Consider the following 56,283-nt stretch of genomic DNA (forward strand, 5'->3'; position numbering starts at 1 on the left):
AAACCCTACGTCTAAACGCCAATGTAATCCGTTCTCTATCTGCCAATGTTGCCGCGCTGACCTTGCCAATTCTTCCGCCGTTAAATGTGCTGAACTGATATAATATCTATAAGATAACTCATTGCTTATTTTACCTTTTTCCTTTCTGTAGGAAACAATAACACCCACTGTTTTTGCCCCTTCCCAGTGTATCGTTTCTGATAAATTACTTACGTCATGGCGCACTGCACAACACCTAAACTCCTCTCTGTTTTTTTGATAATCTGCTTCATTAAACAAAACCACTTTAGACGTTTTCGTATTATCTCCGGTATTAAAGCCCCCTCTATTTGCGACAAGAGTCCTTTATGATTTGCCTTCACTGCAAGAAGGTAATCAGCTTCTTTGCTCACTATTTTTTCTGCAATTGATTTTTGACACCCCATGGCGTCAATTGTGACTAAGCACCCTTTTATCTCAAGTAACTCTAGAAGTGTTGGTAACGTTGTTATTTCATTCGACTTTTTATCTTGATGTAAAACTTCAACATGAACAATTGAAAGTTCGTTTGGTAGTTTAAGCATTTTTTAAGCTTTTCCTTATCAACTCAATCCATAACAAAAGCTTAGAGCGAGATAATGAAAACGCCACAAAAACGACTAAAAAACAACCAGTCAATTAAAAACCGTTAATAAAAAACGCGAAAAGGGGCATAAAGCCCCTTTAAAATCGTAAAACCTTTAAAAGCTAGTTTTTGTAGTGTTCGGCTATTTCAATAAATTCTGCTGTTAATTTTGTAGTATTAACCAAAGGCACATCACCTTGTTTAAATTCAGGCTTAAAAATAGCTCTTAGTGCGCCACTGCCATCAACAAGGGCAACAGATGCACTATGATCCACCGCATAGTCTGATTCATTACTATCACTAATTGCGTAAATTAATCCAAGCTCGCGGACAAATGGAAATAAGTCTTTATGCTCACCTGACACAGCTAAAAAATCTGGATTAAAGTAATCTATGTACTCTTTACGTTTTTGGGCAATATCACGTTTAGGATCAACAGATATAAACCATACTTGTAGTGGGTACTCAGCCTGCAAATTTTTATAGACATTGTTGAGCTTAGCTAGCGTCATTGGGCAAATATCAGGGCAACTTGTGTAACCTAAAAAGACTAAATTCCATTGACCTAAAAACTGCTGTTTGGTTACTGAATTCCCTTGTTGATCATTCAACGAGAAATCAGATAACGGCTTTGCGGTTTCATAAACTAACGCATCAAGATCTTGTAAATTATTTTTATCACTACAGGCTGATAAAAAGAGTACTGAAAAAACAACTAAACCACACCATAACCGCTTCATATAACTAGCCATTTATCTATAAATAAGATGATAAATAGTATCATCAAATGAATAATCGAAAAACGAAATAAATCCATCGCAGTGTCTTCTTTGGCGGCAAACTTTAAGTTAATTGCTTTGTATATAAATACAATATTGAGAAGACATGCCCCGCTTAGATAAATAAGCCCTGACATGCCAATCAAATAAGGAAACACACATACAATGGCGAGTAATACCGAATATGCAAGCACGCATGTTTTACAAAAATCGATACCATGGGTGACCGGTAACATGGGGATTTTAGCCCGCTCATAATCACTTTTACGCGCGATGGCGAGCGCCCAAAAATGAGGTGGGGTCCAGGTAAATATAATCATCACCAGCAACCAAGGGGCTGCCGCCATTTGATTTGTTTCAGACACCCAACCGAGTAATGGAGGCATTGCACCGGCTAATCCCCCTATAACTATATTTTGTGGTGTGGCACGTTTTAAAAATGACGTATAAATAAACGCATAACCAACAAGTGCAAATAAGGTCAGTATGGCTGTGAGCGTATTTGCCCACAACATCAGCATAATAAACCCAGCAACCCCAATCACAGTGGCAAAGCTCAGTGCATGTAATTTACTTAAACGCCCTTTAGCAACAGGGCGATGGCGGGTGCGTGCCATTTTGCTATCAATTTCACTATCAACAACATGATTAATGACTGCGGCGGCCGCAGAGAGTAATCCAATTCCTAATAAACTGATGAACTGAACCCCAACACCTCTGCCAACATCAGGGGCTAGCGCTAAGCCAACCCATGCTGTTAACACTAGCATAGCCACTACTTTAAATTTACTTATTGCCAAATAATCTTGGATTAAGTGGTAACTTTTAGTCAATAACGATGCGCTGTAAACGGGCTGCATTGCTTTTTTATTAATTGTAAGTGCCATAATCATTCCCCTCTAAGTACGTACTTTTAGGTAATAACATAACCTAACCATAGTTAATAACAGTATGGCAGCCATTAAGTTATGCGCCAGTGCCACGCCTAACGGAAAATGAAAATGCACCACGGCTAACCCTAAAGCTATCTGGCAGAATAACGCCACTAACACACTCACCGTACAGCTTTTAATTTTTTGCGAATAGGCATGACTGTATATACGCCACACCACCAAGGCTAAAACAATGCAAGTAACTAAGGCCCATATTCGATGCAGTAAATGAATAGACATACGCGCCTGTTGCGACAACACACCAAATTCATAATTACTGTGCTCAAGGGGGAGCTGAAAGACACTACTGAATGAAAAAGGCTGAGCGTAACTACACAGCGGTAAGCCATTACAATGTGGAGCCGCATAATTAGCCGCTAACCAACCACCAAGGGCGATTTGTAAAATCAGTACCGTTAATGCCACGAGGCTTAATTTAAAGTGAGATTTTGCGCCCGCATCACCACCCGTAATAGGTTGGCTGGTCAGACGCAAATACAATAGCGTTAATAACGCTAAAATACTAAATCCTCCGAGCAAATGCCCCATAACTATAAGCGGCTGTAGGCTCATAGTAACCGTCCACATACCTAATGCGGCCTGAAAAATAACAAGCAGCAGCAATATCATAGGCAACCTTACAGGCGTGGTTGGGTACTGACGCTTTAGAAAAGCTAAAATAAACAACACTAAAATTAATACCCCAAGCGTGCCTGCAAAGTAGCGATGGATCATTTCTTTCCATGCTTTTGCTTTTTCAAATATCATATCGGGATAACTTTGAATCGCTTGTGCAATCTCTGCTTCGTGTTTAGGCACGGTTAAAAAGCCATAACAACCAGGCCAATCGGGACAACCAAGCCCTGCGTCACTTAAACGCGTGTATGCGCCCAGAGCCACCACAATTAATGCGAATAAACTCGTTGCTAATACCAAATTTTTATAGTTTTTATACATAGCATCCTCTACTTAGCTCGAACGAGAGTAATTGAGTAATTTTTTTAGATCTTTTAATAACCCTTTTTGGATCAAGCGGTTTTCTTGTGGTTGAGAACTAAATGGATACTCCAGTACAATTAGCCCCATATGATCGATTAAATACAAACTGGCAGGCTTTAACTGCTGTTGCTCATCAATAACATGCCAACGCGTTGTAACTAGCTCAGGCTGTCCCATAATAGCCATATCAACTTTGTGTTGGTTTTTGCCAAGGGCAACATATAAATTGTCTAAAGCGGCTAATTGCTCTGTGCAAGACGCTTTGCATTGTGCTGAATAATTTAAAGCGATGGTCCATTGCTTAGGGTTATGCTGCGCCCAATTGTCTAGCTTAATTTCACGCTCTAAAAATTCACCATGGTTAGTAATTGCTGTAGGTAGCCAATCAAGTTTTAACGCGCTGTAAGCCAGCACTAAGGGAATAGCGCAGCACACAGCAAAGAGTAACAGGGGTTTATTTTTCATTATCTATCCTCTTCCTGCTTGCAAAAATAGCGACCACCACACAGGCAACCGCAATTAAAAACCACTGTACTGAGTAGGCATAATGTTTTTCTGGACTCATAACAACGGCTTCATAATGAGGGGCAGCAATTTCATCAGCTTGACCTTGGCGGTAAGCCATAAAATTCACTAAAGGGCGATTAGATTGGCTACTCAATGCTTGTAAATCAATGACTTGAATTCGTTTGGCTAAATCCGACTGAGTATTGTTATTGGCTAAGGTAAAGCCACTTAAATTATCTTCTTTAATTTGTGCCGTTAACGTAAATTTACCACTAGGTATTGTTATGTTTGGTAGGATTTCTCTTGAACGTTCTGCTTTTACCCAGCCTAAGTTCACTAACAAAAAGCGTGATTCATCAGACAGTTTTAATAATGCCAGTAAGTCGTAACCAACCTGACCATTATAGATTTGGTTATCAAGCAACCAATAATTATTAGTGTCAAAATAACCATTTAACGAAACCAATACACCGGTTTTGTTCCACTCTTTTGGCAGCTGTTGTAACTCTGCCCAGCTCATTACGCCATGTTGTTGTATATTTTCAATGGCACTAAGCTGCTGTTGCTTTTGTTCTGCTCGCTGTAATTGCCAAAACCCTAGTCGCACACAAACCAATACCACAATAACAACCAAGCAAATTGTTATTATTGAGCTAAGCTTTTGTTTGTTAAATACAACTAACTGCATAAGGGTAAAATCCAGTGATTATTAAAATTATTATTGTTCTACTGTTATTATTTATATTATTTAATTTATTTCGTGCTTTATTAATTATGGTGTCAGGGAAAACCAATGGACGCCCTATGTCTCACTTTTTAGGGCGTCGGGTGTTATTTTCTGTTGTGGTATTAGTGATGGTGATTGCCGCACTAAAACTTGGTTTTATTACGGCAAATCAGTCCCCCTTAATCACTAAAGCACATACACAAATACAAACAAACACAGCCAAACAACATCAACAAAATGCCAGTACCAAGCTGCAGCTTGAAAGGCAAAGTGCTTATCTTTAGTGAAATGTCCTTTCATAATGCGTAAAAACACCACCAATAAAATAATTGTTCCTAAGGTGACGTGCATGCCGTGAAAGCCGGTTAACAAAAAGAAGGTATTGCCATAAATGCCCGCATCAAGGGTTAAGTTAAGATCGTTATAAGCATATATATACTCTTCTACCTGCAGCCCTAAAAAGCACACTCCGAGTAAAATGGTCGCTCCCAAGCATACTTTGAGTAGGGTACGTTTATTATTTTCCATCGCCACATGGGCAAAATGTAAAGTTACCGACGAGGCCAGCAAAATAAGGGTGTTGATAAGCGGCAACCCTTGCCAGCCCATCGCTTGGGTCGTAGTGCCTCCTGGGGTATTTAGCAATGGCCACATGGATTCAAACGTCGGCCACAATACTTCATTTGTCATGGCGTTGTTATCCGCACCTCCTAACCAAGGCACAGAGAACATGCGGGCATAAAATAATGCGCCAAAAAATGCCATGAAGAACATCACTTCTGAAAAAATAAACCAACTCATTCCTTGCCTAAAAGAACGGTCCATTTGTGCAGAATAAAGCCCTTGATCAGACTCGTGTATGACATTTTTAAACCAGCTAAACAGCATGTAAAGTAGTACAGCTATACCTACGTATAACAAGTAAACACCATTACCACCCTCTTTGCCCATATCCATTACGGTTAAGGCTGCGCCTACCGCGATAAAAAACAACGCAACCGCCCCTATAATGGGCCATGGACTTTGCTCTGGTACATAATAATGTTCATATTTTTGATTCATTTTATTTGCTCCTAGTTTTTCACTAGTTTTATAAGCTAGTTATTACTGGCTACTAGCCGCTCGCTAATATCAAATACGGTATAAGACAGGGTTAACTCTTCTACATCACTGGGTAATTCAGTATCTACATAAAACAATAATGTAAACTCCAGCTCTTCACCTGCCTTTAACGGTTGCTGATCAAAGCAAAAACACGCTATTTTGTGTAAATACTTGGCCGCTTTTCCTGGTGCTACCGACGGTATAGCCTGCATTACTTTATCTTCATTGCTATTATTTTTAGCGCTAAACTTAACTTCACGCATGGCCCCAGGCTTTACATCTACACTGTACTCTTTAGATTTAACTTCAAAAGGCGCACCACTTTGCGCATGCGTAGTGAAACTAACGCTGACTTCTCTATTTTCAGTGACCAAGGTACTTTGCTGTGCCTGCTCTAACGAGGGCTTACCATTAAGCCCCGTTATATCGCAAAACACGTCATACAAAGGGACCATGGCAAATGCAAATGCAAACATTGCAATGCAAATCACCACCAACTTTTTTAATAACGGCAAGTGAGTCATTATTTAATGTCCGGCGGCGTTGAGAACGTATGATAAGGCGCAGGTGAATCAACTTCCCATTCAAGCCCCTCAGCTCCATCCCAAACTTTTGCAGGCACTTTGTCGCCCCCTTTTGCACATTTATACACAACCACCACAAATAATAATTGCGATAAACCAAAGGCAAACCCACCTATACTAATAATGGCGTTAAAATCAGCAAACTGTAGCGCATAATCTGGAATACGGCGTGGCATACCGGCTAACCCAACAAAATGCATTGGGAAAAACAGCACATTTACACTTATTAACGACAACCAAAAATGCCATTTTGCTAAGGTAATATTGAACATGTTTCCGGTCCATTTTGGCAGCCAATAATAAGCCCCCGCCATAATAGAAAACACCGCGCCCGTTACGAGTACATAATGAAAGTGTGCAACCACAAAATAGGTATCATGATATTGGAAATCGGCAGGTGTAATCGCTAGCATCAACCCCGAAAAACCACCTAAAGTAAACAACACAATAAATGCGATACTAAACAGCATTGGCACTTCAAAGCTAATAGACCCGCGCCACATAGTCGCTACCCAGTTAAATACTTTTACGCCGGTAGGTACCGATATCAGCATAGTCGCGTACATAAAAAACAACTCACCCGCCACGGGCATACCAGTGGTAAACATATGATGCGCCCACACAATAAAGCTCAACAAGGCAATGGAGGAGGTGGCATACACCATAGAGGCATAACCAAATAGTTTTTTACGTGAAAAGGTGGGAACAATCGTAGAAATAATGCCAAAGGCAGGCAAAATCATAATATAAACTTCAGGGTGACCAAAAAACCAAAAAATATGTTGGAACATCACCGGATCGCCACCACCAGCGGCATCAAAGAAACTGGTCGCGAAGTATTTATCGGTGAGCACCATAGTAACTGCACCAGCAAGTACCGGCATAACTGCAATAAGTAAAAACGCCGTGATCAACCATGTCCACACAAATAACGGCAGCTTCATCCACGTCATACCCGGAGCACGCATATTTACTATGGTGACCACCACATTAATGGCCCCCATAATCGAACTAATACCCATAATATGCACAGCAAATACAAACATTGCTGTGTTGTCGTTACTATAAGTGGTGGAAAGCGGCGCGTAAAAGGTCCAACCAAATGCAGGGCCACCACCGGGCATAAATAATGAAGCTAATAGGATTAAAAACGCAAACGGTAAAATCCAAAAGCTCCAGTTATTCATTCTCGGTAAGGCCATATCTGGCGCACCAATCATTAGCGGGATCATCCAGTTTGCCAAGCCGGTAAAGGCTGGCATAACCGCACCAAACACCATTATTAAACCATGCACTGTGGTCATTTGATTAAAAAAGTGAGGATCAACCAGTTGTAGGCCCGGCTGAAATAACTCAGCTCGAATAACCATGGCCATTGCCCCACCAAGTAAAAACATGGTGAGTGAAAAAATTAAATATAAGCTACCTATATCTTTATGGTTGGTTGTAAATAACCAGCGCTTAAAGCCTGTGGCAGGTTGATGGGCATGATGAGCCTCATTGGTATTAGGTTGTTCTGCAATGCTACTCATTATTTAGCCTCCCCATCAGCATCCAGTGCCGCTTGTATCTCGCTCGGTTGAATTACATCACCAGTGTCATTACCCCACGCGTTGCGTTTATAGGTAATAACAGCTGCTATTTGCTTGATTGATAATTGCTTTGCGAAAGACTGCATAGCCGTACCTGGTTTACCGTGGAGCAAAATATCTATATGCCCTTTGATATCACCTATGACTATTGGGCTGCCTTTAAGAGCCGGAAAAACACCCGGCAAACCTAATCCTGTTGGCTGATGGCACGCCGCGCAGCTCGCCATATAAACCTGCTCACCAAGCGCCATCAGCTCTTCTTTTGGTACAACTTGGTCTAATAACGCAGCGTCTGCTTCAGCTGCTTTTTGCTTGGCTTGTTTAGCCTCTGCTAACCACGTTTTGAAGTCTTCTTCTGTTTTAGCTTCTACCACAACAGGCATAAAACCATGATCTTTACCGCAAAGCTCTGCACACTGCCCACGGTAAGTACCAACCTCATTAATATTGGTCCATGTTTCGTTAATAAACCCAGGGTTTGCATCTTTTTTAACGGCAAAGTCAGGCACCCACCATGAGTGAATAACATCATCTGAAGTCATTAAAAAACGTACTTTTTGATTAATTGGTAGTACCAGCGGTTTATCGACCTCGAGTAAATAATTCGGGTTTTTATCAGCAAGGTTGGTTATTTCATTTTGAGGTGTAGCTAGCATGGAATAAAACTCAACGTCCTCCCCCATATACTCGTAATGCCACTTCCACTGTGAGCCTGTAATTTTAATGGTGAGATCAGCTTTGCTGGCATCCTCCATGGCAATTAAGGTTTTAGTCGCAGGAATGGCCATAACAATTAATATGACAAAAGGGATCGCAGTCCACAGTATTTCTACTTTGGTGCTTTCATGGAATTGGGCAGGGACAGCCCCTTTAGATTTGCGATGATGAATGAGTGCCCAAAACATAATGGCAAACACGATCACCCCAATCACACAACATATTAAAAAAATAGTCATGTGCAGTTGGTATACATTATTACTTATATCGGTTACGCCTTTACGCATATTATATTGGCTATTAGCAAGCACATTCTGCGAAAAAACAAACAATATAAGCCACAAGGAAGAACTCAGCTTACCCATGTGACGGCTCCTTTGATGCTATTGCTGACGCAAAGCGAAGAGGCATACGGCTTAAACGCCTATTCGTTATTTTTATTTTTTATAAGGGTGCTGGATTTAGTAAATGTGTGTTCTCAAAACGACTAAGCTGTGAGTTATTTTTATTCCAGCTCTTTAATAACTAGTTAAAAAATAAACAATAAGCAAGGTGAGTATGAAAAATAAACAAGGTGTATTTTTTAAAATGCGCAGCTAAAAAAATAGCAACTAGTCAGGCAATTAATCTAAGAGTCAGGTTTAGTAAGGGGTGTATTGAAATTACAGGATAGAAATATAAAAAATTGTTAACTTAAAAAAGCAGAGTAAATTTGTTTATTTATAAAGCATTTAGTGATTTTATTTATGATAGGAGAAGCACTTAACAACATATAGTCATACATTTGATAAGTTAGACATTGTGCTGCTAACAAACCCAGCGCCTAATCACTATTAAGCGCTAAATTATGCTTTAATACTACATCCAGTCAGCGTTACGAATAACACCTACCGCTAAGCCTTCAATATTGAACGACTCATTTTCTAAATCGACCTCAATAGCTGAAAACTCATCATTTTCAGCATGTAAGAGTACTTTTCTGCCCGCTTTTTCTAAACGCTTCACGGTTACATCGTCGTCAACACGGGCAACAATAACTTGTCCATTTTCGGCAACTTGGGTTTTATGCACAGCAAGTAAATCACCATCCATAATACCAATGTCTTTCATACTCATACCGTTAACACGCAATAAAAAATCGGCCGCAGGTTTAAACATTAAAGGGTCAATTTTACAGTGGCTTTCTACATGCTGTTGCGCCAATATTGGCTCACCGGCAGCAACCCTGCCAATTAAAGGCAAGCCCAACTGCTCTGGCTCCTCTTCTTCAACAAGCTGAATGCCCCGACTCGCGCCTGGCTTCATTTTAATAACACCTTTTTTGGCCAGTGCTTTTAAGTGTTCTTCTGCAGCATTCGCACTTTTAAAACCCAGTGTTTGTGCAATTTCGGCACGTGTAGGAGGCATACCAGTGTCTTTAATAAACACTTTAATGAGTTCGAGTATTTGCGCTTGGCGTTTCGTTAATGGTCGCATACAACTGGTTTTCCATACAGTACAATTAACTGTGAGTATATACAGTTATTTAAAAATCGCAAATATAAATTAATGCCTTATATGCCGTTATCATCAAACAATAACCTACTTTAAAAGCAGGGTGATAAATGTAATTATTAGCAACGCATTATCATATTAATAAATTTTAATTCTCAATTACATATCCAAGGAGCTAGCATGAGTATTTGGCATCAACCGATTACATTAGAGTTTTGTAAGCAATTAGATCAAGGTATTACAGGCCAAGGGACACTCATGAAAACCATGGGAATAGAGATCAGTGAAATTGGTGATGACTACTTAGTGGCAACTATGCCGGCAATTCCAGAGCATCATAACCCTATGGGTATCGTTCATGGTGGTGCAAATGTGGTGCTTGCTGAAACAGTAGCAAGTTATGCCGCTAATTTTGTGGTTGATTTCAATCGATTTTATTGTGTTGGCCAAGAAATCAGTGCAAGTCATTTAAAGGCATCACGCAATGGCACATTAACGGCCACAGCGAGAGCTTATCATATCGGCAAGCGCAGCTCGGTTTGGGATATTAAAATAACCAATAGCCGCAATGAGCTTTGCTGCGTATCACGTATGACCGCAGCCGTAGTAGAGCGAAAAGGCTAGTAAGTCAATTAACCAAGGTTGAAATTAAATTACTTTTCGAAAGGGTAAATAGTAATTTCTACGCCTGCACCAATTGCAGATATACGTAACAAGGTATCTGCATGTAAGGCTTGGTTAAAGCATTTTGGCGAAGTGCCAGACTCAAAACCCATATCGAATGTTCTGCGTGAACAACTCAACCATTGCTTTAATGCATTGCGTGAACACGACTCGATTAACTCACACAAGTGATTAATCGCTTTATCTGGCGTGGTTATTTCACCTGCAACCTCAATGCGAGCAAGTTGACGGTATTCGTCTTTATCATAATGTAAAATAGTTGCGACCTTTTTTAAATCAGCAACTAATACGCTAATATCTTGCTTTGACTCAAGCTCTAGATCTACATTTAAAAATTGAATTTCCGACATTATCTCGTTTTTACCCTCTATTAATCTCATTGCAAACTTTAACGCAGTTTTACCGTTATACCAAATCAACAACGCAGGAATCACTGCATTAACGCGTTTTTAGCGTTAGCCTCTGAATATTGCCCACTATTTACTCCTAAAAAACGCCCTACACAAAATACGCAAATTAAAATTAAAGCATGCCGGCGACAGTTTACTTTTTTATTCTAGGCCTTAAACTAGCCGCTCCTGTAGTTCACGTATGTGATGGATATGATTCGGTTTATTTTAGCTTTGTTGGCTTGCTGTGCTTGTTTTTCAGCAATGGGCGAACAATTTACGCGGTTTTCGAGTGCCAAAAAGTACTTAATTAATACCCTTCCCGAAAACGCTAAAAGTATTTATTGTGGTTGCAATATAAAAAAACAAGGCAAAAAGTTAGTACCCGATCCTACCCATTGTGGCTACGTGCCTCGCAACACACTAACCCGCTCAGGCAAAGTAAATCAACGTGCATTGCGAATTGAATGGGAACATATTGTCCCTGCATGGGAATTCGGTCACCAGTTACAATGTTGGCAAGATGGTGGGCGTAAAAACTGCCGCAAAGTTAGCGCTAAGTTTCGCATGATGGAAGCCGATATAAACAATTTAGCCCCTGCAATTGGTGAAATTAACGCCGATCGCTCAAACTACCGCTTTGGCATGTTAGCCCAAAACGCGACGCAATATGGTCGCTGTGAGGTTAAAGTTAATTTTAAACAACGTGTTGTTGAACCGCCTGTTCATGCACGTAAACGCATTGCCGATGCGTACGCTTACATGCAAAAAACGTATGGTTTAAAAATTTCAGCTAAACAACAAAAGCTATTTAATGCTTGGCAACAACAAGCTTATGCTGCTAACACAAATAGTAAAAAGCTGTAAGTTTAAATTAAAAGCATGCAACACACGCTTTTAATTAACCTATAACGCTTGGTGTGGTCCAAATATTTCGTAGTGAATGTTTGAGCTTTGCACACCTAAATCAAGTAACTGGCCTTTTACGTAAGCCATAAATGATGCTGGTCCACACAAATAAAATGCCCCTTCGCTAATAGGTAATGATGCCTCAAGCACCGTTAAATCCATTAGCCCAGTGAAATCACACTCCTCGCCACCTTGATTAAACCAAGTAAATGTTTTTAGCTGTGGATGCATTGCCGTTTGCTGCGCTAAATACCCTTTAAATGAAAATTCGCGGCTATTTTCACACGCGTGCAAATAACTAATCGCTTGATTTTTATCACCACTAAGTAGCGTTTGCAGCATCGCCATCATCGGGGTTTGGCCAACGCCTGCTGAAATAAGTACCACTGGAGTTGCCTCATTTTTTAAAATAAAATCTCCTGCTGGCGGGTATAACTCTACTCGTGCGCCTTGCTCTAGTGAGTGTAAAAAATTAGACACCACGCCAGGCTTTGGTTGGCACTCTTTTTTAACGCTAATACGATAGTTTTTAGCATTGCTCTTTTGCGAAATAGAATACTGGCGGATCTCTTCATATTCTGCGCCCTCAGGCTTAACTTTAATGCCAATGTACTGTCCTGGCTTGTAGGTAATAACTGCTTTACCATCCACAGGTGTCAGCGTAAAACTAGTTACGAATTCAGATTCAACATGTTTATCAGTAATTTCAAACTGGCGCGTGCCTGCCCAGCCACCATGGTTGTTTTTACTGTGCGCATACAATGCCGCTTCTTCGGTAATACAAATATCAGCAAGTACACCGTAAGCTTCGCGCCACGCATATTCAACATCGGCAGTAAACTGCTCAGGAATAAGCTCTTTTAACGTACCGATTAAATGTGCGCCCACAACAGGATAATGCTCGGGTAAAATATTTAAGCTGGTATGCTTATGATTAATTCGCGCTAGCGCCTCTTTTAACACAGCTAAATTATCAATATTTTGCGCGTACGCAGCCAATGCATTAAATAATGCAAATTGCTGACGACCCGTTTCTTGATTAGTCATATTAAAAATATGTTTAAGCTCGGGATTATGACTAAATAAACGCTTGTAAAAATGATCAGTAACAACCGTACCTGCCTCTGCTAATAAAGGAACAGTACTTTTAACTATTTCAATAGTTTTATCAGATAACATCTAGGTTTTCCTACGTGTGAATAATACCCAATTAATAAAATAGGTATAGGTTAACCACGACGCCCATCAACACGACGCTGTGTTAAAATAGGTGTGCTGTGAATTAAAAATAATAAAAAGGCAATTAGCCACAGCCCAGCACTTAGCTGCCAAGCTAGGTGTGGCCCAATAACAAAAGGCAGTAAAGAACGAGTAATCCCAGCCACTAACACTAAAGCAAAAGCAACCGCCATATAATGTGGAATAGTCAAAGAGCGCCCGGTATGCCCATGAGATACGCGTGTCATCATGGCTAAAATCATCATCCCTATGGTACTTATGGTAATGAGGTGTAGTGCATCTTTAAATAAAATAACACTGCTGTAAAAACTCACGGCTACCAGCATTAAACCTACACCTAGTGCCAAGTACGAAAAATGCAAAGACCATAACAAAGGAACTTTAAGTACGTTTTTATCCCACCAATAAAAACTACGAATTAAATGCAGCACAGCAACAACAGCAAGTGCCCAGCCTGGGTTTAGCTGATTAAAAAATAACTGACTAAGAAAAAACACCGCAATACTAAAAACGCTCATATACAGTAATACTGAGTCAACGTTAGCTGTACGTACCTGTGCTGTTAAACCAAGGCCTTTACTGGTAAAAAATGGCAATACACGCCCTGCTACTATGCCAATTAATAAGGTCATCAGTAATACTGCTGTATCAACAATGGCGAGCGCAAACTGCATGTTTTGTTCAATCAGCAGGGCCAAGTAAACAATATTTAACGTACACAGCGCCGCTAATAGCACTAAAAATTGATAGTTATTTTTGCTTTTAGCGGTTAATAACATATTAGCTAATGCTGCAATAACACCTAGCCACCATGCAAGCTGTAACACTAACACCGCATATAAATTAAATTGTGCAAAAGCAGGCAAAGACACAAAAAATGCGCCTCGCGCCCCAAGCCATAACAGCGTTAATAGCATTAACTTTTTGCCACTAATGCTAGGTACTCCAGTCCAAGTTTGCGCGGCGGTAAGTAAAAAACCCACTGCAACAACACCTGCAAAACCAAATAACATTTCGTGGGCATGCCATAATGTAGCGGGGATTGTTAACTGCCAAGTTGCACTACCCGTTAAAATTAATAACCAGTAGCCTATTGAACTAAAAGCCAACAAGCCTGCGGCTAAAAAATAGGGTCTAAATGGCAGCATCCATACTGGCCACTGCGTTATTTGGTAAAAGCGAATATTAGCCGGTACCGGCTGAGATAAATTAATAGGTCGCATTAACGAACTTCCTTCCCCATGCCATGCAGTGCGATACAACGCAGCACATAGCTAATTTTTAAAATAGCAGCAATAACAATAGTGCTAATATGTGCCGAAATTTGCACCGGTATAGAAAAGTAATCGGCAAAAGGGTAGCTAATTAAAATACTGGTTATTAGTAATGCACAACTAGCTGCTAATAATGAGTTTGCCACTAGCAGTAGTTTTTTCAGTAAACAAGCTGTCTCAATTTTGTAGCTTGGATTATGTATAACCAAGGTGTTCATAACGGCCTCAACAACTAATGCACTTAACTACCTATTACACTTATCGTGCCAATAAAATAAACATATATATTTCAATAAACTAACTTATCCACCTTTGCTTTTCATGTCTTTATGACCTACCATAAATCAAACCAAAAAACACATAAGAGTCATTTTGACATGAGCAGCGCAATTAACTTCACTGCCGTAGCGGTAAAGCTGGCTCAAAGCACATTAGATAAAAACTGTTTTGAGCAATTACTTACTGTCCTTGAAACAGTGATTGCCAGTGATGCCAGCGCACTGCTTGAGCTACAAGGTGAGCAGCTCAAGCCACTTGCAATTAAAGGCTTAATGCAAGATAGCCTGGGGCGGCGTTTTAAGCTTAGTGAGCATCCGCGCTTAGAAGCTATTTGTAATACTCAGCAACCACTGCAATTTGCCCATGACTGTCCATTGCCCGATCCGTACGACGGCTTACTACTAGCAAAAACTGGCGACATTCCGGTACATGCTTGCTTAGGTTTACCCCTATTTTATCAACAACAGTTATTAGGTGTGATTACGTTTGACAGCCTAAATGCCAATGCCTTTAACGCTATTAGTGCGCAAACGCTTAGCACCTTACAAACGCTATGCAGCGCACATTTTAAAACGGCATTACAGCTGGCTCATTACAAATTACATGCACAGCATTCTAGCGCCTTAGTGCAAGAGCTTAACCGCGAAGCACTCACCCGTGATGGCGGCGAAATTATTGGTCAAAGCTCAGCAATACAAGCACTTAAAAATGATATAAAACTTGTCGCCGCCTCTAATTTTAGTGTGTTAATTTTAGGCGAAACCGGCGTAGGCAAAGAGCTGGTTGCACGTAATATTCATTTACACTCGAAACGCAGTGAGCAGCCACTTATTCATTTAAACTGTGCTTCGCTTGCTGAAAATCTCGCCGAAAGTGAGTTTTTTGGCCATGCTAAAGGCGCTTTTACTGGGGCGGTTCATGCGCGCCAAGGTAAGTTTCAGCTAGCGCACGGTGGTACTTTATTTTTAGACGAAATAGGCGAGCTACCACTGGTACTACAAAGTAAATTGCTACGGGTATTACAAAGTGGCGAAATACAAACAGTAGGCGAAGACGAAGTGAAATATGTTGATGTTAGAGTGATTGCAGCAACCAATCGCGACCTAAAACACGAAGTAACACAAGGACGCTTTAGAGCCGATTTATACCATAGATTAAGTGTCTACCCGCTAACGGTAGCGCCGTTACGCCAGCGTGAAAACGATGTGGTTTTATTAGCTGGTTTTTTTGTTGAGCAAACCGCACGAAAATTAGCAATAAAACAACTTAAGTTAAGTGTCGATGCACAATTATTGTTAACCCAATATCAGTGGCCGGGTAACGTACGGGAGCTAGAGCATGTAATTAGCCGCGCAGCACTAAAGGCCAAACAAAGCCAATGGCAACAAGCCATTATTACCATAAAGCCCGAGCACTGTGAGCTAAACCTTAGTGCGAGTAATACAACACAGTTATCATTACCTGCTAGTACCACAAACACCACCACTGGCAGTAGCACTAACATAGCAGAGCAAAATTTATCACTTAAGCAAGCAACCGATACCTTTACCCATCATTTAATTAGTCAGCAGCTTGAGCAACATAATTATAACTGGGCAAGTGCAGCACGCACCTTAAAAGTAGACCGTGCAAACTTAGTTCGCTTGGCTAAACGCTTAGGTATTTCAGTCAAAAAGTCGCTATAAAATAGCTATAAAACCGTCAGTTCATCTAAGTTAGGGGCTTTACAGCAAGTAGCCCCCAGCAGAGCAGCAAGCGATTGATAGTGCGGCGAAAAATACAGCAACACTTCACAATGCAGTCCACTTTTTGCGTAATATTTAACGTAAAGTGGTGCGTTGGTAGCCATTGCTAGCTGTTTTATTTTAGCCAGCTCTGCATCTGCAAACATAGCATCACCTAAGTTTTTATAATGCCACATTAGCTTGCTTTATTGGTTTGAAAATAGGTTTTTAACAATTGGCTAAACGCCTGTACCTTTGCGGTACGATGCACCAAATGATGCGTTACTAGCCATATATCAGTACACCAGATTAATTCATTAGATAAAATGGGTACTAAATTAGCGTATTGAGCCGCAACATTGTGCTGTAACCCACCAATTCCTAAGCCTTTAATTACAGCACGCGTAGCTTCTGAGGTTTCTGACACACGCAGTTTTATTTGCGGCGCTGCAATATGCTGATCTACCCATTCAAAATACGGCACCCGCGCATTAAAGCCCGCCACGCCAGAAATAAAGTTATGTTGCTGTAAATCACTCAGCGATTTAGGCATACCATATTTATTAATATATCGCTGATTAGCATATAAACCCGAGTTAAGCTGAGCCAAATGCTGTGCAATATAGTCGCCTTCATCGGGCCTTGGCCCTGCCCGTACGGCAATGTGCGCCTGACCGTGTTCGAGCCGTAAACGCTTTTGCTCTAAAATCATCTCAAGCTGCACTTGTGGATGTAGCGCCTGAAATTGCTCGCACACATCGCCAAGCACATCCATAAAGCCACTAACCGTGGTTAACAGTAAACTGCCGCGCAGTGTGCTATCAGCCGCAGCAATATCATTATGTAACTGCTCAAGAGAGCTGTCGATCACTTGTGCGGTACTAAACAGCTTAGCGCCTGTTTCTGTTGCTTTATAGCCTCGAGCATGGCGATGAAACAAACGTGTGTTTAAGTTTTTTTCAAGATTATTAATTCGCCTAAGCACTGTACTATGGTGCACATTAAGCGCCTCTGCCGCCGCAGTTAAGGTACCTAAACGTGCAACCTCAAAAGCCACTTTAACATCTTGCCAATCTTCAAACTTAACCGCCATACTGTGCCACCTTTAACTTATGTGCATATACGCACATAAGTGTTGCGTTTATTCGGGTTTTCTGCAAGTGATTATTTGTTAAAGTCACATTATACAAACTCATTATCAGGAGCAGCTCATGACAACACCAAAAATTATTGCCCTAGCAGGTAGCTTACGTAAAGATAGCTTTCATCAAAAACTCATTAACGAAGCAGCACGCTTTGCTTTAGAAAGTGGCGCTGAAGTAGAAGTGATTAAACTCGCAGACTTAGCCATTCCTATGTTTGATGAAGATCTCGAGGCACAAGGCACACCAGCCGGTGTACAACAACTTAAAGACAAACTGCGCGCAGCCGATGGCATTTTGCTGGCCAGCCCAGAATATAATGGCTCTATTACCGCCGTGTTAAAAAATGCTATTGATTGGGCATCGCGCACCGAACAAGGCGCAGAGCCTGCATTTGCAAATAAAGTAACCGCCTTATATGCAGCCTCACCAGGTGGGTTGGGCGGTTTACGGGGCTTAAATCATGTGCGTGATATATTATCAGGCATTGGCAGCTTAGTATTAGCGAACCAACTGGCAGTACCGGCTATTCATACTTTATTAGATGACAACGGTCGAATTAGCGACCCCGCTACCGCTGAAAAAGTGGCTGGTCTTGCACAGCAGTTAGTTAGCGTAGCAAGTAAGCTTAAATAAGCAGCCACTATAACTTTGTTGCTGCAAGCTTTGCAGCAATAAAGTCTTCATGGGTAACATACAATAAATTAGCAACACGACGAATAACGTATTCTTCTTGTGAATCAAGTTCTCCATCGGAGTACGCTAAACGCCAAAGTAATTCAACTATATCAATGCGTTGCTGTGCACTACATTGATTGTTAATTTGCTTAGAAAATTGAAAATAATCAATGGCGTCATCTAAGCTTGCACTTGCTTGCTCGGTTAACTCATCTACTGCTTCATCCGTTAAATCAAAATATTTTTTTAATGTTAGACTTAGCGTATGTTGCTCATCAGCCTGTAAATCGTTATCCGCTCGCATTACCTCAATTAATAATGCGGCAACCGCTGTTTTTAAATCATGTTGTTCAATATCATAATCTTGCTGATCAATACTCGAAAAAAGCTGTTTAATTTGCTTGAACATCACATTTCCCCTTTTTGGGTGTTAGACTTATATCATAACGGGTTTAATAGATATGCTGATCACACTACCCAAAATTAAGATGGAGTTAAAGGTTTATGAGTATAAAAGCCAATCATTACATACATGGAATTATTAGCTGGTGTTTATTAACGGGGTGTTTGAGTGTGTCGGCAGAGCAAAGTGAAATGCAGCGACTTTATGATTTTGATGAAAAGGTGCATTATAAGCAAACTCAAATAGACACTAACAATTACCACTTAGAAATACAGTCTGACGACTACCCACATTTTAGAAACCAAAGTGTGTTTTTGTTGCGCCACGCAAATCGTTTATGTCACGATAATCCTTTTATGTTAAAAGTGATTGAGGGCGTGCAGGAGTACCAACGCTTTCCAACTAAACCGCGTGCTTATCAGCCACCGCTCAGTGTATTTGTGCAGTGTGAAATGCCTGCAGAAAAAACCTCAAAAAAATAACACCTCGTTATTTTCAGTAAAACCACTGAGTATTAAAATAGCCTGTGGTTTTACTGTAGTTAACCTGAACTAAGTTAGTTAACGCCATATCCCCACGGCGCAGCCGGTGGTGTGATAGGTTTAGTTAAATCAAAATCAACACGGAATTCGCAACCTTGGCGAATAAGTCGATAAGTGAACTGTTCAGGGTAAATATACATTTGCCATGTATTGCCTACCGATTGCGGTATGCCTTGGCTAACAAATAACTCTTTTGAATACTGATCTGCAGGGAATGACTGCATATTAGCAAAACCCGCATCCACAGTATGACCGCCATACATAGTAGACACATCATCGCTGCCATCTTTATGGCGATGATCGTGCTTTAGGCTCAAACCACTACCTGTTTTAGTAATGATCCACGTACGTGAAGCATCATCACCGACATGAAACGGCACCTGTAACTCACGGTCATTACACTTACGCACATGCATAATTAACTTTTTATCGGCAAATGAACTCGGCCCTGTTGCATTATCAACCGTTACTTTACCCTCGAAAGCTTTACCGCAGTGAGCAGCAATACTATTGAAAAAGCTATCATGACTTGGAATTGATACTAAAGGCGCTGGACGTGCTAATGCAGCAGTGGATGCCAGCATAAACGCTGCAGCTGTTAATAATTTCATAATGTGTCCCTAAACATGTAAAAAATCAGCTTAGCGTTTAAGCAAACACAAAGAAAATAATCACGATGAACAGCAATAAAAATTAACAGAACAATAGGGTTTTACTTTAATTAATTAGTAAAAAATATCGCTTGAAAGAAAATAAGAAATTAAATATCGTTGTTTGATAAAGGAGAAATAACTAATACCAACTCGCTTAATTAAGCGGTCTATTTTGAGGCAGGAAAAACGGGGTGATAGCTAGGCAAAAAATTCGCTATTTAGTTGTTCGAAATTAGAATTTTTTAACACAGATAGCGACACGTTTAGCCTCGCAAAATGATTGAGTATTATTGCGGATTGGTATAAACGTAAAGCCAGTTTTAGCGCGGAGCACATATTTAAATGGAAAAATATATCGGCTTAATAATCATCGTATTACTATTAATTATTCAAAATCGCTACACTCTGCACATATATCAACACCTTGCTGAGCAGCACCCAGAACAATGGAAAAAATTATCACAAAATTCATTAGATGGGACACCCTATGCCAATCTTGCTGAGTCATTTAAAGATGGTTTTTTTTCGACTATCAACGACCCAAAGGTAGTCCGCTACCAGAAATTTAAAACTCTCAATTTATTACTAATGGCAATGATTACATTAGCAAGCTTATTGCGTGGTTTTTTAATATAAGCGATTAAAAAAGCGCAACCTAAGTTGCGCTCCAGTTTCATATGTAAAAGGTTACTGCCACGGTCTCTCTGCGGCTAACTGCTTTTCAAACGCATCAATTTGCGGATTGAGGGTTTCGGTTACACCAATAAAGTCTAAGCCACTTAATAAACGCTCTTTCACGTCTTTGCGAATATCAAAGCGAATTGGCGCAAACTTATTGCTGGTAAGTAACTGGTTTTCAAGATCCACATCAATGTGAATATCGTCGTGCTGTTCACTTAACACAAATAACTCTTCCAGCGTTTGCGCTGGCAATGTAATAGCAAGCATTTGATTGTTACCACAGTTATTAAAGAAAATATCAGCAAAGCTTTCAGCTAAAATCACTTCAAACCCATATTGCTTTAGTGCCCATGGTGCGTGCTCGCGTGATGAGCCACAGCCAAAATTATCGCGGGTTAATAATATTTGCGCACCTTGGTAACAAGGACGATTTAAAATAAATTCAGGGTTTGGCTCGCCATTATCTAAATAACGCCAATCGTAAAACAGTGCTGCATCAAAACCATCACGGCTGGTTGAAGTTAAAAACTGCTTAGGAATAATTTGGTCGGTATCGACGTTGTTTTTATCAAGTGGGGCCATTAAGCCGCTAAAATAGATGCTCATTAAGCTTCTCCTCTAATATCAACAAAGTGACCATGTATTGCAGCTGCTGCCGCCATTGCAGGGCTCACTAAGTGTGTACGCCCGCCGCGCCCTTGGCGACCTTCAAAATTACGATTCGAGGTGGAAGCACAGCGTTTACCAGCTCCTAAACGGTCATCGTTCATAGCTAAACACATCGAACAACCCGGCTCGCGCCACTCAAACCCTGCAGCTTTAAAAATATCGGCTAAGCCTTCATCTTCAGCTTGCTGCTTAACTAAGCCTGAGCCTGGAACAATCAGCGCTTCAATACCAGCTAAAACCTGTTTACCTTCAACAATTTTTGCTGCAGCGCGTAAATCTTCAATGCGGCTGTTGGTGCATGAGCCAATAAATACCGTGTCTACTTTGGCGCTTGATAGTTTATCGCCCGCTTTTAAGCCCATGTATTTAAGCGCACTGCGAATTGCATCGGCTTTAATTAAATCGGTTTCTTTATCTGGATCTGGAATACATTCATCAACGCCAATCACTTGCTCTGGATTAGTCCCCCAAGTAACTTGCGGTTGAATACTGCCTGCATCTAACTCTACTTCTAAATCAAAATGAGCACCATCATCCGTTTTTAAAGTTTCCCAGTAGGCAACAGCGGCATCAAAATCAGCACCTTTGGGTGCAAACGGGCGCCCTTTTAAGTACTCGTAAGTGATTTTATCTGGGGCAATTAAACCTGCCTTGGCACCCATTTCAATGCTCATGTTACACAATGTCATACGGGCTTCCATTGATAGAGCTTCTATGCCTTCACCACAAAATTCAGCCACATAGCCAGTGCCACCAGCAGTGCCTAGCTTACCAATAACCGCCATAATTAAATCTTTAGCTGTTACTGTAGGGCGTAATACACCGTTAATTTGAATTTTTAACGACTTCGCCTTTTTTTGCTGTAGTGTTTGCGTAGCTAATACATGCTCAACCTCTGAGGTACCAATACCATGTGCCAAGGCACCAAACGCACCATGCGTTGAAGTATGACTATCGCCGCAGACTATAGTGGTACCTGGTAAAGTAATCCCCTGCTCAGGGCCAATAACATGTACTATGCCTTGGTTTACTGAATTTAAGTCGTACAGCAAAATGCCAAATTCTTTACAGTTTGCATCCAGTGCCATTAATTGATTTTTAGAGACTTCGCTGGCTGCATCCAGTGAACGACTTTTAGTTGAAACATTATGATCCATGGTGGCAATGGTTTTTTCTGGACAACGCACTTTACGATTTTTTTCACGTAAACCGGCAAATGCTTGTGGTGACGTCACTTCGTGTACTAAATGACGGTCAATATAAAGTAAATCGGTTTGCTCATTAATGCTGGCAACGGTATGTGCTTGCCAAATTTTATTGTATAAGGTTTGGGCCACTTGCTAACTCCCTGATCTGATTGAGCCACAGCCTGACGGTGCTGTGGCTTTAATAATTAAATGCGTGAAACGATGGCCGCTGCTACATCGGTGGTGGTATAGCCGCCCTGCGGATAAATATCTGGCGTTCCCACACCGGCTTCAACCGCCTCTGCGACTGCTTTTTCAATGGTGCGAGCCGCTTCGTCTTGGCCTAATGAGTAACGTAGCATTAAGGCGGCACTTAAAATTTGTGCGATTGGGTTTGCCACCCCTTTTCCGGCGATATCAGGCGCTGAACCACCCGCGGGTTCATACAAGCCAAAGCCTGATTGATTCAAACTTGCCGACGGTAATAACCCCATCGAACCGGTGATCATCGCGCACTCGTCCGATAAAATATCACCAAATAAATTATCGCAAAGTAATACATCAAATTGGCTAGGTTGCTTAACCAGCTGCATTGCTGCGTTATCTACATAAATGTAATCTAAGCTCACTTCTGGAAAGTCTTTACTCACTTCGGTTACCACTTCGCGCCATAAAACGCTTGATGCTAAAACATTGGCTTTATCAACCGAGGTCACATGATTGCTGCGCAACTTAGCGGCCTCAAAAGCAAAACGTGCAATACGCTCTATCTCTTTACGTGAATAAGTTTGCGTATCAAATGCAGTTTCTTCTGCCCCTTCGCCACTGCGACCTTTCTCACCAAAATAAATACCACCCGTTAGCTCGCGCACACATAAAATATCAAAGCCTTTTTCGCTAATATCAGCACGTAGTGGTGATGCAGCGCTTAATGCGGGTAACAACTGAGCAGGGCGTAAGTTACAAAACAAACCAAAGTGCTTGCGCAGTGGTAACAGTGATGCGCGCTCCGGTTGGTCATTCGGTGGTAAATGCTCCCACTTAGGGCCACCCACGGAGCCGAATAAAATAGCATCGGCGTTTTCACATGCTTTTAAAGTGGTATCAGGAAGGGCTTTGCCAAACTCATCAATCGCTGCTCCGCCAATCGCGTGGTGTTCACGGTTCAGAGTAAAACCAAACTTATCACTTACTGCATCAAGCACTTGCTCTGCAGCTGCCATAACTTCTGGGCCAATACCGTCGCCCGCTAATACGGCAACGCTGTAATGTGTTTTACTCATCCTGCTTTCCTTTGTTGTTTTAAATCAGACACTTTTTGTGCTCGATAAATTAAGTTATAAACCCGAACCATAGCGCGTACTGAGGCTTCGACCACATCGGCCGCAATACCGGCACCGTGATAAGGACGGCCATCATATTTAGCAATAATATTCACTTGTCCTAATGAGCTTGCACCTTGGCCGGTGGCCTCTAAATTGTATTCAATCATTTCAACGCTCATACCAGTTAAGCGCTCAATGGCTGCAAATGAGGCTTCTACCGGGCCGTTACCTGTGGCCGCTTCTTGTTTTGCTTCGCCATCAATCAACAAACCTATCGTTGAGCTGGCTACCGATTGAGAGTTCGACGTAGAGTGAACAAACTCTAATTGATATTTTTCATCTTTGTCGCTGATTTGATTAAAGTAAATCATTGCTTCTAGGTCGTAGTCATATACTGTGCCTTTTTGGTCAGCTAACGCAACGAAACTTTGGTATAAGCTATCCATGTCGTAATCAGATTTTTGATAACCTAACTCTTCTAAGCGGTGCTCTATAACATGACGCCCTGAACGCGAGGTCATATTTAATTGATTACTTGGCACACCCACACTTTCAGGTGACATAATTTCATAGGTATTTTGCGCTTTTAAGACACCATCTTGGTGAATACCTGAACTGTGGGCAAACGCATTTTCGCCAACAATCGCTTTATTTGGCTGTACCGGCATATTACAAATTTTGGCTACTTGGCGAGAGGCGCGGTAAATTTCTTCGCTTTTTATATCGGTATATACGTTTAAATGGTCTTTGCGCATTTTCATGATCATCGCCACTTCTTCAAGTGAACAATTACCCGCGCGCTCCCCTATACCATTAATGGTGCATTCGATTTGGCGCGCACCGGCTTGAACGGCAGCAACAGAGTTAGCAACGGCTAAGCCTAAGTCGTTATGGCAATGCACACTTAAACGGGCTTTATCAATATTTGGCACGTTGTTCATTAAATGACGGATCATTGCTGCGTATTCATCTGGCGTTACAAAACCGACGGTATCTGGCAAGTTAATCGTGGATGCACCGGCATTAATAGCTTGCTCAACTATTTTGCATAAATCCCAATGTGGTGTACGTCCTGCGTCTTCACATGAAAATTCCACATCATCAGTGTAATTACGGGCTAATTTAATAGATTTAACCGCCATTGCAGTGGCATCATCAAGGCTCATTCGCAACTTGTGTTCAAGATGAAGCGGGCTGGTTGCAATAAAAGTATGAATACGGCTTTGCTGTGCACTGCGAAGCGCCTCACCACAGGCTTCAATATCTTTGGCAACCGAGCGTGCTAAGCCACAAATAATAGGGCCTTTTACTTCAGTGGCAATTCGCTGCACTGAGCGAAAGTCAGCGGGGCTCGAAACCGGAAAGCCCACTTCCATGACATCCACATTTAAGCGGCTAATGGTATGTGCTAGTTGAATTTTATCATCTTCAGTCAGGCTTGCTTTAAGTGCCTGTTCGCCATCACGTAAGGTGGTATCAAAAATCCATACTTTATCTTGCTCTTGCATAACTGCCCCTCATTCCTGTGTTAACCAAATTTCGATTTATCCCTGCAGCGAGATAAAAAAAACCCCGCAATTGCGGGGTTTTGTTGTTTAGCTCAATGCAAACACACTAATCCCCGCTCACTTGCCACAGCAGTAAGAGGTTTAGTTTTAGTGTAATTAAACGATTAGTTTGCATTTGTTTTCTTGTGTGTGTGTCCAATGAGGCTTATTTTTATCATTGCAGCGCAGTAGGTGCAAGCATAAAAATGCCATAAAAATAATTACACAAGACTTTTAAGGGATTTAAAATTCAACAAATAGATAAAAAAGAGATAAAAAATTCAACCTCAGAGGGCGTGGCGTTTAAATTAACAAGCACCGTAAAGTACAGTGCTTATTTTAACTTTTTTTAATATTTACTCTTTCTTTTCTGCGCGTACGTAATTTGACGCACCACGAGTAATATAGCGTAACTGCCAAATAACTCGCTCAATTAATTCATCGCGTTGCTGACCTTCAATATCTAGCGCTTCGGCGCCAGCATTAAATACCAACGTAACCATAGCCTCTGCCTGAATATACGCATGAATCGCATCACAGGGCGTTTCACTTTCTAAATAATGAGCAAGCTCTAAAATAAAGTGTTTCACTTCACGTGCTACTGCCGCTCTAAATGCTTTTGAGGTACCCGAGCGCTCACGCAGCAATAACCTAAATTGATTACTAGAGTTATCAATAAACTCCATAAAAGTAACCACAGAGGTGTTGATGACACTGCCACCACTGGCTATTCGTCTGCGTGCTTGGCGCATCAGCTGACGCAGCGTTAAACCCGCTTCATCAACCATGGTTAAACCTAGCTCGTTCATATCTTTAAAGTGACGATAAAAAGAGGTGGGCGCAATACCGGCTTCGCGCGCTACTTCACGCAAGCTCAAATTTGAAAAGCTATGATCAGCACTAAGCTGATTAAAAGCAGCTTCAATTAATGCTTGTCGTGTTTTTTGTTTCTGTTGTGCTCTAACGCCCGACATCAACAGCTCCCTGAATGAATTTGTAATAAATTTTTAATTAAAAAAATAGCTAATAGTACAGTCTAATACTTGACGGCAGCAGATTGAAATATTATTTTAGCGTACAGTTGTACGCTGAGAAATGAGAAAGATGAAAAAACCACCACTTATATGGACCAACGTCCTTTTCTTTAGCCTGACGTTTTTGGCTGCTGTTACACTTGTACCTTGGTATGGGTTTAACTATGGCTTTACAGGCACACAATGGGCTGCTTTTGTAGCTTGCATGTTTTTCGCGGGATTATCGATCACTGCGGGTTACCATCGTTTATGGGCGCACAAAACTTACAACGCACACCCGGTCGTTGAATTTATTTTTGCCTTAGGCGGCGCGTTTGCTTTGCAAAACAGTGCACTGCATTGGAGCAGCGATCATCGTATTCACCACGGTCAAGTTGATGACCCTGTAAAAGACCCTTATGCCGCTACCAACGGCTTTTGGTATAGTCACATTGGCTGGATGCTGCGCGACTACCAAGGCGATAGCTACGGTGATTACAGCAATTGCCGCGACCTACAACGCAATAAAATTGTGATGTGGCAACATAAACATTATTTAAAGCTGGTAGTTGCCATGAATGTTGGTTTACCACTGGTATTAGGTTTAATGTTAGGTGATGTGTGGGGCATGTTATTACTAGCGGGATTACTTCGTTTAGTACTGAGCCAGCATTTTACCTTTTTTATTAACTCTGTTGCGCACATTTGGGGTTCTCGCCCTTACACAGAAAAAAATACCGCACGCGATAATGGCTTTTTAGCCTTATTTACTTATGGGGAGGGTTATCATAACTTTCATCATATTTTTGCGAGCGATTACCGCAATGGCATTAAATGGTTTCATTACGACCCAACTAAATGGATGATCCGCTCGTTAGCTGCACTTGGTTTAGCGAGTAAATTAAAGCGCACACCGGTTGAGCGCATAGAAAAAGCTAAAGCAGAAACCTTGATGAGCAAAACGCAAGGTCGACTCGCAAAATTGCCTTTAGCGCAAGATAAGCTTACATTATTACAACAAGAGTACGATTTGTTGCTTAAAAAACTGCAAAATTATTGCTCATTACAAAAACAAGTGTTGGAAGCTAAAAAAAATAATATGGCAAAGCAGTGTGAAAAGTCGGCATTAATGGCACAATATCACGAGCTTGAAGCCGCCTGGGAAACACAAAAACAGGCATGGCTAGCACTTAATGCGAGGTTATTAAAAGCCTCTTTTAGTTAAAATAGGAGTGGCTGTGGCCAAACAACCAGAAAAGAAAAAAGTACCCGTGACATACCAATATGATGCAATCATTATTGGCACGGGTCCTGGCGGTGAAGGGACCGCTATGAACCTCTCTAAAAGTAACAAAAAAGTAGCAGTTATTGAACGCCAAACAGCCGTGGGTGGTGGCTGTGTACATTGGGGTACCATTCCTTCAAAGGCACTTCGTCATTCTGTTAGTCGCTACATTGAATACAAAGCAAATCCTTTATTTAACGTAGGCGAGCGTCCGGTAAGACTTACCTTTCCTGATATTTTACGCCATGCCAGTTCGGTAATTTCAAAGCAGTCAAACTTACGCAGCAGTTTTTACGATCGTAACCGCATTCATATGTTTCAAGGCGACGCTAGCTTTGTTGATAAGCACACTATTGAAATTAGACGTAATGACGGCTCTACTGAGCGCCTTACTGCACAAACGATTGTCATTGCTACCGGCTCACGACCTTATCGCCCACCAGGGGTTGATTTCACCCACTCACGAATTTACGAAAGTGACACTATTTTAGGCCTTGAACACGACCCTCATCGCGTACTTATATACGGCGCGGGTGTAATTGGCTGTGAATACGCATCTATCTTTAAAGGGCTAGGTGCCAAGGTTGATTTAGTCAATACTCGCGATCGCTTATTGGCGTTCATGGATGCTGAAATATCTGATGCATTAAGCTATCACTTTTGGAATAGCGGTATTGTAATTCGTCATAACGAAGAATTTGATCGCATTGAAACCCGTGATGACTGCGTTGTTATGCATTTAAAATCGGGCAAACGTGTTAAAGCTGACTGTATTTTATTTGCCAATGGCCGAACCGGTAACACTGATACCCTTAATTTAGAAGCCATTGGCTTAAAAGCAGATAGCCGCGGACAGATAAAAGTAAACGAAACCTACCAAACAGAAATAGACAATGTATACGCAGTAGGCGATGTTATTGGCTACCCAAGCCTTGCTAGTGCTGCATTTGACCAAGGTCGAATTGCCGCAGATGCCATTGCTTCTGGTAACTGCGATGAAAAGCTGATTATTGATATTCCAGCCGGTATTTATACTATTCCTGAAATGAGTTCTGTTGGTAAAACAGAGCAGCAATTAACTGCCGCAAAAGTACCGTATGAAGTGGGGCGTGCGCAATTTAAACACTTAGCCCGTGCGCAAATTGCAGGTACCGATGTGGGCAGTTTAAAAATATTATTTCATACAGAAACCAAAGAAGTACTTGGCGTGCACTGCTTTGGTGAGCGTGCCTCTGAAATTGTGCATATTGGCCAAGCTATTATGGAACAAAAAAATGGTGGCAACACCATCGACTACTTTGTAAATACCACGTTTAACTACCCAACGATGGCAGAAGCCTACCGAGTTGCGGCGTTAAATGGCTTAAATCGCTTGTTTAAGTAATATTAAGCACTAGGTAACAAAAAGCCCGCTTGAATCAAGCGGGCTTTTTTAATAACTCATCGTTATTTAGAAACTATTTATGATATTGCGCACTTAATTCATGCACGGCGTTAATGAATACACCGGCATTTTCTGGGTCAACATCTGGTGTAATACCGTGGCCTAAATTAAATACATGGCCATTGCCAGTACCAAAGTCTTCTAAAATAGTACCAACCTCTTGGCGAATACGATCAGGCGTACCATGAAGCATTGATGGGTCCATATTACCTTGCAGTGCCACTTTATCGCCAACACGACGTTTAGCATCACCAATGTTAATAGTCCAATCTAAACCTACTGCGTCACAGCCCGTTGCGGCAATCGCTTCAATCCACTGACCACCGTTTTTGGTAAATAAAGTAACCGGTACTTTACGGCCATCGTATTCACGAATTAAGCCATCAACAATTTTATGCATGTATTGCAATGAAAATTCATTGTAATCACGCGGGCTTAGTACACCACCCCATGAGTCAAATACCATTAGCGATTGCGCACCCGCTTTAACTTGCGCGTTTAAGTAATCTATCACCGAATCAGCTAGTTTATCGAGTAATAAATGCAGTGTTTGCGGCTCAGCAAACGCCATTTTTTTGATTTTACCAAATACTTTACTGCTACCACCTTCAACCATGTAAGTTGCAAGTGTCCAAGGCGAACCAGAAAAACCAATTAATGGCACTTCGCCTTTAAGTTCACGACGAATAGTGCTCACTGCGTTCATTACATAGCCAAGCTCATCGGTAGGATCAAGTTTAGGAATTTTTTTAACATCAGCTAGTGACGAAATTGGGCGTTCAAACTTAGGGCCTTCGCCGGTTTCGAAGTACAAGCCTAATCCCATTGCATCGGGAATAGTTAAAATATCACTAAACAAAATAGCTGCATCTAATGGGTAACGGCGCAAAGGCTGTAATGTTACTTCACAGGCTAACTCAGCATTTCTACACAGGCTCATAAAATCGCCCGCTTGTGCACGTGTAGCACGGTATTCAGGTAAATAACGTCCTGCTTGACGCATCATCCATACCGGCGTGACATCAACAGGTTGCTTGGCAAGGGCACGTAAATAACGGTCGTTTTTTAATTCGCTCATAGCGTATAGAGTCCTAGGGCTTTTAGAAATTGTGCAAGATTGTACCACCATATTCACGCCCCCTCTATCGCTAAGCGATTAAATCGCTACAGAGTAGCGCTAGATCAAGTAATTTTTAATTTTCATGTTGTTTTGTACATAAAACAACCAAACAAACGTTAATAATAAAAACTTTTCATTAAACTATTTGCAACATCTAAAAAAGCTTGATATTGTATCCCCCGCGTTAACAAAACAATAACAAAAATTGTTAATATAAAAATAATAAAAATCCCTAATAAAAATAAGAATGCTTGTTTAAACAAGTCTAATAAAGAAATTAAACCACCGTAATAGGTGGTTTTTTCTTGCCTGGAATAAATTACTTACAACTTATACCCTTAAACAAAATTCCCTCTGGTATTACATCTATTTTACTTGTTGATATACACGCCAATTAAATATATCTTGGATAACATAAGTTTTATTTTTAATTTAAAAAATCCAACCCAGCTTAGGAGAAAAATTATGCTGAAGCGTGTAGAAAAAGCTCAACAAAAGTGGGGGGGTAGCCATACGGTCATCGATAATTGGTTAAACGAACGCCAAGAGCTGATTGTGCTTTACTGTAAAATTGCAGGCTTTTCACCTTATGAGAAAAAAGATCAGTCTTTGCCTGAACCATCACAAATTCAGGCATTTTGCCAAATTTTAATGGATTATTTATCGGCCGGCCACTTTGAAGTGTACGACGATATTGCTAAAGCCTGCGAAAAGAAAGGCCTAGAAAGCCAGCAACTCGCTAATACGATATACCCACGTATTTCAGATACCACTGACATCGCTCTGGATTTCAACGATAAGTACGCTGAGGTAGACGCTGAAGATTTACTAGAAGGCTTTGATAATGATCTTTCAGTAATGGGTGAAGCACTCGAAGCGCGCTTTGCACTTGAAGATGAGCTGATTGATAACTTATTTTCTAATCACACTGACTAATTAGTTATTCAACGTAATAAAAAAGGGACCTAAGGTCCCTTTTTTATTATCTATAACGCTTATTCTGCAGCGGCAGCTTCTGCATCATTTTGAATTTCTAATAATTCAACTTCAAAAATAAGTGTTGAATTAGCAGGAATTTTACCTAAGTCACGATCGCCGTAAGCAAGGTCTGAAGGAATAGTAAATTTGTACTTAGACCCTACAGGCATAAGTTGTAAACCTTCAGTCCAACCAGGAATTACACGGTTTAGTGGGAACGTTGTCGGCTCGTTACGTGAGTAAGAGCTATCGAACTCAGTACCGTCTAACAATGTGCCTTTATAATGTACTTTAACCACATCAGTTGCTACTGGTTTTGCGCCTTCGCCTTCGCTCATTACTTCGTACTGTAAACCAGACTCAGTAACCATCACGCCTTCTTTTTTAGCGTTATCAGCTAGGTATTTTTCACCTTCAGCTTTGCTTTTTTCAGACTCTACTTTTGCTTTTTCTTCTTGTTTATTACGCACTGACTCATCTAATGCTGTTAAAACTTCACGAATTTTCTCTTCGTCAATTTTTGCATTACCCGCAAGTGCATCTTCAAAGCCTCGCATTAATAAAGCTTGGTCTAATTCAATACCAATTTCTTTTTTATCCGCTAGGTCTTTATTTAAAAAGTTACCCACAGATGCACCAATACCGTACGCTTGTTGCTGTGCTACAGTATCTAGCTTAACGTCTGCTTGCTCTTTTTTTGCTTCTTGATTACAAGCTGTAAGCGCTAAAACTGACGCTGCAATCAATGACAATTTAATCGTCTTTCTCATTTTAAATCTCCGACACACTTTGCAGTTGCCATTTATTGTAATATTACTAGTTAAAGATTAACGGCCTACATGGTAGGCTGCTTGTTTAATAGCTAAACTAAAAACATATCCAGTGATTAGACAAACAACCTAGGCGTTTTTCGCAACCTAGTCTAACCTCTCAGTCACTAAGAGTTAAGAGGAAATACCTGTAATATGTCGTTATTTCGTACTTTTTTAGTCGCCACTTGCTGTTTATTAACAATTGCATGTAGTGATGAAAAACAACAAGCAGTGGCCAGTTTTGAGCACACTGCACAGGGCGCCTTTTCATCTGCGTTATCGCACGATGGTCAATACAGCTTAGTGTCTTCTATCAATCATGGGGTCGCCCTTTGGGATAATCAACAGCAAGCGCTTAAATACCAATGGTTTCAACAGCAAGCCGAAGATAGCTTAGTTTATGCCGTAGCCATTGCTTTTGATAATAGCGTGGCTGTTACCGCCGAAAAAACCACCTTTGCGGTCTGGGATATTGCCACTGGCAAAAATAAAGGTTTTTATAAAATACAAAAAGCCAGCATTCGCGATATTGCCATTAGCAACCAAGGCCAAAGTGTTGTTTACGGGCGCAGCGATGGCGTTGTGGTATTTATAAACCTTAACACTGGCAGACGCATTGAATTTTTAGGCCACCAAGATAAAGTAAACACCGTAGACCTATCACCTAATGGGCGCTATGCATTGAGCGGCTCTAACGATTATGTTGCCTACTTATGGGATACTCAAAGTGGGCAAGTAGTTCATCGCTTTAATCACCCAACCCGAGTAACGCAGGTCGCTTTAGATCCTCAAGGGCGCTATGCTTTTACCGCCGACAGTATGGCACAAGCAAATGTATGGAAGCTGACTACAGGTGACCTTGTTAGTAAACTAAAGTATATTGCGCGTCAGAAAATTTTTACCGCAGTGCGCTTTAACGATCAAGGCACTTTATTAGCAACCGGTTCACCCAATAAACGGGTTGATTTATGGCAGCTAACCAGCGGTGAAAAAGTTCAAACATGGCAAGTCACTCCGCGAGAAGGCAGTAAGCCCAAATCGGCAGTGGTACTTGATGTGGCATTTACAGATAACGGTAAATCATTGTTAACTGAAAGCTCAAGCGGAATCGCTGAGCGCTTTATTATAAGAGAACCAAATGAACACAATTGAACATCGGCTAATGGAACTTGAGGCTAAAGTGGCTTTTCAAGACGAAACAATTGAAATTTTGAATGATGAAATAAAAGTTCACCAGCAACAGTTGGCAAAAATAAAGCGCCAAACCGAGTTGCTGGCTGAAAAACTTAAAGAGTCGCAAGCATCGCAACCTATGATGTCGAATATGCCGGAGCCTCCGCCACCGCATTACTAAACTGTTTAGGTTTAGTCGCCTGGATTAAACACGCCAATGATCTGTTCAAATTGGCGTGTTGATGCCTGCACAGCCTGCTCTGGTTGAGCCATTTTATGACCACACTGCATACATTCAACTTTTTCTACGTCATGCTCTTTGTAGAGCATTAACATATCCATGGTTTTACACTCAGGACACGTTGCTCCAGCAATAAATCGTTTTTTATGTTTCACTTCGTTTTTCCTACCATTTTGACTGACGTTATTTTATCGCAATATTTGCCTACTTGATACGATTGATATAGCTAATAAGATCCGTGTTATAATGGCCGCAATTCAATCAAGGCACAGTAAAGTAACGTATTTATGATCCAAATCTCAGAAATAGAACTGCTTCGCGGTGGCAAAGCTTTATTAAAAAATGCATCGGCTACATTATTTCCAGAGCACAAAGTAGGCCTTGTTGGTGCTAATGGCTGTGGTAAGTCAACGCTATTTAGTTTATTAAAGTCTGAGCTTTCGTTAGATGGCGGTAATTGCAGTATTCCTAAAGATTGGTCACTGGCCTCAGTAAAACAAGAAACCCCCGCCCTTGAAATAAGCGCTATAGATTACGTACTGCAAGGCCACCCTGAATATTATGCGCTACGAATTGCTTTGCGTGAAGCTGAGCAAACCAATGATGGCGACACTCAAGCTAAAGTGCATATTCAGCTTGAAAATATTAAAGGCTATAGTATAGAAGCCAAGGCAGGAGAGCTGTTACATGGTTTAGGCTTTGCTAATAATCAAATAGAAAACCCAGTAAGTGCGTTTTCGGGTGGTTGGCGTATGCGTTTAAACTTAGCCCAAGCGCTTATTCGCGATGCCGACTTGCTGTTACTGGATGAGCCTACAAACCACCTTGATTTAGATGCTGTGTATTGGCTTGAGCGTTTTTTACGTGCCTACACTGGTACATTGGTACTGATATCTCATGACCGAGAGTTTTTAGACGCTGTGGTCGATCAAATTTGGCATATAGATAAACAACTTATTAATGTGTACAAAGGTAACTACTCGCAGTTTGAACGCCAAAAAGCTGAGCGTTTATTACAGCAGCAAGCCATGTTTGAAAAACAACAAGAACAAATTGCCCACTTAGAGCAGTTCATTACCCGCTTTAAAGCCAAAGCCAGTAAAGCCAAACAGGCACAAAGCCGTGTTAAAGCGCTAGAGCGCATGGAAAAACTTGCCCCAGCACATGTTGACTCGCCATTTGATTTTGAATTTGCTGAGCCAACCGCTCTGCCTAACCCGCTAATGACACTCGACAAAGCCAAAGCCGGTTATGGCGATGTCACCATTTTAAACAGTATTAAGCTGAACTTAGTACCAGGTAGCCGTATCGCGCTGCTTGGTAGAAATGGCGCAGGTAAATCAACACTTATTAAGCTGCTTTCTGGTGATTTACAACCTCAAGCGGGTGAAGTGTTTCAGCATCAGGGTTTAAACATTGGCTACTTTGCGCAGCATCAATTGGAATCACTTGATTTAAAAGCCAGTGCCGTCACTCACCTGCAACGCTTAAACCCTAAAGCTAGCGAACAATCACTGCGTGACTTTTTAGGCGGCTTTGCCTTTGTAGGCGATAAAGCACTCGACCCAGTTGCCCCCTTTTCAGGCGGCGAAAAAGCCCGTTTAGTGCTGGCTATGTTGGTTTATCAAAAACCAAATTTATTACTACTCGATGAGCCAACCAACCACCTTGATTTAGAAATGCGCCACGCATTGGTTATGGCATTGCAAGGCTTTGAAGGCGCTATGGTCACGGTATCGCATGATCGCCACATGCTTAAAAACACCGCTGATGAATTTTACTTAGTTGATAACGGCGAAGTTACTCAGTTTGGTTACGACCTAGACGCGTATTATCAGTGGCTGCTTAATGCTAATAAAGAAGCCGCTAAAAGCGACACCGATGACGAGCCAAAAGCCCACTCACAAGTAAACCGAAAAGAGCAAAAGCGCTTAGAGGCCGAGTTCAGAAAAGCGATTCAACCGCTTAAAAAGCAAATTGAAAAGCTTGAAAAACAATTGGATAAATTTGCTGCAGAATTAGCTGACGTTGAAGAGGCGCTCGGCGATAACACACTTTATAACGATGAAAATAAAGCTAAGCTCAAAGAGCTAATTACCAAGCAAGCCACTCTTACGCCTAAGCTTAATAATGTTGAAGAAGAGTTATTAATGGCCCTTGAAGAGATGGAACAAAAAGAACAGGCATTCGCCGATGAACTTGCTTAACAGCAACGATTTTTGGCAGTTTGCATGTCAGCTTTATAGCGAAGATGGCATGCAAGCGCGCCTGTTAGATTACCAAAACCTGCAAGGTAAAAACGTCAACCTATGCTTGTTGCTGTATTACTTAGATTCTCTCAATCTAGCTATTAACCAAACACAGCTGAGCAAGCTTGAACAATCTATTAGTGAATTTGAGCAGCAGGTATTAAAGCCTCTACGTACTACCCGCGCCTATTTAAAAACAATTCAAACCGAGATTACCGATTACGCCGCAATTCGAAAAGCACTTCTCGGCGCCGAGTTGAAGTTAGAAAAGCAGCAACAAATAATATTGATTGATGTAGTTAATAGTATGGATTTAACAGCCTGTTCAACGCCCAATAACAGCGATAAATATTTGGCATAATTTTTCACCATTATTTTCATCAGATCACTTATATTATGAATATTAGCTCGTTATATACGTGGTTACTTTAGTTTGTTTTATAAACCAAGCTGCATATCTTTGGCTTTGTATTGAAACACCTCTTCTAATGGCAAGTTAAAAACTATAGAAATTTTAAAAGCCACTTCTAGAGAGGGTGAATATTTATTTGCCTCAATTGCCATTACCGTTTGCCGAGTTACACCAATAGCATCTGCTAATTGCTTTTGCGTCATTTCATCGCGTAAAAAGCGTAATGTTCGAATAGAGTTAGTTATTACATACTCACTCATAAATATTACCCGTTCTACCTTTATAAAGCTGCGCTATATAGTTGACTATTTCGGCAATCAAAAAAGCACCTACCATGACGTGCATTGGTAAGTATGGAATATTATATTCGATAGCTGGGCCCCAGTTATTAGCTTCAATTTGATATTGAACAATAGCAACACAAATTCCCGTCTGTAATATTATGGCCTTGTATTTATAACCCACTAAATTTATTTGCTTTTCTCTCACATCAGGTGGCTGATTTAATTCATTATCACTGATAAATGAAAGTAATAAATAGCTCAATACTATAAGTATCACAGAATAAATTAACACCTGTAGCAATAAACCAGATAACCAAGAAACAGAACTAAGCTGCTGCGTACTCGCATTCATTAGGCTGTTTACATAAAAGTAAGATATGTACACGCTTACTAGTAAATCGATACTCAGCGTCAGTTCTCTAAAACTTATGCTTTGTAAAAGTTCTTTAAAGTGCTCTGAACGAGTCATATAAAGCTAACTCCAAGTAAAATATTTTTGACTTTAAAACTATAAGTTCACTCTTTAGCCATGTCAAATATATTTAACACCAGGTTTGTTTTATTTAACTTAAAACAAAGCAACGGTTATTCAAAGCTGAACTTTGCTGACCATCTTTATTATAAAAGTGATTAAAAAATCGCAGATAATTTACTAAAAAGTGCAAAATCGACTTAACTTTATTGATCAAAATCAACATCTGCATTGCCCATTTTATAATCTGTTAAATAGCTTGATCTGGATCATATCAAGCCCTGCCAAGCCAGCCTATGATTAACCCATAGACATCAGGAGGCCATTATGGACGTATTCTTTAGAGATTTTTTTAGCGACCCAGTACTATTTTTATCATTTGGATTTTTAGGCGTCGTTATTAGTTTATGCCTCTTCTTTGTGTATTTTTTCATGAAAAAAGTACACGATGCAGATATTAAAGAACAGCATTAAGCACGACGCACAAAGCGCCTTATTAGTTTACTGATTAGGCGCTTTTTATTTTTAAATATAAAAAATTTGCTACACTAGCGCTTCGTTTATTGCAAAGTGCGTAGTACAGACATGATCCCTAAGTTCAAACCCGCATGGTGGATGACCAACCGACACGTTCAAACCATAATGCCGCGTTTTTTTCGCCCTTTTCACCATACTCGCTACGAACTTGCGCAACTTGATACACCCGATGGTGACTTTATTGAGCTTGCCTGGTCACTCCCGCATAACGAAACGGCGCCGCTCGCAGTGGTACTTCATGGACTTGAAGGCAACATAAATAGTTTTTATGCCAAAGGCATGATGAAAGCATTAAAAAAGCAAGGGTTTGCAGTGGTGCTAATGCACTTTAGAAACTGCTCAACCGAAGTCAATCGCCTGCCAAGAGCCTACCATAGTGGCGACACTGCCGATTTAGCTTTTTTTATAAACCATTTAAAACAGCAATTTCCAAAGCGCCCGATTTTGGCGGTTGGCTTTTCATTGGGTGGTAATGTGCTGGCTAAATACTTAGGGGAAGAACACATTCACTGCCCGCTTAGTGCAGCCGCCGTGATATCTGCGCCCTATGATTTGTCATCATCTAGTGATGTTATTCGTAAAAGCTTAGGTAAAATTTACCAAAAATATTTGCTCGATCGGATGAAAAAGTCGATGCAACGCAAACTACCACAAATTAAACAGCAAATACCGATCACCACCGATCAGTTAATGGAAATTGACGATTTATTAGAGTTCGATAACCAGCTTACAGCACCGCTACATGGCTTTGAAAATGCGCACGACTACTACAAAAAAGCCAGTGCCATGCCGTATTTAAAAGATATTGCGACACCCACACTAATTATTCATGCCAAAGACGACCCTATGCTGTCGATTAAAGCGGTTCCAAGTAGTCAGGATGTAAGTGAGCATGTTACCCTGCGTATCTCTGAAAAAGGCGGCCACGTTGGCTTTATTAGCGGTAACAACCCATTTAAACCCGTGTTTTGGTTAGAGCAAGTGGTGCCTGATTATTTTAAGCAATGTGTATTTAATAACACCGATAAAGAGTGGCTATGATTATTCCTTTTGAACAACTTGATAAAGACACACTGTACAACCTAATTGAAAGCTACGTTTTGCGCGAAGGCACTGACTATGGCGAACAAGAGTTCAGTATTGAAAGTAAAGTAGCGCAAGTAAATCAGCAATTAAAAAGCGGCGAAGCTATGGTGTTTTTCTCTGAACTACATGAGTCGGTCACCATAATTTCTAAAAGTGAATTCAAAGCACTACAAAGTGAAGCGCAATTCGACGAGTAAACTTGTCAGACACGGCGTAAAAATAGACAATGGCTTTTTTAACTTAAAGAGCCATTATAAATGATAAAACTAAGCTCAATAGTTATTGCAATGTCGATTGCATTAACAGGTGCAGTACACGCAGAAATTACTCCCTCAGATAAAGCAATTAAGCTTGCGCACGATACCATTTTAATCGATACCCACATTGATGTACCTTACCGTATTCACGCAAAATGGACTGATGTAACTAAAGCTACTGATGGCGGCGATTTTGATTACCCTCGCGCTGTAAAAGGCGGTTTAAACGCGCCATTTATGTCGATTTATATTCCTGCTCATTTAGAGTTTGAAGGCAAAGGCAAAAGCTTTCAATTAGCGAATCAACTTATTGATGGTATGGAAGCAATTGCACAACGTGCACCTGACAAGTTTGCCATTGCCAGCTCAACAAGCGATATCGAAGCACAATTTAAGCAAGGTAAAATGTCGATTGCTATGGGCATGGAAAACGGCTCACCCATTGAAGGCGATTTAAACAACCTACAGCATTTTTTTGACCGTGGTGTGCGCTATATCACCCTTGCTCACTCGCAAAGCAACCATATTTCTGACTCATCATACGATATTCGTCGCAAGTGGAAAGGCCTAAGCCCATTTGGTAAAGAGCTAGTAAAAGAGATGAATAACATCGGCATGCTGATTGATGTGTCGCATATTTCGGACGATGCGTTTTATCAAGTGATGGAACTGTCTAACACCCCTGTGATTGCATCACACTCATCACTACGTAAATACACACCAGGTTTTGAGCGTAATATGAATGACGACATGTTATTAGCTCTTAAAAAGAACGGTGGTGTTATTCAAATTAACTTTGGTTCAAGCTTTGTTACTGCTAAAGCAGGTACGTGGGGCAAACAGTTAAAAAGTAAAAAAGAAGCGGTAAAAAAAGATGGTACTAAGTTAAGTAAAGATTTTGATGCGATGTACCGCGCTAAAAACCCTTACCCATTTGCAAGCTTAGAGCAAGTGCTTGATCATATTGATCACGTTGTGAAGTTAATTGGTATAGAGCATGTTGGTATTGGCTCTGATTACGACGGCGTAGGTGACTCACTGCCTATCGGCTTAAAAGATGTGTCTAGCTACCCAAACCTTGTACAAGGCTTAATGGATAGAGGCTACAGCGATAGCGATATTAAAAAGATTTTAAGCGGCAATACGCTAAGAGTGTGGAAGCAAGCTGAGCAATACGCAAAATCTCATTAAGCTTTACGCGCTAGGCTTAGGTCTAGCGCTTATAGCCACTTTAAACACCGTATTTCGCCACTCACGCCCGCATTCTTAATTAACCCGTATATTTAACCCTCATTTAACACACTTTTTAACAGACTTATATTTCGAAAACAGATAAATTACCCATTTTAGAGGCTGATTATTTTATGACTATAAACAAAGGAACTATTGCGATTGCTATAGCAACACTTGCCTTGGTAATTTCATGCTACGGAACATTTTTTAAAGATCAGGCCAGTTCGCTTAATAAACCCAACCAGCAACAGCTAAGCTCCACAGTTTCTATTAGTACTCCTGCAGAATACCAGCAATCAAATGAAACCCTAATTGACGAACTAAGCAAGAAAGTAAGTTCGCTACAACGCAAAATAGCAAACTTAAAACTGCACGCTAATGACTCTTATCAAGAACAAGATACCGACGAATTTAAGGAGCTTGTTCTTGACGTACTAGAGGAAAAACAGCAGCAAGAAGATGAAAAACGACGTGAGCAAAATCCTCTTTATAGCTTTTATGCAGATTTACCAGAAGACTATGATTTAAGGATCAAATCAGAACCTGATTATGCTAAACAAATAAACTCTCAATTAAGAGAGCAAACTTTAGATCCAAGCATCTCTGATTTAAATAGGTTAGCTGCACTGAGCCAACTGCAAATGAATATGTATATTCTAAATAAATCTACTATGCCTGAGTATGACTATGAAGTAGTAGGTAACATTTTAAATTTAGCGAACAACAGTAGTAACGAAAAATTTAAAATTCAAGCTGTTGAGCTATCAACTCAAACACCGGTACTTGATTACCGCCTTGCAGAGCAATTTACAAACTTGTTAGAGCAAGACACGAATGATTATATCCGTCGCTTAGCTGCACAAGGGTTGATGGCGCAATACTACCAAGCTCAAAATAAACAAGATGGCTATACAAAGCAAATGGCGCAACATCTACTTTCAGTTTATGACAATACCTCTGACAATGCAGTCAGGGCAACGCTTGACGAAATGATGGGTAACCAAGACATGCTTGATGAATTACGTAAGAATGCTGGTTACTAACTAATTAAGTCCATACTCCTACTTTGTTACAGCAATAACATTAATAATTACACTTTACCTCAGAAATAAAAAAACCGAGACTGAGCTCGGGTTTTATTAATGCTTAATGCATTACAACTAATGATTACTCTACGATAGTTGCTACAAAGCGTCTACTCCTAAGGTAAGAGCGCCACCTTCATGCTTTATCCTCTGAGTTCGATAAAACTCAACCCATGCTACGATGATCAAATTAATACCGCTTTGCTCTGCCTGAAGCCTCGCACCTAATACCTGAAACCTGTATTTTTCTTGAGACATTAAAAAGCCCGACGCTAAGCTTGGTTTTTTTCGTATTAATTAGCTAGGTTAATTATTACTCGTTGAACGTTGCTACAAAGCGCCTACCCCTATGGTAAGAGCGCCACCTTCACATGAAGTAAATTGCAGACATTAAAAAACCCGAGGCTAAGCTCGGGTTTTTTCGTATTAATTAGCTAGGCTAATTATTACTCTACGATAGTTGCTACAACACCAGCACCTACAGTACGGCCACCTTCACGGATAGCGAAACGAAGACCTTCGTCCATCGCGATTGGCGCGATTAGCGTTACTGTCATCTTAACGTTATCACCAGGCATTACCATTTCTACGCCTTCTGGTAACTGTACGTCACCTGTTACGTCAGTTGTACGGAAGTAGAACTGTGGACGGTAACCTTTGAAGAATGGAGTATGACGACCACCTTCATCTTTCGAAAGTACGTATACTTCTGAAGTGAATGTAGTGTGTGGCTTGATTGAACCAGGCTTAGCTAGTACTTGACCACGTTCAACGTCTTCACGCTTGGTACCACGTAAAAGTGCACCAATGTTCTCACCAGCACGACCTTCGTCAAGAAGCTTACGGAACATTTCAACACCAGTACAAGTAGACTTAGTCGTCTCTTTGATACCAACGATTTCAACTTCGTCATTCACGTTGATGATACCAGCTTCAACACGGCCAGTTACAACAGTACCACGACCTTGGATTGAGAAAACGTCTTCGATAGGCATGATGAATGGCTTATCGATGTCACGCTCTGGCTCTGGAATGTAAGAATCTAGTGCTTCTGCAAGCTCTACGATTTTAGCTTCCCATTGCTCTTCGCCTTCAAGTGCTTTAAGTGCAGAACCTTGAATTAGTGGTAAGTCATCACCAGGGAAGTCGTATTCAGAAAGAAGTTCACGAACTTCCATTTCTACTAGCTCAAGTAGCTCTTCATCATCAACCATGTCACATTTGTTCATGAACACAACGATGTAAGGAACGCCAACTTGGCGAGAAAGTAGGATGTGCTCACGAGTTTGTGGCATAGGACCGTCAGTCGCAGCAACTACTAAGATAGCGCCGTCCATTTGAGCAGCACCAGTGATCATGTTTTTAACATAATCGGCGTGACCAGGACAATCTACGTGTGCGTAGTGACGAGTTGGTGTGTCGTACTCAACGTGTGAAGTTGAGATTGTGATACCACGCTCGCGCTCTTCTGGAGCGTTATCGATTGATGCGAAATCTTTAGCAACACCGCCGTATACTTTTGCAAGTACGTTAGTGATTGCTGCAGTTAGTGTAGTTTTACCGTGGTCAACGTGGCCGATTGTACCAACGTTTACGTGCGGTTTTACGCGTTCAAACTTTTCTTTTGCCATGACGGAACCTATCAGTTTTGTGTATCTAGATTACATATGAAAATAATCCACCATAGGTAGATTAAGTTAATTTTTTCAAATTTCAAATAGTTTTTTCTGACAGATAAAGGAAGTGTTTAAGGCGATTCGATTGACTGGTGCTGATAGGCAGATTTGAACTGCCGACCTCACCCTTACCAAGGGTGCGCTCTACCAACTGAGCTATATCAGCATCATCAAATTGGAGCGGGCAGCGGGAATCGAACCCGCATCATCAGCTTGGAAGGCTGAGGTAATAGCCATTATACGATGCCCGCTTTAAGGAACCTGTTCTTAAACTACCTCTAACCGTCTAGAATAAAGTGGTGGAGGGAGCTGGATTCGAACCAGCGAAGGCTGAGCCGTCAGATTTACAGTCTGATCCCTTTGGCCGCTCGGGAACCCCTCCACGATAATTCTTTACTAAGCACTTCCGGTAAAAGGAAAGTGGTGCCGACTAACCGAGTCGAACGGTTGACCTACTGATTACAAGTCAGTTGCTCTACCAGCTGAGCTAAGTCGGCACTGCTTTAGTACGGGGCGAGATTCTAGAGTAAGGTTTATTGGGATGCAACCAAAAAATTAAAAAAAATGTGATTTAATGCTTCAAACGCTCACTATTCGCGCAAAAAGCTGTTTTTTTGTTGTTTTTAACTCTTTTTAGCTAGCTCGTACCAGTAATTTAAGCCTTTCATTACTAGCATTGGGTCGAAAATACTCTGTGAAAAATGCCCTTGTAATAGCTGACCATAACCACCAGCAAAAATTAAGAGGCTATTTTTTGTATTTAAATGCAGCCTTGCTTGCTCAATTGCGCCAATAGTTGCCACTAAAGCACCATTTTTTAATCCGTTAGGAGTGTTTTTGCCAAGCTCATTAGCAAATGGCGTGTTTTCATCATCAAATACGCGCTGAGTATTTTGAGTGAGTGATGAGGTCATTAAATCAAGCCCTGGTAATATCCAACCACCTAAGTGCTGCCCATCATTATTGAGAACGTCTATGGTGGTAGCCGTGCCAGCATCAACAACAATAGCAGCCATATTAGGGTAAAGCGTATAACCGCTAATAAGTGCCAACCATCTATCTATACCCAAATTACCTACTTGCTGATACGCGCAGCGTAACCCACTAAGCTCACTACTAACCGTAGCCTCAAAACAATCAATATTATACGTTTTGGCTTGCGCTAATAATTGTTTAAGTAACTCGCTACGACCAACACAAGCGTAAATAACAACCGTAATTTGCTGCCATGAAATATTATTAATATCACATGGCTGTATTTGCCCGTTTTCCCACAATACGGCTTTGAGTGAAGTATTACCTACATCAATTAACAATCTCATGCTTGCGCCTTTCTTAATGAAATCTCGCCGCCATAATAACTTTTTACTTCGCCGTCTTGGCGAATACGTACACCACCGTGCGCATCTATACCTTCACAAATGCCACGCCAACTACGATGCCCAGTATTAAGCTCTACCTGCTCGCCTGCAAACGCATTTAATGCATTCCATTGTTGATACATAGTTTGTAAGCCGTTCTCGCGATATTGCGCTAAGCGCTGCTCTAACCAATAAGTTAATGAAGCTACTAATTGATTTTTATCTAGCTGCTGGGTGTGCTGACTTAAATCAGTCCATGCTTGGTCAATGTGCTGACTGGCACTTTGTGGCATATTTAAATTAATACCAATTCCTATCACCAACTGACACGGTCCTTGTGGTTGCCCGTCTAATTCAACTAATACGCCAGCGAGCTTTTGTTTGTTTATGTAAATGTCGTTTGGCCACTTTAACTCTACATCAATACCATAAAGTGCTTTTATCGCATCATACACCGCTAAACCAACAGCAATCGATACACCCATAGCGGCTTGTAAACCATCATCTAATCGCCAAAAATAGCTGTAGTATAAGTTGGCACCAAATGGCGATTGCCATACACGCCCTCGACGCCCCCGACCTGCTTGCTGCATTTCGGCAACGATTACCGTGCCCGACTGAAGTGGTGTTTTAGCCTGAATGCGGCGCATTAGTTCGCTGTTGGTTGAATCAATGAGCGGCTGCACTTCAATATTAGCGATATTTTGCCCTAACTCAGCATAAAGCTGTTGTATTTTTTCCTGATTAAGTAACCCTACTTGGTTATTTAAGCAATAGCCTTTGCCTGTAACTTTAAATACATCTAAGCCCATAGCTTGTAGGCTTTGAATGTGTTTACTAACAGCGGCACGACTAATTCCTAATTCCTCTCCTAAAGCTTGCCCAGAGACAAACCCGCCTTTATTAAGCGCATTTAAAATAGCCAGCTTGTTTCCATCAGGTGCTTTCATGCTGATTGCTCCAAAGAGATATGGCATTCATTGTGTTGATCAATTAACCGCACTTCGTGTTCTAAGCTTATGTTATAGCGCGCTAAAACAGTGTTTTGAATATGGGTGATCATGCTGATCAAATCATCCCCTGTACTGTGACCATGGTTAACGAGCACCAAAGCTTGCTGCTGATGCACTTCAATACCGGCAATCTTATATCCCTTTAACCCCGCTTGTTCTATTAACCACCCCGCTGCGACTTTATGATGACCGGCTCCGTGTGGGTAATGAGGTAACTCAGGAAACTGCGCAAGTAACGGCACTAACGCAGCATTCGTAATAATTGGGTTTTTAAAAAAACTCCCAGCATTAGCTAGTTTATAAGGGTCTGGGAGTTTGCTATTGCGTGTTTGTATCACCTGCTCACATACTTGCTGTGGCGTCGGATTTTTTAGTTGTTGAAGCGGCCCATAACTGAGTACTGGTTGCCATATTTTTGGCAGTTTAAAGTGCACTTGGGTGATCACCGCTTTATTTTTTAACGCGTGTTTAAAAACCGATTCACGATAAGCAAAGTGGCATTGCTGATTAGTTAAAGATTTGAAGCAGTTGCTATTAATATCAAAATAGTCAACAGCTTCTATAAATTGTGCTATTTCTACACCGTAGGCACCAATATTTTGCACTGGCGCAGCACCGACTGTGCCAGGTATGAGTGCTAAATTTTCAAACCCTGCTATGCTTTGCTCAAGCAAGTAAGTCACTAATTGATGCCAATTTTCACCGGCAGCCGCACTGACTAAAAAATCATTTTCCCGTTCAGTAATATTAATTCCTTGGGTCGCCATTTTAATAACCGTGCCAGCATAATCATTTAAAAAAATGGTATTACTGCCCTCCCCTAACAGACAAAAAGGCGCGTTAAAGCTCTGAGTTTGAAGCTGCGCTGAGTCGGTGATCTCAATAAAATTTTGGCATTGGCTACTTAATGCAAATGTATGTAGGGGTTGTAATGAGTGCGCCACAAGGGTCCTAAGGGTACCAGTAATTAATCGCTCTAGTTTAACTCATCGTCGCAAATTGCGCATCAGCTTGTAAAAATTGTTCAACCCACTGTGGCAATCATGTTATAAAACGGGTACTTTTTTATTTGTACTCAAGGTAATTATGAAAATCAAACCTCTTTTTTTAAGCCTCGCTATGGCCGGTATGTGCTCGCAAGCAATGGCTAGCGCTATTGATCAAAATTCCTACGCCAACCTTGATGATGTTATCACCACGCATTTAAACCTTGATTTAGACATCGACTTTGCCGACAAGCAATTAGAAGGTTTTGTTGAGCATACGCTACAATGGCAAAACGCGAAAAGCACAAAGCTAGTACTTGATACCCGCGATCTTGATATTGATAAAGTGATGTATCAAACAGCCAATGGCAATTGGCATAAAGCCAGTTTTAACCTTGCTAATCGCGACGATGTTAAAGGCTCAAAACTAACCATTACATTTAAAAGCCAAGCTGAAAAAGTCCGTATTTACTACAACAGTCGCCCAGAAGCGTCGGGCTTACAGTGGTTAACGCCAGAGCAAACAGCCAGTAAAACGCACCCGTTTATGTATAGTCAATCGCAAGCGATACATGCACGTAGTTGGATCCCTGTGCAAGATACACCGGCAATGCGTGTGACTTATTCTGCACGTATTCATACCCCTGAAGATGTGCGTGCGGTAATGAGTGCCGATAATAAAGATGCCCTTTATAAAGACGGTGATTACCACTTCAATATGCCACAAGCAATTTCGCCTTACTTAATTGCGATTGGTGCTGGTAACTTAGAATTTAAAGCGATGTCTAAACAAACCGGTATTTTTGCTGAACCGACTATTTTGGATGCCTCAGTTGCTGAATTTAATGACACCCAAGCGATGATCGACAAAACCAATGCGATGTATGGTGAATATGCTTGGGGTCGCTATGACTTACTTATGCTACCGCCTAGCTTCCCTTTTGGTGGCATGGAAAACCCGCGTCTATCATTTATTACCCCAACCGTTGTTGCTGGCGATAAAAGCCTCGTTAACCTGATTGCACATGAGCTTGCTCACTCTTGGTCTGGTAACCTAGTAACCAATGCCACATGGGAAGACTTATGGTTAAACGAAGGATTTACCTCTTACGTTGAAAACCGCATTATGGAAGAAGTATTTGGTCGCGACCGTGCAGTAATGGAGCAAGCGCTTGATGCAGCTGGCCTACGTGCGCAACTTAAAACCATTGATGCACCAGACACTCGCCTTAATTTAAAACTTAATGGCCGCGATCCGGATGATGCGTTTAGCTCAGTGCCTTACACAAAGGGTCAGCTATTTTTAATCTACCTAGAAGAAAAATATGGCCGTGATAAGTTTGATGACTTTGTTAAAACTTACTTTAATGAATTTGCGTTTAAATCGCTAACCACTGCGCAATTTGTGACTTACATCAAAGCTAACTTAATTGAAAAGTACCCTGGTGTAGTGAGCATGGATAAAGTGAACGAGTGGATTTTTGAGCCTGGTTTACCAAGTGATGCACCTAACCCTACCTCTGATGCGTTCGATAAAGTAGATGCTGCAACACAAGCATGGTTAAAGGGGGATACAACTGCCGCACAATTACCTACTGCAAATTGGACAGTGCATGAGTGGCTGCACTTTTTAAATAACCTACCGCGCGATTTAAGCATTGAAAAAATGACTGAATTAGACGGCGAGTTTAACTTAACCCAATCAACTAACGCAGAACGCGCATTTGCATGGTACATGCTAGCAGTGGGTAACGGTTACCAACCGATTTACCCTGCGCTTGATAAACACTTATCGGGTATTGGTCGTCGTAAGCTAATAGTGCCACTTTACAAAGCACTTATTACACATGGTAAAAAAGACTGGGCACAAAGCGTGTACTTAAAAGCACGTCCGGGTTATCACCCACTTGCACAAGGTACCATTGACGCGTTATTTGAATAAATAATAGCGTTACCAATAAACTAAAAAGGGCCAATTTGGCCCTTTTTTAATGCTTAATTATTTTGTTACTTTATCTAAAAAAGCCTGCCTTTCAGCGAGCGTTGCTTGTTGCCACCAAAAGTCGAGCATATTTGCCGCACTTGGCATGCCTTTTCCATTAATTGGCGTAATCGGTTTTATGGGACGACTCGGTTTTTGCGGGCCCGCTGGGATTGCTGTTGTTTGCTGTTTAAACTGTGCGCTTTGAACTTGTCGTTCGGCAATAATATTTAATGGCTTAGCTAAGGTGCTGCCTTTTGCTTTTAAACTCACTTGCGGTGCCTCAGCAAATACTTTTGCCGCTACCGCATTTTCAGCACGATTAAATACTAAGGTGTAATCTTTACCCGCTTCAATGGTTACATTCACCCAAAAAGGTTCTGATTCAATCACTTCATGATCGTCATAACCTAAGTCATATAAATCTGTGTATTTAAGTTTTAGCTGATAAGTACCCGGTGCTAATTCAACATCATCAACACGACTAAAAAGCGAACTTTCAATTATTCGTTCACCCACTTGCAAAGGAACAAATTCCTCAGGAAAGTGAATATTTTCTGCCAAACTCGATGCACTCACTAAGAGCGCCGCTACACTGCCTAATAATATTGATTTACGCATAATTACTCCTTTAGTTGATTTCAGTTTGACACTGCTAGCAAAATTTGTCATTAGTGACACATATATTAATCAAATAAATTAGAGTCATCATTATGAGCCAAGAGACTATTTTTACTAAAATTATTAATCGCGAAATTCCAGCAGATATTATTTACGAAGACGATGACACGCTAGCGTTTAAAGACATTAATCCTCAAGCGCCATTTCATGTATTAATTATTCCCAAGCAACCAATTGCCACTATAAATGATATAAATAATGAAAACTCACATTTAGTTGGTAATTTATACACGGTCGCCGCAAAACTGGCCAAGCAACACAACTTTAGCGATGACGGCTACCGCGTTGTGATGAACTGTAATGAACATGGTGGCCAAACTGTGTATCACATACATTTACATATGCTCGCAGGTAAAGAAATGGGCTGGCCTCCATACCAAGAAACTAAAAAAACGGCGCTATAGTGCTTAGTTAAATCTTAGATTAGTTTAAAAAAATCAAAAATACGGCGTTTTTCTTACTACACGAAAAAAAACAATTACTTATTTGCAACATTTTATGTTTAAATAATCGGAAATCGCACCTTTTCTCCAGTGAAATAATGATTTTCTAATACAAAAGGTGTGTAGGGATTGTGGTAAAATTAATTAGCCAGCTTTATAAAAGAGTAAAAAAACATGAGCAGTTCAGCCTTTTTGTTGTTAGATGAAGAACCAATTAACACTATTGGTATTAACGTTTTAGAGCCATTGTTAAAAACGCAAGGCCTTGACGTAACTACGGGTACAAATATTTTAGATGTTCCGGTAGGTACTCGCTTATTGTTCATTGAAACATCAAGTAAAGACGCATGGACAAAGCTAAAAGAGCAACTCGTTAATTTACGCATCAAGTGCGATATTGTGTTGTTCAATTTAGATGAAAACCCAGAGCTTGCTAATCGCGCATTACTTAGCGGTATTCGTGGTGTATTTTACACCACAGATAATGCCGATGTACTCATGAAAGGGATTCGTTTATTACTCGAAGATCAGCTTTGGTATCGTCGTGACATTATGTGTAATGCGCTTAACCGCATGCTGCAATTTAATAAAGATGCGCTGCATAAGCTAACTGATGGTGATATTGAACCAATAAAGCTAACGAAGCGTGAAAAAGCAATTATCTCGTTAATGAGTAATGGCTCTAAAAATAAAGAAATTGCTGAAGAGTTAAGTATTAGCCCGCATACGGTAAAAACTCATTTATACAGTGCATTTAGAAAAACTAAATGTCGCAACCGTATTGAATTACTTTCTTGGGCACAACAAAACATTCCTGACGAAATTCGTTAACGTTTGTTTGAATAAATACCATACAGGCACTTTAAGTGCCTGTTTTTATATCTTCTTTAAAAAACGCTGTTGGGGTCTTAATGCTCGACTCATTTACGCTTTATTTTGCCAGTATCGCCGTTATAACAGTGATGACGCTACTGAACTTTTTAACCTGGCGTACCAATAAGCATGTTCCCGGCACGTTACTTTATATTTTCTATCCTTTACTGCTATTAGCTGCCATTGTTAGTTTTGCGCTAATAAGCAAAATTCCTGATCAGATTGCCATTACCCTTGCTAATAACATGATGTTTTTAGCCTCTATTGTGCATTGTTTGTCACTGAGTCAATTTTTAAATTATCATGGTCGTGGCCTTAAGTTTGTTTGCCTATTTACAGCGCTCAGCGCTTTGCTGCTTGTTTATTTCACATTTTTACAGCCCTCAATGCGCTCACGGGTATATATTTCTGATTTGCAGCATATTGTAGAGGCCACTTTTTTATTATTTATATTTATAAAATATGCGCGAAAACCCTATCCTAACGCCAGTATTGTTTACATAATTATTTTAACTTTAGTTGCAGCAAGTTTTATTACCCGAAGCCTATTTATGGATGACATTGCACAACAGGATGCCATTTTAAATTCATGGTTTAACTCACTGTTATTTTTAAATAGTGTTATTGCCCCCATGTTCTATGCTGCAGGTATGGCGTTGTTATGTAATGAGCGCAGGGAATTACGACTTAATAAACTCACCGAAAAAGCTCATAAAGATTTAGAAATTCGCGGACTGTTTTTATCCACCATCAGTCATGAAATACGCACACCACTAAACGGCATATTAGGCAGTGCACAACTGGTATTAAATCAAACCAGCGACAGCCGTAACAAAGCCTATTGTGAGGCCATTATCAACTCAGCTGAGTCACTCAACTTACTGGTAGATAAAGTGCTGGAATATGCAAGCTTAGATCAGCACGACGAAGCCCTGTACGAAGAAGACATAGAGTTTAAAACGTGGCTGCAAAACTTATGTTTGCTGTTAAGCCCTCTGGCCGAACAAAAACAACTTAAATTTGAGCTCGCCTGTAATATCCCCGACAAAGCCTGTTACTACTGCGACCAACAAAAACTCAGACAAATTATTATTAACCTTGTAGGTAATGCGATTAAATTTACCGATACGGGGATGGTAAAAGTACAAATAGACTTAATTAATGAAACCCAGCTAGATCATACCCTTAAAGTAAGCGTACTCGATTCAGGTCCCGGTATTGAAAAAGATGAAATTGATTATTTAACTGAGCCCTACATTCAAAGCAGTGCCGGTAAAGAAAAAGGCGGAACAGGCCTAGGACTAGCTATAACCAGTCGCCTTCTCGATAAAATTAATAGCCAGCTAGAAATTACCAGTGAGCTGGGAGTAGGCAGTGTCTTTAGCTTTAACATGACGTTAGCTATTGGTGAGCTTAGCCTTGTAGAGCAACGCCACCAAAGTAAGGATTATTTAACTGGGCTTGATGTGTTACTTGTTGAAGATTTAGATTTAAACCAAAAAATAGCTGTTGAATTTATGGCTGACGACGAGCATAAAATTAAGCTCGCTAAAGATGGCAAAAGTGCGATTGAGTTGATGAAAAAATACCACTTTGATGTGGTGCTACTTGATATGAACTTACCCGATTTAACAGGGCAACAGGTACTAAAAACTCTCAAACGGGTGGAGCATAAAAATCAGCGAACGCCAGTGCTGGCCTTTACTGCCAGTTTGAGCCCTGATGAAATAAAAGAATACTTAGCACTGGGTATTAAAGACATTGTTGGCAAGCCATTAAAGCAAGAGAAACTACGCCAAGCACTGAGTGATTCACAGTCAACACAAACAGCTAATATTGCCGTCGAGCTGGTTGATACGTTATACGATGAAACCGCAACAGAGACCCTTACAAGCTCTTTTAGTATTGATGAAGTGTCTTCTATCTATAATGAATTTATTCTTTCTGCTCGTAATAAGCTGAGCCGTTGCCAAGCTTTATTAGAGCAAGACCCCGAGCAATGCATTAAGTTATTACATCGCCAAGCCAGCACCGCTATGCAACTTGGTTTTAATAGCTATGGACTGGCACTGAAAAAAATAGAACGGCGCTTACTTGATAAAAAGCCATTAAATAACTCATTAAATGAAGCCAGCACACTGTGGCAACACAGTTTAGAAGCGTATTTGAAGTATGTGCGGCAAGGACTAGGGTAAAACGGCTACAGGCTATCAAGTTTTACTACAGTGACAAATAATCAAGTATTTTCACTATTTATACTGTTATTTTCTGCCGTATATATCGTCAAATCGCTCTATATCGCTTTCATCTAAAATGGCACCCGTTTGAACTTCAATAACAACTAAGGGCTCGAGCTGATTATTCGCTAAACTGTGCAGCTGTTTTGCTGCAATATAACAAGATTGGTCGTGGGTCAGCGTTAAGCTTTGCTGATCAATACATATATCTGCAGTGCCCGACACCACAACCCAATGCTCAGCGCGATGCTGATGACGCTGCGTTGAGAGCCTAGCCCCACTATTAACGGTTATTTTTTTTACTTTAAAACCGATACTTTCTACCAGCGTACGATAATTTCCCCAAGGGCGGTAAACCACCTGATGGTGTGTCAGTTTGTTATTATGTGTTGTTGCCAATTGCTTGAGTAATAACGGGAGGGCATCAAGCGCATTTTGATCAGCAATTAAAGTGGCGTCGTGGGTATGAATAACCGCTAAATCGCTTACCCCTAACGTCGCTATTGTGTGTCTATCTTCGCTAATAACTAAGTTGTTACTACTGTTTTGGGCGATATGTTCTTGGTGTGGGCTATTACCCTGTGGCTCTTTTTTACTTAGCGCTGCCAGTGCAGAAAAACTACCCACATCGCTCCAATTTAATGCAACGGGCATTACCACCACATTATTACTACGCTCTAAAATAGCATAATCAATCGAGTCACTTGGGCAAGATTCAAGTGCATGAGTATTTGCTCTTGTAAACGCTAAGTCTTGTTTAAAATCAGTGGCACTAGCAGCACTTTTAGCTATTTTTGGCGCAAAGCGTTCCAGCTCTTTTAGATATGCAGCGGGAGTAAATAAAAACATGCCACTGTTCCAACTATAACCGCCCTCAGTTAAATAGGTTGATGCAGTTGCTAAATCAGGTTTTTCTTTAAACTGGTCTACCTCAAAGCAAGCAGTACCTATAATTGCTGTGCCCTGTTTGATATAGCCATAACCGGTATGCGGCTCTGTTGGCGTAATTGAAAATGTAACTAATTTACCTTGCTCAGCCAGTGTCACCGCATCAGATAACTGAGCAGTTAATGGCGTAAAATCTTCAATATAATGATCGGCAGGCATCACCAACAAAGGACCTGTAATATTATTTTTTAATGCATAGTGCGCGGCAAGGGCAATGGCTGGTGCGGTATTTTTGCCTTCTGGCTCAAGTACTATGGCATTGGGCTTTGCAAATGCTGCCTGCTGCGCGGCAATAAATCGATGCTGCTCATTACAGACCAAAATAGCGGGATTAAAGTCCTCAGTTGCAACACGCACTAACGTGCTTTGCAATAACGACTGCTGGTTTTTATTATCAAGCAAAGATAAAAACTGCTTTGGCATTGCTTGGCGCGACAGCGGCCAAAGCCGTGTGCCAATACCGCCAGCTAAAATTACCGGTGTAACAAGGGTTGTATTCATAAAGCCGCCAATAAAAATATCAGCGGCTATTTTAGCACTTTATCGGCTGGGCGCTAATTTATACCAATGTAAAAGCATCGGCATCTAAATGTGCCGGAAATTTAGCTCTAAACTCATCAAGCGGCGCTTTATTTAATGTGATTGTTAGTAGTGCTTGCTGGTCGTCATTCGCTTTAATCAGTGGCTCACCTTTAAAGTCATACACTGAAGTTCCACCACTGTGGGCAATACCATTGCCATCTTCACCAACCCGGTTTACGCCAACCACGTAGCATAGGTTTTCCATTGCTCGTGCCATTAGCAAGGTATCCCACACATTGCGCCTTGCCGCTGGCCAATTAGCAATATTTATCATCACATCGTAGTCATTGTTATTGCGCTGAAACACCGGAAACCGTAAGTCGTAGCATACTTGTGGCAATATTTTAAACCCATTGAGTTCAAACACTTCACGCGTTTGTCCTGCCACTACAAACTCGCCTTCGTTACCTAAACAAAATAAGTGCCGTTTATCGTAATAGCTCACTTCTCCATTTGGTTGTACCCAGTAAAACCGATTCGCTTTTTTACTTCCTTGGGTTACCAATACCGAGCCTGCAATTACCGCATTATAGTGCTTCGCCTGTGCCTTGAGCCAACTCAGTACTGAGCCATTTTCAGCGTCGCCACAGTCAAGGTTAACCGCAAATCCAGTGGCAAAGGTTTCAGGTAGTACAATTAAATCAGGTTGATTGGTGATGTTAGCAAGCTGTTTTTCAAACATATCTAAATTGGCTTTTTTATCGAGCCAATGCAGCGAGCTTTGTAATAATGCTAAGGTTAAAGTCGACATAAAATATGTGCCGCCTCTATTAAGGTTTGATCATTTTTAGCAAAACATAAACGAATAACTTTATCATTGCTTGGTTGCTGATAAAACACGCTCAGTGGAATGGCTACAACGCCTGCTTGTTCTGCTAACCATTGGCAAAATTCTACGTCATTTAAATCCGATACATCACTGTAATCAAGCAGTAAAAAGTAGGTGCCTTCACTTGGTAAAATGCTAAAGCGGCTATCTTGTAGAGCATTACTGAGCACATCGCGTTTTTGTTGATAAAACTCACTTAGCGCATCCACATGCTCACCTTGCTGTTCTAACATATCGGCGAGTGCATGTTGCGCAGGCGTGAAGCTTGAAAAAGTCACATATTGGTGAATTTTACGAAACTCGACCGCAAGTGTAGCGGGTGCGATGCAGTAACCCATTTTCCAACCAGTGCTATGAAAAGTCTTGCCAAAGCTTGAGATCACAAAGCTGCGAGCAAACAATTCCTCATCTCGTAACACACTTAAATGTGGTTGCTTATCAAAAGTAATATGCTCGTATACTTCATCACTTATCAGGTATAAATCATGCTCGATGACTAAGGCTTTTAGGGCATTAATATCGTGCTGTTTTAACGTTTTACCACTTGGGTTATGTGGAGTGTTGATAATAATAGCCCGCGTTTTGCTATTAATAGCCGCAGCCACCGTTTGCCAGTCAATTATATAACTCGGAGCATGCAGAGAAATATTAACTGACTTACCACCGGCCAATTCAATCGCAGGCTGGTAAGAGTCATAAGCAGGGTCAAATACAATGACTTCATCACCTTCGCGCACTAGCGCTTGAATGGCAACAAACAGCGCCTCGGTTGCCCCTGAGGTTACCGTTACTTGCTGCGCGGCATCTATTTCAACCGCATATTTTCGTTTTGCTAACTGGGCAATTTGTTGCTGCAGGCGCGGTACACCAGATGAAGGTGAATATTGATTAACTCCTTCAAGCACATAATGATTAAGCTGTTTTTTAAGTAGCTCAGGTGCATCAAACTCAGGAAAACCCTGCGATAAATTAATCGCTTCGAATTGATTTGCTAAAGCAGTCATTTGACTAAAAATACTGGTGCCTAAATTTGGCAATTTACTTTCAAACACTTGTTACCCTTAATGATGGTTTTACGCCCAAAGCGATGCTATCATTGCTTAAAACAGAAGTATAGCCGTCTAAAACAAATAGCTTTATGCCCATTAGTGAGGAATGTATGCAAAACAATACCGCTATTTCAGAACTTATTGAAGCCGGAAAATGGGTCAGTCAAAAAGGTTGGGTACCCGCAACAGGTGGAAACTTTTCAGCTCGCACCAGTACGGGCTTTGTAGTCACAGCCAGTGGCCAGGACAAAGGCGCGTTAATGCCTGAGCATTTTCTACAATTAAATCATTTAGGTGAGCGTGTTGCAGGGGCAATAAAACCCTCAGCCGAAACACAACTGCATTTGAGCTTGTATCAACTTATTCCTGACGCGCAATATGTTTTGCATACTCACTCGGTAGCGGCAACTGTACTTTCAAATATTATTCAACGCCATCAGCTTGAACTAACCGGCTACGAGATGCAAAAAGCGCTCAGCGGTATTACATCGCACTTAGAATCACTGGCCATCCCTATTTTCGATAACGATCAAGATATAGACCGTTTAAGCCTACTTGTGAGCGACCATCACTTACACT

Annotated in this window: 61 protein-coding genes and 4 tRNA genes (2 of these 65 running past the window's edge); 23 read left to right on the forward strand and 42 right to left on the reverse strand. The window is 40.9% G+C overall.

From position 1 onward, the window contains the following. From ACTRWE_RS02135 to ACTRWE_RS02165, 7 genes are all read right to left on the reverse strand, one after another. Window positions 1-285, reverse strand: partial view of an ISAs1 family transposase gene (locus tag ACTRWE_RS02135; protein ID WP_462879434.1) — the 5' portion only. The gene continues 174 nt to the left of window position 1, outside the view; only the first 285 of its 459 coding nucleotides appear in the window; it begins with the start codon at window positions 283-285; its stop codon lies beyond the left edge, outside the window. After that, window positions 210-563 carry an ISAs1 family transposase gene (locus ACTRWE_RS02140; RefSeq protein ID WP_462879435.1) on the reverse strand — a complete coding sequence of 118 codons (354 nt, stop codon included), beginning with the start codon at window positions 561-563 and terminating at the stop codon, window positions 210-212. The genes ACTRWE_RS02135 and ACTRWE_RS02140 overlap by 76 nt, the downstream gene beginning before the upstream one ends. A gap of 163 nt (window positions 564-726) precedes the next feature. Further along, window positions 727-1,344: an SCO family protein gene (locus ACTRWE_RS02145; protein ID WP_462879436.1), complete on the reverse strand. Its 618-nt coding sequence runs from the start codon at window positions 1,342-1,344 to the stop codon at window positions 727-729. After that, window positions 1,341-2,270: a heme o synthase gene (gene cyoE, locus ACTRWE_RS02150; protein ID WP_024602182.1), complete on the reverse strand. Its 930-nt coding sequence runs from the start codon at window positions 2,268-2,270 to the stop codon at window positions 1,341-1,343. Before cyoE ends, ACTRWE_RS02145 begins: the two co-directional genes overlap by 4 nt. Window positions 2,271-2,282: 12 nt before the next feature. Continuing rightward, complete coding sequence (locus ACTRWE_RS02155; protein WP_462879437.1) at window positions 2,283-3,272, reverse strand: COX15/CtaA family protein; 990 nt, start codon at window positions 3,270-3,272, stop codon at window positions 2,283-2,285. A 12-nt stretch (window positions 3,273-3,284) separates the two neighbouring features. Continuing rightward, window positions 3,285-3,779 carry a hypothetical protein gene (locus ACTRWE_RS02160; RefSeq protein ID WP_013466136.1) on the reverse strand — a complete coding sequence of 165 codons (495 nt, stop codon included), beginning with the start codon at window positions 3,777-3,779 and terminating at the stop codon, window positions 3,285-3,287. After that, complete coding sequence (locus ACTRWE_RS02165) at window positions 3,769-4,509, reverse strand: SURF1 family protein (protein WP_462879438.1); 741 nt, start codon at window positions 4,507-4,509, stop codon at window positions 3,769-3,771. Before ACTRWE_RS02165 ends, ACTRWE_RS02160 begins: the two co-directional genes overlap by 11 nt. Window positions 4,510-4,523: 14 nt before the next feature. On the opposite strand from ACTRWE_RS02165, the gene ACTRWE_RS02170 reads away from it, so the two are divergent. Continuing rightward, window positions 4,524-4,832, forward strand: a complete 309-nt coding sequence (locus ACTRWE_RS02170) for a DUF2909 family protein (protein ID WP_081485455.1) — start codon at window positions 4,524-4,526, stop codon at window positions 4,830-4,832. Here ACTRWE_RS02170 and ACTRWE_RS02175 read toward each other — a convergent pair. The 5 genes from ACTRWE_RS02175 to lexA all read right to left on the reverse strand — a co-directional run bounded on the left by ACTRWE_RS02175 (window position 4,735) and on the right by lexA (window position 10,021). Further along, the gene (locus tag ACTRWE_RS02175) at window positions 4,735-5,610 is read right to left on the reverse strand and encodes a cytochrome c oxidase subunit 3 (protein WP_138626739.1); all 876 of its coding nucleotides are present in this window, start codon (window positions 5,608-5,610) and stop codon (window positions 4,735-4,737) included. The two genes, ACTRWE_RS02170 and ACTRWE_RS02175, sit on opposite strands and share 98 nt — an antisense overlap. 35 nt (window positions 5,611-5,645) lie before the next feature. Beyond that, window positions 5,646-6,176 carry a cytochrome c oxidase assembly protein gene (locus ACTRWE_RS02180; RefSeq protein WP_013466139.1) on the reverse strand — a complete coding sequence of 177 codons (531 nt, stop codon included), beginning with the start codon at window positions 6,174-6,176 and terminating at the stop codon, window positions 5,646-5,648. Further along, window positions 6,176-7,768 carry a cytochrome c oxidase subunit I gene (gene ctaD / locus ACTRWE_RS02185; protein WP_462879439.1) on the reverse strand — a complete coding sequence of 531 codons (1,593 nt, stop codon included), beginning with the start codon at window positions 7,766-7,768 and terminating at the stop codon, window positions 6,176-6,178. The genes ACTRWE_RS02180 and ctaD overlap by 1 nt, the downstream gene beginning before the upstream one ends. Then, window positions 7,768-8,910 (reverse strand): cytochrome c oxidase subunit II, encoded by a 1,143-nt coding sequence (coxB, locus tag ACTRWE_RS02190; RefSeq protein ID WP_036980527.1) that lies wholly within the window; start codon window positions 8,908-8,910, stop codon window positions 7,768-7,770. The genes ctaD and coxB overlap by 1 nt, the downstream gene beginning before the upstream one ends. 493 nt (window positions 8,911-9,403) lie before the next feature. Then, a complete protein-coding gene (gene lexA, locus ACTRWE_RS02195) occupies window positions 9,404-10,021 on the reverse strand; it encodes a transcriptional repressor LexA (protein ID WP_008114166.1) in 618 nt (205 codons plus the stop codon). Window positions 10,022-10,219: 198 nt separating this feature from the next. On the opposite strand from lexA, the gene ACTRWE_RS02200 reads away from it, so the two are divergent. Beyond that, a complete protein-coding gene (locus ACTRWE_RS02200; protein ID WP_013466144.1) occupies window positions 10,220-10,663 on the forward strand; it encodes a PaaI family thioesterase in 444 nt (147 codons plus the stop codon). 29 nt (window positions 10,664-10,692) lie between these two features. Here the strand turns inward: ACTRWE_RS02200 and ACTRWE_RS02205 are convergent, their stop codons facing one another. Beyond that, window positions 10,693-11,073 carry a hypothetical protein gene (locus tag ACTRWE_RS02205; protein ID WP_262976926.1) on the reverse strand — a complete coding sequence of 127 codons (381 nt, stop codon included), beginning with the start codon at window positions 11,071-11,073 and terminating at the stop codon, window positions 10,693-10,695. A 252-nt stretch (window positions 11,074-11,325) separates the two neighbouring features. On the opposite strand from ACTRWE_RS02205, the gene ACTRWE_RS02210 reads away from it, so the two are divergent. Continuing rightward, a complete protein-coding gene (locus tag ACTRWE_RS02210; RefSeq protein WP_462879440.1) occupies window positions 11,326-11,979 on the forward strand; it encodes an endonuclease in 654 nt (217 codons plus the stop codon). A gap of 39 nt (window positions 11,980-12,018) precedes the next feature. On the opposite strand, the gene hmpA is transcribed toward ACTRWE_RS02210, so the two are convergent. From hmpA to ACTRWE_RS02225, 3 genes are read right to left on the reverse strand one after another with little or no spacing between them, the layout of a single operon-like run. Beyond that, on the reverse strand, window positions 12,019-13,200 hold the full coding sequence (gene hmpA / locus ACTRWE_RS02215) for an NO-inducible flavohemoprotein (RefSeq protein ID WP_462879441.1): 1,182 nt from the start codon (window positions 13,198-13,200) through the stop codon (window positions 12,019-12,021). A 50-nt stretch (window positions 13,201-13,250) separates the two neighbouring features. Continuing rightward, on the reverse strand, window positions 13,251-14,483 hold the full coding sequence (locus ACTRWE_RS02220; RefSeq protein WP_462879442.1) for an NnrS family protein: 1,233 nt from the start codon (window positions 14,481-14,483) through the stop codon (window positions 13,251-13,253). Beyond that, the gene (locus ACTRWE_RS02225; RefSeq protein WP_011329510.1) at window positions 14,483-14,752 is read right to left on the reverse strand and encodes a hypothetical protein; all 270 of its coding nucleotides are present in this window, start codon (window positions 14,750-14,752) and stop codon (window positions 14,483-14,485) included. The genes ACTRWE_RS02220 and ACTRWE_RS02225 overlap by 1 nt, the downstream gene beginning before the upstream one ends. A gap of 159 nt (window positions 14,753-14,911) precedes the next feature. Here ACTRWE_RS02225 and norR point away from each other — a divergent pair, with 159 nt between their 5' ends. Then, a complete protein-coding gene (norR, locus tag ACTRWE_RS02230) occupies window positions 14,912-16,498 on the forward strand; it encodes a nitric oxide reductase transcriptional regulator NorR (protein WP_462879443.1) in 1,587 nt (528 codons plus the stop codon). A 5-nt stretch (window positions 16,499-16,503) separates the two neighbouring features. Here norR and ACTRWE_RS02235 read toward each other — a convergent pair whose 3' ends face one another. Together ACTRWE_RS02235 and ACTRWE_RS02240 are read right to left on the reverse strand one after the other, a co-directional pair. Then, complete coding sequence (locus ACTRWE_RS02235; RefSeq protein WP_076922631.1) at window positions 16,504-16,734, reverse strand: hypothetical protein; 231 nt, start codon at window positions 16,732-16,734, stop codon at window positions 16,504-16,506. Beyond that, the gene (locus ACTRWE_RS02240; protein WP_076922630.1) at window positions 16,734-17,630 is read right to left on the reverse strand and encodes a LysR family transcriptional regulator; all 897 of its coding nucleotides are present in this window, start codon (window positions 17,628-17,630) and stop codon (window positions 16,734-16,736) included. Before ACTRWE_RS02240 ends, ACTRWE_RS02235 begins: the two co-directional genes overlap by 1 nt. Window positions 17,631-17,748: 118 nt before the next feature. Between ACTRWE_RS02240 and ACTRWE_RS02245 the strand changes: the two genes are divergently transcribed. Further along, entirely contained in the window at window positions 17,749-18,315 is a 567-nt protein-coding gene (locus ACTRWE_RS02245) for an NADPH-dependent FMN reductase (protein ID WP_013466150.1), read from the forward strand. Between the two features lie 7 nt (window positions 18,316-18,322). On the opposite strand, the gene ACTRWE_RS02250 is transcribed toward ACTRWE_RS02245, so the two are convergent. Beyond that, complete coding sequence (locus ACTRWE_RS02250; protein ID WP_076922629.1) at window positions 18,323-18,766, reverse strand: tellurite resistance TerB family protein; 444 nt, start codon at window positions 18,764-18,766, stop codon at window positions 18,323-18,325. 95 nt (window positions 18,767-18,861) lie between these two features. Between ACTRWE_RS02250 and ACTRWE_RS02255 the strand changes: the two genes are divergently transcribed. Beyond that, on the forward strand, window positions 18,862-19,242 hold the full coding sequence (locus ACTRWE_RS02255) for a hypothetical protein (protein WP_138560681.1): 381 nt from the start codon (window positions 18,862-18,864) through the stop codon (window positions 19,240-19,242). A gap of 74 nt (window positions 19,243-19,316) precedes the next feature. Here ACTRWE_RS02255 and ACTRWE_RS02260 read toward each other — a convergent pair whose 3' ends face one another. After that, complete coding sequence (locus ACTRWE_RS02260; protein WP_462879444.1) at window positions 19,317-19,913, reverse strand: hypothetical protein; 597 nt, start codon at window positions 19,911-19,913, stop codon at window positions 19,317-19,319. Between the two features lie 384 nt (window positions 19,914-20,297). Between ACTRWE_RS02260 and ACTRWE_RS02265 the strand changes: the two genes are divergently transcribed. Beyond that, on the forward strand, window positions 20,298-20,591 hold the full coding sequence (locus ACTRWE_RS02265; RefSeq protein ID WP_013466154.1) for a hypothetical protein: 294 nt from the start codon (window positions 20,298-20,300) through the stop codon (window positions 20,589-20,591). Between the two features lie 51 nt (window positions 20,592-20,642). Here the strand turns inward: ACTRWE_RS02265 and leuD are convergent, their stop codons facing one another. From leuD to fabR, 5 genes are all read right to left on the reverse strand, one after another. Further along, on the reverse strand, window positions 20,643-21,242 hold the full coding sequence (leuD, locus tag ACTRWE_RS02270) for a 3-isopropylmalate dehydratase small subunit (protein ID WP_028834822.1): 600 nt from the start codon (window positions 21,240-21,242) through the stop codon (window positions 20,643-20,645). Beyond that, entirely contained in the window at window positions 21,242-22,642 is a 1,401-nt protein-coding gene (gene leuC, locus ACTRWE_RS02275) for a 3-isopropylmalate dehydratase large subunit (protein WP_008465616.1), read from the reverse strand. The genes leuD and leuC overlap by 1 nt, the downstream gene beginning before the upstream one ends. Window positions 22,643-22,698: 56 nt before the next feature. Then, the gene (gene leuB, locus ACTRWE_RS02280; protein WP_013466156.1) at window positions 22,699-23,775 is read right to left on the reverse strand and encodes a 3-isopropylmalate dehydrogenase; all 1,077 of its coding nucleotides are present in this window, start codon (window positions 23,773-23,775) and stop codon (window positions 22,699-22,701) included. Beyond that, entirely contained in the window at window positions 23,772-25,325 is a 1,554-nt protein-coding gene (gene leuA, locus ACTRWE_RS02285) for a 2-isopropylmalate synthase (RefSeq protein ID WP_013466157.1), read from the reverse strand. The genes leuB and leuA overlap by 4 nt, the downstream gene beginning before the upstream one ends. Before the next feature lie 395 nt (window positions 25,326-25,720). Further along, entirely contained in the window at window positions 25,721-26,338 is a 618-nt protein-coding gene (fabR, locus tag ACTRWE_RS02290) for an HTH-type transcriptional repressor FabR (RefSeq protein WP_013466159.1), read from the reverse strand. 130 nt (window positions 26,339-26,468) lie between these two features. Here fabR and ACTRWE_RS02295 point away from each other — a divergent pair, with 130 nt between their 5' ends. Together ACTRWE_RS02295 and sthA are read left to right on the forward strand one after the other, a co-directional pair. Continuing rightward, window positions 26,469-27,602: an acyl-CoA desaturase gene (locus tag ACTRWE_RS02295; protein WP_024602170.1), complete on the forward strand. Its 1,134-nt coding sequence runs from the start codon at window positions 26,469-26,471 to the stop codon at window positions 27,600-27,602. 13 nt (window positions 27,603-27,615) lie between these two features. Continuing rightward, window positions 27,616-29,046 (forward strand): Si-specific NAD(P)(+) transhydrogenase, encoded by a 1,431-nt coding sequence (sthA, locus tag ACTRWE_RS02300; protein WP_175610054.1) that lies wholly within the window; start codon window positions 27,616-27,618, stop codon window positions 29,044-29,046. 73 nt (window positions 29,047-29,119) lie between these two features. Here the strand turns inward: sthA and hemE are convergent, their stop codons facing one another. Next, window positions 29,120-30,184, reverse strand: coding sequence for a uroporphyrinogen decarboxylase (gene hemE / locus ACTRWE_RS02305; RefSeq protein WP_013466162.1), 1,065 nt, complete (start codon window positions 30,182-30,184; stop codon window positions 29,120-29,122). A gap of 507 nt (window positions 30,185-30,691) precedes the next feature. On the opposite strand from hemE, the gene ACTRWE_RS02310 reads away from it, so the two are divergent. Further along, on the forward strand, window positions 30,692-31,162 hold the full coding sequence (locus ACTRWE_RS02310; RefSeq protein ID WP_013466164.1) for an Rsd/AlgQ family anti-sigma factor: 471 nt from the start codon (window positions 30,692-30,694) through the stop codon (window positions 31,160-31,162). A gap of 59 nt (window positions 31,163-31,221) precedes the next feature. Here ACTRWE_RS02310 and fkpA read toward each other — a convergent pair whose 3' ends face one another. Next, window positions 31,222-31,974: an FKBP-type peptidyl-prolyl cis-trans isomerase gene (gene fkpA, locus ACTRWE_RS02315; protein ID WP_462879446.1), complete on the reverse strand. Its 753-nt coding sequence runs from the start codon at window positions 31,972-31,974 to the stop codon at window positions 31,222-31,224. Between the two features lie 195 nt (window positions 31,975-32,169). Between fkpA and ACTRWE_RS02320 the strand changes: the two genes are divergently transcribed. Together ACTRWE_RS02320 and ACTRWE_RS02325 are read left to right on the forward strand one after the other, a co-directional pair. Continuing rightward, window positions 32,170-33,168 (forward strand): WD40 repeat domain-containing protein, encoded by a 999-nt coding sequence (locus ACTRWE_RS02320; protein WP_462879447.1) that lies wholly within the window; start codon window positions 32,170-32,172, stop codon window positions 33,166-33,168. Beyond that, window positions 33,155-33,370, forward strand: a complete 216-nt coding sequence (locus tag ACTRWE_RS02325) for a SlyX family protein (protein WP_013466167.1) — start codon at window positions 33,155-33,157, stop codon at window positions 33,368-33,370. Before ACTRWE_RS02320 ends, ACTRWE_RS02325 begins: the two co-directional genes overlap by 14 nt. Before the next feature lie 11 nt (window positions 33,371-33,381). Here the strand turns inward: ACTRWE_RS02325 and ACTRWE_RS02330 are convergent, their stop codons facing one another. Further along, complete coding sequence (locus ACTRWE_RS02330; protein WP_008114218.1) at window positions 33,382-33,585, reverse strand: YheV family putative zinc ribbon protein; 204 nt, start codon at window positions 33,583-33,585, stop codon at window positions 33,382-33,384. 132 nt (window positions 33,586-33,717) lie between these two features. On the opposite strand from ACTRWE_RS02330, the gene ACTRWE_RS02335 reads away from it, so the two are divergent. Continuing rightward, window positions 33,718-35,637: an ATP-binding cassette domain-containing protein gene (locus tag ACTRWE_RS02335; protein ID WP_462879448.1), complete on the forward strand. Its 1,920-nt coding sequence runs from the start codon at window positions 33,718-33,720 to the stop codon at window positions 35,635-35,637. Continuing rightward, window positions 35,624-36,040 (forward strand): TIGR02444 family protein, encoded by a 417-nt coding sequence (locus ACTRWE_RS02340; protein ID WP_013466170.1) that lies wholly within the window; start codon window positions 35,624-35,626, stop codon window positions 36,038-36,040. The genes ACTRWE_RS02335 and ACTRWE_RS02340 overlap by 14 nt, the downstream gene beginning before the upstream one ends. Window positions 36,041-36,117: 77 nt before the next feature. Here the strand turns inward: ACTRWE_RS02340 and ACTRWE_RS02345 are convergent, their stop codons facing one another. Next, complete coding sequence (locus ACTRWE_RS02345) at window positions 36,118-36,351, reverse strand: helix-turn-helix transcriptional regulator (RefSeq protein WP_013466171.1); 234 nt, start codon at window positions 36,349-36,351, stop codon at window positions 36,118-36,120. Further along, a complete protein-coding gene (locus ACTRWE_RS02350) occupies window positions 36,344-36,844 on the reverse strand; it encodes a hypothetical protein (RefSeq protein WP_016900071.1) in 501 nt (166 codons plus the stop codon). Before ACTRWE_RS02350 ends, ACTRWE_RS02345 begins: the two co-directional genes overlap by 8 nt. 588 nt (window positions 36,845-37,432) lie before the next feature. On the opposite strand from ACTRWE_RS02350, the gene ACTRWE_RS02355 reads away from it, so the two are divergent. The 4 genes from ACTRWE_RS02355 to ACTRWE_RS02370 all read left to right on the forward strand — a co-directional run bounded on the left by ACTRWE_RS02355 (window position 37,433) and on the right by ACTRWE_RS02370 (window position 41,003). Further along, window positions 37,433-38,425, forward strand: coding sequence for a hydrolase (locus ACTRWE_RS02355; RefSeq protein WP_028834817.1), 993 nt, complete (start codon window positions 37,433-37,435; stop codon window positions 38,423-38,425). Further along, a complete protein-coding gene (locus ACTRWE_RS02360) occupies window positions 38,422-38,667 on the forward strand; it encodes a YheU family protein (protein WP_008114225.1) in 246 nt (81 codons plus the stop codon). The genes ACTRWE_RS02355 and ACTRWE_RS02360 overlap by 4 nt, the downstream gene beginning before the upstream one ends. Before the next feature lie 60 nt (window positions 38,668-38,727). After that, window positions 38,728-39,918 carry a dipeptidase gene (locus ACTRWE_RS02365; protein ID WP_462879449.1) on the forward strand — a complete coding sequence of 397 codons (1,191 nt, stop codon included), beginning with the start codon at window positions 38,728-38,730 and terminating at the stop codon, window positions 39,916-39,918. A gap of 173 nt (window positions 39,919-40,091) precedes the next feature. Continuing rightward, on the forward strand, window positions 40,092-41,003 hold the full coding sequence (locus ACTRWE_RS02370; protein ID WP_462879450.1) for a hypothetical protein: 912 nt from the start codon (window positions 40,092-40,094) through the stop codon (window positions 41,001-41,003). A 488-nt stretch (window positions 41,004-41,491) separates the two neighbouring features. Here the strand turns inward: ACTRWE_RS02370 and tuf are convergent, their stop codons facing one another. The 8 genes from tuf to murB form a co-directional block, all read right to left on the reverse strand. Next, window positions 41,492-42,676, reverse strand: a complete 1,185-nt coding sequence (gene tuf, locus ACTRWE_RS02375; protein ID WP_036980581.1) for an elongation factor Tu — start codon at window positions 42,674-42,676, stop codon at window positions 41,492-41,494. A gap of 135 nt (window positions 42,677-42,811) precedes the next feature. Continuing rightward, a tRNA-Thr gene (locus tag ACTRWE_RS02380) sits at window positions 42,812-42,887 on the reverse strand. A 10-nt stretch (window positions 42,888-42,897) separates the two neighbouring features. Further along, window positions 42,898-42,972: transfer RNA gene (locus ACTRWE_RS02385), tRNA-Gly, on the reverse strand. Between the two features lie 46 nt (window positions 42,973-43,018). Further along, a tRNA-Tyr gene (locus ACTRWE_RS02390) sits at window positions 43,019-43,103 on the reverse strand. Window positions 43,104-43,142: 39 nt separating this feature from the next. Then, window positions 43,143-43,218 (reverse strand) — tRNA-Thr (locus ACTRWE_RS02395). A gap of 126 nt (window positions 43,219-43,344) precedes the next feature. Further along, window positions 43,345-44,043: a type III pantothenate kinase gene (locus tag ACTRWE_RS02400; RefSeq protein WP_076922306.1), complete on the reverse strand. Its 699-nt coding sequence runs from the start codon at window positions 44,041-44,043 to the stop codon at window positions 43,345-43,347. Continuing rightward, complete coding sequence (gene birA, locus ACTRWE_RS02405) at window positions 44,040-45,032, reverse strand: bifunctional biotin--[acetyl-CoA-carboxylase] ligase/biotin operon repressor BirA (protein WP_033103519.1); 993 nt, start codon at window positions 45,030-45,032, stop codon at window positions 44,040-44,042. Before birA ends, ACTRWE_RS02400 begins: the two co-directional genes overlap by 4 nt. Beyond that, entirely contained in the window at window positions 45,029-46,039 is a 1,011-nt protein-coding gene (gene murB, locus ACTRWE_RS02410) for a UDP-N-acetylmuramate dehydrogenase (RefSeq protein WP_013466182.1), read from the reverse strand. Before murB ends, birA begins: the two co-directional genes overlap by 4 nt. A gap of 142 nt (window positions 46,040-46,181) precedes the next feature. Between murB and ACTRWE_RS02415 the strand changes: the two genes are divergently transcribed. After that, window positions 46,182-48,023: a M1 family metallopeptidase gene (locus ACTRWE_RS02415; RefSeq protein ID WP_058155358.1), complete on the forward strand. Its 1,842-nt coding sequence runs from the start codon at window positions 46,182-46,184 to the stop codon at window positions 48,021-48,023. Between the two features lie 57 nt (window positions 48,024-48,080). Here ACTRWE_RS02415 and ACTRWE_RS02420 read toward each other — a convergent pair whose 3' ends face one another. Continuing rightward, window positions 48,081-48,683: a DUF2057 domain-containing protein gene (locus tag ACTRWE_RS02420; RefSeq protein WP_036957060.1), complete on the reverse strand. Its 603-nt coding sequence runs from the start codon at window positions 48,681-48,683 to the stop codon at window positions 48,081-48,083. Between the two features lie 92 nt (window positions 48,684-48,775). On the opposite strand from ACTRWE_RS02420, the gene ACTRWE_RS02425 reads away from it, so the two are divergent. The 3 genes from ACTRWE_RS02425 to ACTRWE_RS02435 all read left to right on the forward strand — a co-directional run bounded on the left by ACTRWE_RS02425 (window position 48,776) and on the right by ACTRWE_RS02435 (window position 52,254). Further along, window positions 48,776-49,147, forward strand: coding sequence for a histidine triad nucleotide-binding protein (locus tag ACTRWE_RS02425; protein WP_013466185.1), 372 nt, complete (start codon window positions 48,776-48,778; stop codon window positions 49,145-49,147). A gap of 213 nt (window positions 49,148-49,360) precedes the next feature. Next, window positions 49,361-50,017, forward strand: coding sequence for a helix-turn-helix transcriptional regulator (locus ACTRWE_RS02430; RefSeq protein WP_008108518.1), 657 nt, complete (start codon window positions 49,361-49,363; stop codon window positions 50,015-50,017). A gap of 80 nt (window positions 50,018-50,097) precedes the next feature. Then, a complete protein-coding gene (locus ACTRWE_RS02435; RefSeq protein ID WP_462879451.1) occupies window positions 50,098-52,254 on the forward strand; it encodes a response regulator in 2,157 nt (718 codons plus the stop codon). A gap of 66 nt (window positions 52,255-52,320) precedes the next feature. Here the strand turns inward: ACTRWE_RS02435 and ACTRWE_RS02440 are convergent, their stop codons facing one another. The 3 genes from ACTRWE_RS02440 to ACTRWE_RS02450 are packed head-to-tail and all read right to left on the reverse strand — an operon-like array spanning window position 52,321 to window position 55,707. Then, on the reverse strand, window positions 52,321-53,745 hold the full coding sequence (locus ACTRWE_RS02440) for a mannose-1-phosphate guanylyltransferase/mannose-6-phosphate isomerase (protein WP_462879452.1): 1,425 nt from the start codon (window positions 53,743-53,745) through the stop codon (window positions 52,321-52,323). 58 nt (window positions 53,746-53,803) lie between these two features. After that, entirely contained in the window at window positions 53,804-54,577 is a 774-nt protein-coding gene (locus tag ACTRWE_RS02445; RefSeq protein WP_036957057.1) for an amidohydrolase, read from the reverse strand. After that, on the reverse strand, window positions 54,565-55,707 hold the full coding sequence (locus tag ACTRWE_RS02450) for a methionine aminotransferase (protein ID WP_036957055.1): 1,143 nt from the start codon (window positions 55,705-55,707) through the stop codon (window positions 54,565-54,567). Before ACTRWE_RS02450 ends, ACTRWE_RS02445 begins: the two co-directional genes overlap by 13 nt. Window positions 55,708-55,814: 107 nt before the next feature. On the opposite strand from ACTRWE_RS02450, the gene ACTRWE_RS02455 reads away from it, so the two are divergent. Beyond that, a protein-coding gene (locus ACTRWE_RS02455) for a methylthioribulose 1-phosphate dehydratase (protein ID WP_036957053.1) crosses the window boundary here: on the forward strand, window positions 55,815-56,283 show its 5' portion. 149 nt of this gene lie beyond the right edge of the window; only the first 469 of its 618 coding nucleotides appear in the window; the start codon lies at window positions 55,815-55,817; its stop codon lies off the right edge, out of view.

It is taken from the genome of Pseudoalteromonas sp. G5_S1_54_S4 (genome assembly GCF_054968565.1).

Bases quoted from the DNA above. Each gene is read 5' to 3' on its own strand.
- ACTRWE_RS02355 (WP_028834817.1), top strand. From the start codon at position 37,433: ATGATCCCTAAGTTCAAACCCGCATGGTGGATGACCAACCGACACGTT.
- lexA (WP_008114166.1), bottom strand. From the start codon at position 10,021: ATGCGACCATTAACGAAACGCCAAGCGCAAATACTCGAACTCATTAAA.
- ACTRWE_RS02445 (WP_036957057.1), bottom strand. From the start codon at position 54,577: ATGTCGACTTTAACCTTAGCATTATTACAAAGCTCGCTGCATTGGCTC.
- hemE (WP_013466162.1), bottom strand. From the start codon at position 30,184: ATGAGCGAATTAAAAAACGACCGTTATTTACGTGCCCTTGCCAAGCAA.
- ACTRWE_RS02235 (WP_076922631.1), bottom strand. From the start codon at position 16,734: ATGTGGCATTATAAAAACTTAGGTGATGCTATGTTTGCAGATGCAGAG.
- ACTRWE_RS02400 (WP_076922306.1), bottom strand. From the start codon at position 44,043: ATGAGATTGTTAATTGATGTAGGTAATACTTCACTCAAAGCCGTATTG.
- ACTRWE_RS02250 (WP_076922629.1), bottom strand. From the start codon at position 18,766: ATGTTCAAGCAAATTAAACAGCTTTTTTCGAGTATTGATCAGCAAGAT.
- ACTRWE_RS02240 (WP_076922630.1), bottom strand. From the start codon at position 17,630: ATGGCGGTTAAGTTTGAAGATTGGCAAGATGTTAAAGTGGCTTTTGAG.
- ACTRWE_RS02420 (WP_036957060.1), bottom strand. From the start codon at position 48,683: ATGCGTAAATCAATATTATTAGGCAGTGTAGCGGCGCTCTTAGTGAGT.
- ACTRWE_RS02350 (WP_016900071.1), bottom strand. From the start codon at position 36,844: ATGACTCGTTCAGAGCACTTTAAAGAACTTTTACAAAGCATAAGTTTT.
- ACTRWE_RS02365 (WP_462879449.1), top strand. From the start codon at position 38,728: ATGATAAAACTAAGCTCAATAGTTATTGCAATGTCGATTGCATTAACA.
- ACTRWE_RS02225 (WP_011329510.1), bottom strand. From the start codon at position 14,752: ATGAACACCTTGGTTATACATAATCCAAGCTACAAAATTGAGACAGCT.
- coxB (WP_036980527.1), bottom strand. From the start codon at position 8,910: ATGGGTAAGCTGAGTTCTTCCTTGTGGCTTATATTGTTTGTTTTTTCG.
- ACTRWE_RS02255 (WP_138560681.1), top strand. From the start codon at position 18,862: ATGAGTATAAAAGCCAATCATTACATACATGGAATTATTAGCTGGTGT.
- ACTRWE_RS02180 (WP_013466139.1), bottom strand. From the start codon at position 6,176: ATGACTCACTTGCCGTTATTAAAAAAGTTGGTGGTGATTTGCATTGCA.
- ACTRWE_RS02415 (WP_058155358.1), top strand. From the start codon at position 46,182: ATGAAAATCAAACCTCTTTTTTTAAGCCTCGCTATGGCCGGTATGTGC.
- ctaD (WP_462879439.1), bottom strand. From the start codon at position 7,768: ATGAGTAGCATTGCAGAACAACCTAATACCAATGAGGCTCATCATGCC.
- ACTRWE_RS02370 (WP_462879450.1), top strand. From the start codon at position 40,092: ATGACTATAAACAAAGGAACTATTGCGATTGCTATAGCAACACTTGCC.
- ACTRWE_RS02325 (WP_013466167.1), top strand. From the start codon at position 33,155: ATGAACACAATTGAACATCGGCTAATGGAACTTGAGGCTAAAGTGGCT.
- ACTRWE_RS02160 (WP_013466136.1), bottom strand. From the start codon at position 3,779: ATGAAAAATAAACCCCTGTTACTCTTTGCTGTGTGCTGCGCTATTCCC.
- ACTRWE_RS02260 (WP_462879444.1), bottom strand. From the start codon at position 19,913: ATGAAATTATTAACAGCTGCAGCGTTTATGCTGGCATCCACTGCTGCA.
- ACTRWE_RS02335 (WP_462879448.1), top strand. From the start codon at position 33,718: ATGATCCAAATCTCAGAAATAGAACTGCTTCGCGGTGGCAAAGCTTTA.
- ACTRWE_RS02425 (WP_013466185.1), top strand. From the start codon at position 48,776: ATGAGCCAAGAGACTATTTTTACTAAAATTATTAATCGCGAAATTCCA.
- ACTRWE_RS02295 (WP_024602170.1), top strand. From the start codon at position 26,469: ATGAAAAAACCACCACTTATATGGACCAACGTCCTTTTCTTTAGCCTG.
- tuf (WP_036980581.1), bottom strand. From the start codon at position 42,676: ATGGCAAAAGAAAAGTTTGAACGCGTAAAACCGCACGTAAACGTTGGT.
- ACTRWE_RS02165 (WP_462879438.1), bottom strand. From the start codon at position 4,509: ATGCAGTTAGTTGTATTTAACAAACAAAAGCTTAGCTCAATAATAACA.
- ACTRWE_RS02140 (WP_462879435.1), bottom strand. From the start codon at position 563: ATGCTTAAACTACCAAACGAACTTTCAATTGTTCATGTTGAAGTTTTA.
- ACTRWE_RS02340 (WP_013466170.1), top strand. From the start codon at position 35,624: ATGAACTTGCTTAACAGCAACGATTTTTGGCAGTTTGCATGTCAGCTT.
- fkpA (WP_462879446.1), bottom strand. From the start codon at position 31,974: ATGAGAAAGACGATTAAATTGTCATTGATTGCAGCGTCAGTTTTAGCG.
- ACTRWE_RS02145 (WP_462879436.1), bottom strand. From the start codon at position 1,344: ATGAAGCGGTTATGGTGTGGTTTAGTTGTTTTTTCAGTACTCTTTTTA.
- ACTRWE_RS02435 (WP_462879451.1), top strand. From the start codon at position 50,098: ATGCTCGACTCATTTACGCTTTATTTTGCCAGTATCGCCGTTATAACA.
- ACTRWE_RS02440 (WP_462879452.1), bottom strand. From the start codon at position 53,745: ATGAATACAACCCTTGTTACACCGGTAATTTTAGCTGGCGGTATTGGC.
- ACTRWE_RS02175 (WP_138626739.1), bottom strand. From the start codon at position 5,610: ATGAATCAAAAATATGAACATTATTATGTACCAGAGCAAAGTCCATGG.
- ACTRWE_RS02155 (WP_462879437.1), bottom strand. From the start codon at position 3,272: ATGTATAAAAACTATAAAAATTTGGTATTAGCAACGAGTTTATTCGCA.
- ACTRWE_RS02320 (WP_462879447.1), top strand. From the start codon at position 32,170: ATGTCGTTATTTCGTACTTTTTTAGTCGCCACTTGCTGTTTATTAACA.
- ACTRWE_RS02205 (WP_262976926.1), bottom strand. From the start codon at position 11,073: ATGTCGGAAATTCAATTTTTAAATGTAGATCTAGAGCTTGAGTCAAAG.
- ACTRWE_RS02265 (WP_013466154.1), top strand. From the start codon at position 20,298: ATGGAAAAATATATCGGCTTAATAATCATCGTATTACTATTAATTATT.
- leuA (WP_013466157.1), bottom strand. From the start codon at position 25,325: ATGCAAGAGCAAGATAAAGTATGGATTTTTGATACCACCTTACGTGAT.
- ACTRWE_RS02200 (WP_013466144.1), top strand. From the start codon at position 10,220: ATGAGTATTTGGCATCAACCGATTACATTAGAGTTTTGTAAGCAATTA.
- ACTRWE_RS02430 (WP_008108518.1), top strand. From the start codon at position 49,361: ATGAGCAGTTCAGCCTTTTTGTTGTTAGATGAAGAACCAATTAACACT.
- norR (WP_462879443.1), top strand. From the start codon at position 14,912: ATGAGCAGCGCAATTAACTTCACTGCCGTAGCGGTAAAGCTGGCTCAA.
- fabR (WP_013466159.1), bottom strand. From the start codon at position 26,338: ATGTCGGGCGTTAGAGCACAACAGAAACAAAAAACACGACAAGCATTA.
- leuD (WP_028834822.1), bottom strand. From the start codon at position 21,242: ATGAGCATCTATTTTAGCGGCTTAATGGCCCCACTTGATAAAAACAAC.
- birA (WP_033103519.1), bottom strand. From the start codon at position 45,032: ATGAAAGCACCTGATGGAAACAAGCTGGCTATTTTAAATGCGCTTAAT.
- leuB (WP_013466156.1), bottom strand. From the start codon at position 23,775: ATGAGTAAAACACATTACAGCGTTGCCGTATTAGCGGGCGACGGTATT.
- ACTRWE_RS02210 (WP_462879440.1), top strand. From the start codon at position 11,326: ATGATTCGGTTTATTTTAGCTTTGTTGGCTTGCTGTGCTTGTTTTTCA.
- ACTRWE_RS02345 (WP_013466171.1), bottom strand. From the start codon at position 36,351: ATGAGTGAGTATGTAATAACTAACTCTATTCGAACATTACGCTTTTTA.
- ACTRWE_RS02245 (WP_013466150.1), top strand. From the start codon at position 17,749: ATGACAACACCAAAAATTATTGCCCTAGCAGGTAGCTTACGTAAAGAT.
- ACTRWE_RS02220 (WP_462879442.1), bottom strand. From the start codon at position 14,483: ATGCGACCTATTAATTTATCTCAGCCGGTACCGGCTAATATTCGCTTT.
- cyoE (WP_024602182.1), bottom strand. From the start codon at position 2,270: ATGGCACTTACAATTAATAAAAAAGCAATGCAGCCCGTTTACAGCGCA.
- ACTRWE_RS02310 (WP_013466164.1), top strand. From the start codon at position 30,692: ATGCTGAAGCGTGTAGAAAAAGCTCAACAAAAGTGGGGGGGTAGCCAT.
- hmpA (WP_462879441.1), bottom strand. From the start codon at position 13,200: ATGTTATCTGATAAAACTATTGAAATAGTTAAAAGTACTGTTCCTTTA.
- ACTRWE_RS02360 (WP_008114225.1), top strand. From the start codon at position 38,422: ATGATTATTCCTTTTGAACAACTTGATAAAGACACACTGTACAACCTA.